Source organism: Citrobacter sp. Cpo089, assembly GCF_030332695.1.
Classification (GTDB): Bacteria; Pseudomonadota; Gammaproteobacteria; order Enterobacterales; family Enterobacteriaceae; genus Citrobacter; species Citrobacter portucalensis.
Map to the genome: position 1 here is coordinate 1 of NZ_JAOWHJ010000070.1, position 47,715 is coordinate 47,715.

General features: G+C 51.4%; 61 protein-coding genes and 3 pseudogenes. 10 read left to right on the forward strand and 54 right to left on the reverse strand.

Going from position 1 to position 47,715, the window contains the following annotated elements; all coding sequences use genetic code 11:
- The 5 genes and pseudogenes from OGX92_RS18445 to OGX92_RS18465 all read right to left on the reverse strand — a co-directional run.
- Positions 1 to 295 (reverse strand): annotated as a pseudogene (locus OGX92_RS18445) (IS1-like element IS1A family transposase); the annotation flags it as partial.
- A gap of 262 nt (positions 296 to 557) precedes the next feature.
- Positions 558 to 1,235 (reverse strand): D-allulose 6-phosphate 3-epimerase, encoded by a 678-nt coding sequence (alsE, locus tag OGX92_RS18450; RefSeq protein ID WP_063940634.1) that lies wholly within the window; start codon positions 1,233 to 1,235, stop codon positions 558 to 560.
- 22 nt (positions 1,236 to 1,257) lie between these two features.
- Positions 1,258 to 2,520 (reverse strand): PTS ascorbate transporter subunit IIC, encoded by a 1,263-nt coding sequence (gene ulaA / locus OGX92_RS18455; protein ID WP_126956752.1) that lies wholly within the window; start codon positions 2,518 to 2,520, stop codon positions 1,258 to 1,260.
- Positions 2,521 to 2,551: 31 nt separating this feature from the next.
- Positions 2,552 to 2,818: a PTS sugar transporter subunit IIB gene (locus tag OGX92_RS18460; protein ID WP_063940636.1), complete on the reverse strand. Its 267-nt coding sequence runs from the start codon at positions 2,816 to 2,818 to the stop codon at positions 2,552 to 2,554.
- 7 nt (positions 2,819 to 2,825) lie between these two features.
- Complete coding sequence (locus OGX92_RS18465; RefSeq protein WP_126956750.1) at positions 2,826 to 3,269, reverse strand: PTS sugar transporter subunit IIA; 444 nt, start codon at positions 3,267 to 3,269, stop codon at positions 2,826 to 2,828.
- A 222-nt stretch (positions 3,270 to 3,491) separates the two neighbouring features.
- On the opposite strand from OGX92_RS18465, the gene OGX92_RS18470 reads away from it, so the two are divergent.
- Positions 3,492 to 4,544 (forward strand): LacI family DNA-binding transcriptional regulator, encoded by a 1,053-nt coding sequence (locus OGX92_RS18470; protein WP_080470551.1) that lies wholly within the window; start codon positions 3,492 to 3,494, stop codon positions 4,542 to 4,544.
- Between the two features lie 90 nt (positions 4,545 to 4,634).
- On the opposite strand, the gene rlmC is transcribed toward OGX92_RS18470, so the two are convergent.
- The 10 genes from rlmC to OGX92_RS18520 all read right to left on the reverse strand — a co-directional run bounded on the left by rlmC (position 4,635) and on the right by OGX92_RS18520 (position 13,500).
- Positions 4,635 to 5,762, reverse strand: coding sequence for a 23S rRNA (uracil(747)-C(5))-methyltransferase RlmC (gene rlmC, locus OGX92_RS18475; RefSeq protein ID WP_063940639.1), 1,128 nt, complete (start codon positions 5,760 to 5,762; stop codon positions 4,635 to 4,637).
- Between the two features lie 41 nt (positions 5,763 to 5,803).
- A complete protein-coding gene (locus OGX92_RS18480) occupies positions 5,804 to 6,292 on the reverse strand; it encodes a YbjO family protein (protein WP_267440842.1) in 489 nt (162 codons plus the stop codon).
- Positions 6,293 to 6,351: 59 nt separating this feature from the next.
- Positions 6,352 to 7,197 carry a putrescine ABC transporter permease PotI gene (potI, locus tag OGX92_RS18485; RefSeq protein ID WP_003831669.1) on the reverse strand — a complete coding sequence of 282 codons (846 nt, stop codon included), beginning with the start codon at positions 7,195 to 7,197 and terminating at the stop codon, positions 6,352 to 6,354.
- Entirely contained in the window at positions 7,194 to 8,147 is a 954-nt protein-coding gene (gene potH / locus OGX92_RS18490; RefSeq protein ID WP_286586915.1) for a putrescine ABC transporter permease PotH, read from the reverse strand. The genes potI and potH overlap by 4 nt, the downstream gene beginning before the upstream one ends.
- A gap of 9 nt (positions 8,148 to 8,156) precedes the next feature.
- A complete protein-coding gene (gene potG, locus OGX92_RS18495; RefSeq protein ID WP_003831665.1) occupies positions 8,157 to 9,290 on the reverse strand; it encodes a putrescine ABC transporter ATP-binding subunit PotG in 1,134 nt (377 codons plus the stop codon).
- 138 nt (positions 9,291 to 9,428) lie between these two features.
- Positions 9,429 to 10,541, reverse strand: a complete 1,113-nt coding sequence (gene potF, locus OGX92_RS18500; RefSeq protein WP_003831664.1) for a spermidine/putrescine ABC transporter substrate-binding protein PotF — start codon at positions 10,539 to 10,541, stop codon at positions 9,429 to 9,431.
- 433 nt (positions 10,542 to 10,974) lie between these two features.
- Positions 10,975 to 11,451: a type III secretion system chaperone family protein gene (locus OGX92_RS18505; RefSeq protein WP_003831662.1), complete on the reverse strand. Its 477-nt coding sequence runs from the start codon at positions 11,449 to 11,451 to the stop codon at positions 10,975 to 10,977.
- A 90-nt stretch (positions 11,452 to 11,541) separates the two neighbouring features.
- On the reverse strand, positions 11,542 to 12,444 hold the full coding sequence (gene rimK, locus OGX92_RS18510; RefSeq protein ID WP_164562966.1) for a 30S ribosomal protein S6--L-glutamate ligase: 903 nt from the start codon (positions 12,442 to 12,444) through the stop codon (positions 11,542 to 11,544).
- Between the two features lie 59 nt (positions 12,445 to 12,503).
- A complete protein-coding gene (nfsA, locus tag OGX92_RS18515) occupies positions 12,504 to 13,226 on the reverse strand; it encodes a nitroreductase NfsA (RefSeq protein ID WP_048235739.1) in 723 nt (240 codons plus the stop codon).
- Positions 13,210 to 13,500, reverse strand: coding sequence for a DUF1418 family protein (locus tag OGX92_RS18520; RefSeq protein WP_149281401.1), 291 nt, complete (start codon positions 13,498 to 13,500; stop codon positions 13,210 to 13,212). Before OGX92_RS18520 ends, nfsA begins: the two co-directional genes overlap by 17 nt.
- Before the next feature lie 172 nt (positions 13,501 to 13,672).
- Here OGX92_RS18520 and OGX92_RS18525 point away from each other — a divergent pair, with 172 nt between their 5' ends.
- Positions 13,673 to 13,936 carry a GrxA family glutaredoxin gene (locus tag OGX92_RS18525; protein WP_003035358.1) on the forward strand — a complete coding sequence of 88 codons (264 nt, stop codon included), beginning with the start codon at positions 13,673 to 13,675 and terminating at the stop codon, positions 13,934 to 13,936.
- A 34-nt stretch (positions 13,937 to 13,970) separates the two neighbouring features.
- Here OGX92_RS18525 and OGX92_RS18530 read toward each other — a convergent pair whose 3' ends face one another.
- Positions 13,971 to 14,351 (reverse strand): inner membrane protein YbjM, encoded by a 381-nt coding sequence (locus OGX92_RS18530; RefSeq protein WP_003035356.1) that lies wholly within the window; start codon positions 14,349 to 14,351, stop codon positions 13,971 to 13,973.
- Positions 14,352 to 14,620: 269 nt separating this feature from the next.
- Between OGX92_RS18530 and OGX92_RS18535 the strand changes: the two genes are divergently transcribed.
- Entirely contained in the window at positions 14,621 to 16,306 is a 1,686-nt protein-coding gene (locus tag OGX92_RS18535; RefSeq protein ID WP_003831652.1) for an aspartate:alanine antiporter, read from the forward strand.
- 288 nt (positions 16,307 to 16,594) lie between these two features.
- Here the strand turns inward: OGX92_RS18535 and OGX92_RS18540 are convergent, their stop codons facing one another.
- The 9 genes from OGX92_RS18540 to OGX92_RS18580 form a co-directional block, all read right to left on the reverse strand.
- A complete protein-coding gene (locus tag OGX92_RS18540; RefSeq protein WP_058842448.1) occupies positions 16,595 to 16,810 on the reverse strand; it encodes an ogr/Delta-like zinc finger family protein in 216 nt (71 codons plus the stop codon).
- Between the two features lie 67 nt (positions 16,811 to 16,877).
- A complete protein-coding gene (locus OGX92_RS18545; RefSeq protein WP_286586916.1) occupies positions 16,878 to 17,978 on the reverse strand; it encodes a phage late control D family protein in 1,101 nt (366 codons plus the stop codon).
- Positions 17,975 to 18,460 (reverse strand): phage tail protein, encoded by a 486-nt coding sequence (locus OGX92_RS18550; RefSeq protein ID WP_000980407.1) that lies wholly within the window; start codon positions 18,458 to 18,460, stop codon positions 17,975 to 17,977. Before OGX92_RS18550 ends, OGX92_RS18545 begins: the two co-directional genes overlap by 4 nt.
- Positions 18,457 to 21,522, reverse strand: coding sequence for a phage tail tape measure protein (locus OGX92_RS18555; RefSeq protein ID WP_286586917.1), 3,066 nt, complete (start codon positions 21,520 to 21,522; stop codon positions 18,457 to 18,459). The genes OGX92_RS18550 and OGX92_RS18555 overlap by 4 nt, the downstream gene beginning before the upstream one ends.
- Positions 21,515 to 21,634 (reverse strand): GpE family phage tail protein, encoded by a 120-nt coding sequence (locus OGX92_RS18560; protein WP_001397628.1) that lies wholly within the window; start codon positions 21,632 to 21,634, stop codon positions 21,515 to 21,517. The genes OGX92_RS18555 and OGX92_RS18560 overlap by 8 nt, the downstream gene beginning before the upstream one ends.
- 14 nt (positions 21,635 to 21,648) lie before the next feature.
- Positions 21,649 to 21,951, reverse strand: a complete 303-nt coding sequence (locus OGX92_RS18565) for a phage tail assembly protein (RefSeq protein WP_286586918.1) — start codon at positions 21,949 to 21,951, stop codon at positions 21,649 to 21,651.
- 54 nt (positions 21,952 to 22,005) lie between these two features.
- Entirely contained in the window at positions 22,006 to 22,521 is a 516-nt protein-coding gene (locus tag OGX92_RS18570; protein WP_286586919.1) for a phage major tail tube protein, read from the reverse strand.
- A 9-nt stretch (positions 22,522 to 22,530) separates the two neighbouring features.
- Entirely contained in the window at positions 22,531 to 23,703 is a 1,173-nt protein-coding gene (locus OGX92_RS18575) for a phage tail sheath protein (protein ID WP_286586920.1), read from the reverse strand.
- Between the two features lie 83 nt (positions 23,704 to 23,786).
- Complete coding sequence (locus OGX92_RS18580) at positions 23,787 to 24,344, reverse strand: recombinase family protein (protein WP_048233364.1); 558 nt, start codon at positions 24,342 to 24,344, stop codon at positions 23,787 to 23,789.
- Positions 24,345 to 24,373: 29 nt separating this feature from the next.
- Between OGX92_RS18580 and OGX92_RS18585 the strand changes: the two genes are divergently transcribed.
- Together OGX92_RS18585 and OGX92_RS18590 are read left to right on the forward strand one after the other, a co-directional pair.
- Entirely contained in the window at positions 24,374 to 24,754 is a 381-nt protein-coding gene (locus OGX92_RS18585) for a gp53-like domain-containing protein (RefSeq protein ID WP_286586921.1), read from the forward strand.
- A gap of 2 nt (positions 24,755 to 24,756) precedes the next feature.
- Positions 24,757 to 25,179, forward strand: a complete 423-nt coding sequence (locus tag OGX92_RS18590) for a tail fiber assembly protein (protein WP_286586922.1) — start codon at positions 24,757 to 24,759, stop codon at positions 25,177 to 25,179.
- Here the strand turns inward: OGX92_RS18590 and OGX92_RS18595 are convergent.
- From OGX92_RS18595 to OGX92_RS18680, 18 genes are all read right to left on the reverse strand, one after another.
- Positions 25,151 to 25,591 (reverse strand): tail fiber assembly protein, encoded by a 441-nt coding sequence (locus OGX92_RS18595; protein WP_286586923.1) that lies wholly within the window; start codon positions 25,589 to 25,591, stop codon positions 25,151 to 25,153. The genes OGX92_RS18590 and OGX92_RS18595 overlap by 29 nt on opposite strands.
- A 1-nt stretch (position 25,592) precedes the next feature.
- Positions 25,593 to 26,951 carry a phage tail protein gene (locus tag OGX92_RS18600; RefSeq protein WP_286586924.1) on the reverse strand — a complete coding sequence of 453 codons (1,359 nt, stop codon included), beginning with the start codon at positions 26,949 to 26,951 and terminating at the stop codon, positions 25,593 to 25,595.
- Positions 26,948 to 27,553 (reverse strand): phage tail protein I, encoded by a 606-nt coding sequence (locus OGX92_RS18605; RefSeq protein ID WP_286586925.1) that lies wholly within the window; start codon positions 27,551 to 27,553, stop codon positions 26,948 to 26,950. The genes OGX92_RS18600 and OGX92_RS18605 overlap by 4 nt, the downstream gene beginning before the upstream one ends.
- On the reverse strand, positions 27,546 to 28,454 hold the full coding sequence (locus OGX92_RS18610) for a baseplate assembly protein (RefSeq protein ID WP_286586926.1): 909 nt from the start codon (positions 28,452 to 28,454) through the stop codon (positions 27,546 to 27,548). The genes OGX92_RS18605 and OGX92_RS18610 overlap by 8 nt, the downstream gene beginning before the upstream one ends.
- Positions 28,441 to 28,800: a GPW/gp25 family protein gene (locus tag OGX92_RS18615; protein WP_234102556.1), complete on the reverse strand. Its 360-nt coding sequence runs from the start codon at positions 28,798 to 28,800 to the stop codon at positions 28,441 to 28,443. Before OGX92_RS18615 ends, OGX92_RS18610 begins: the two co-directional genes overlap by 14 nt.
- On the reverse strand, positions 28,797 to 29,375 hold the full coding sequence (locus tag OGX92_RS18620; protein WP_286586927.1) for a phage baseplate assembly protein V: 579 nt from the start codon (positions 29,373 to 29,375) through the stop codon (positions 28,797 to 28,799). Before OGX92_RS18620 ends, OGX92_RS18615 begins: the two co-directional genes overlap by 4 nt.
- Positions 29,376 to 29,498: 123 nt before the next feature.
- The gene (locus OGX92_RS18625; RefSeq protein WP_286586928.1) at positions 29,499 to 31,457 is read right to left on the reverse strand and encodes an AAA family ATPase; all 1,959 of its coding nucleotides are present in this window, start codon (positions 31,455 to 31,457) and stop codon (positions 29,499 to 29,501) included.
- A gap of 129 nt (positions 31,458 to 31,586) precedes the next feature.
- Positions 31,587 to 32,039, reverse strand: a complete 453-nt coding sequence (locus OGX92_RS18630; RefSeq protein ID WP_286586929.1) for a phage virion morphogenesis protein — start codon at positions 32,037 to 32,039, stop codon at positions 31,587 to 31,589.
- A complete protein-coding gene (locus tag OGX92_RS18635) occupies positions 32,032 to 32,463 on the reverse strand; it encodes a phage tail protein (RefSeq protein WP_286586930.1) in 432 nt (143 codons plus the stop codon). Before OGX92_RS18635 ends, OGX92_RS18630 begins: the two co-directional genes overlap by 8 nt.
- Entirely contained in the window at positions 32,426 to 32,674 is a 249-nt protein-coding gene (gene lysC, locus OGX92_RS18640; protein ID WP_286586943.1) for an Rz1-like lysis system protein LysC, read from the reverse strand. The genes OGX92_RS18635 and lysC overlap by 38 nt, the downstream gene beginning before the upstream one ends.
- On the reverse strand, positions 32,559 to 32,987 hold the full coding sequence (gene lysB, locus OGX92_RS18645) for an Rz-like lysis system protein LysB (RefSeq protein ID WP_286586931.1): 429 nt from the start codon (positions 32,985 to 32,987) through the stop codon (positions 32,559 to 32,561). Before lysB ends, lysC begins: the two co-directional genes overlap by 116 nt.
- Complete coding sequence (locus tag OGX92_RS18650) at positions 32,984 to 33,499, reverse strand: lysozyme (protein WP_286586932.1); 516 nt, start codon at positions 33,497 to 33,499, stop codon at positions 32,984 to 32,986. Before OGX92_RS18650 ends, lysB begins: the two co-directional genes overlap by 4 nt.
- Positions 33,480 to 33,695 (reverse strand): HP1 family phage holin, encoded by a 216-nt coding sequence (locus tag OGX92_RS18655; RefSeq protein ID WP_001397650.1) that lies wholly within the window; start codon positions 33,693 to 33,695, stop codon positions 33,480 to 33,482. The genes OGX92_RS18650 and OGX92_RS18655 overlap by 20 nt, the downstream gene beginning before the upstream one ends.
- 4 nt (positions 33,696 to 33,699) lie before the next feature.
- The gene (locus OGX92_RS18660; RefSeq protein WP_001397651.1) at positions 33,700 to 33,903 is read right to left on the reverse strand and encodes a tail protein X; all 204 of its coding nucleotides are present in this window, start codon (positions 33,901 to 33,903) and stop codon (positions 33,700 to 33,702) included.
- Positions 33,903 to 34,367, reverse strand: a complete 465-nt coding sequence (locus tag OGX92_RS18665; protein WP_286586933.1) for a head completion/stabilization protein — start codon at positions 34,365 to 34,367, stop codon at positions 33,903 to 33,905. Before OGX92_RS18665 ends, OGX92_RS18660 begins: the two co-directional genes overlap by 1 nt.
- Positions 34,368 to 34,460: 93 nt before the next feature.
- Complete coding sequence (gene gpM / locus OGX92_RS18670; RefSeq protein WP_200039185.1) at positions 34,461 to 35,111, reverse strand: phage terminase small subunit; 651 nt, start codon at positions 35,109 to 35,111, stop codon at positions 34,461 to 34,463.
- A 3-nt stretch (positions 35,112 to 35,114) separates the two neighbouring features.
- Positions 35,115 to 36,179 (reverse strand): phage major capsid protein, P2 family, encoded by a 1,065-nt coding sequence (locus OGX92_RS18675; protein ID WP_286586934.1) that lies wholly within the window; start codon positions 36,177 to 36,179, stop codon positions 35,115 to 35,117.
- 16 nt (positions 36,180 to 36,195) lie between these two features.
- Positions 36,196 to 37,029 (reverse strand): GPO family capsid scaffolding protein, encoded by an 834-nt coding sequence (locus OGX92_RS18680; RefSeq protein ID WP_286586935.1) that lies wholly within the window; start codon positions 37,027 to 37,029, stop codon positions 36,196 to 36,198.
- Positions 37,030 to 37,171: 142 nt separating this feature from the next.
- On the opposite strand from OGX92_RS18680, the gene OGX92_RS18685 reads away from it, so the two are divergent.
- A complete protein-coding gene (locus OGX92_RS18685; protein WP_137366252.1) occupies positions 37,172 to 38,938 on the forward strand; it encodes a terminase ATPase subunit family protein in 1,767 nt (588 codons plus the stop codon).
- Positions 38,938 to 39,984 (forward strand): phage portal protein, encoded by a 1,047-nt coding sequence (locus OGX92_RS18690; protein WP_286586944.1) that lies wholly within the window; start codon positions 38,938 to 38,940, stop codon positions 39,982 to 39,984. The genes OGX92_RS18685 and OGX92_RS18690 overlap by 1 nt, the downstream gene beginning before the upstream one ends.
- A 34-nt stretch (positions 39,985 to 40,018) precedes the next feature.
- Here the strand turns inward: OGX92_RS18690 and OGX92_RS18695 are convergent, their stop codons facing one another.
- From OGX92_RS18695 to OGX92_RS18720, 6 genes are all read right to left on the reverse strand, one after another.
- Positions 40,019 to 40,321, reverse strand: coding sequence for a hypothetical protein (locus OGX92_RS18695; protein ID WP_286586936.1), 303 nt, complete (start codon positions 40,319 to 40,321; stop codon positions 40,019 to 40,021).
- Positions 40,308 to 41,075, reverse strand: coding sequence for a hypothetical protein (locus OGX92_RS18700; protein WP_286586945.1), 768 nt, complete (start codon positions 41,073 to 41,075; stop codon positions 40,308 to 40,310). Before OGX92_RS18700 ends, OGX92_RS18695 begins: the two co-directional genes overlap by 14 nt.
- Positions 41,076 to 41,479: 404 nt before the next feature.
- A complete protein-coding gene (locus OGX92_RS18705) occupies positions 41,480 to 43,861 on the reverse strand; it encodes a replication endonuclease (protein ID WP_286586937.1) in 2,382 nt (793 codons plus the stop codon).
- Positions 43,862 to 43,880: 19 nt separating this feature from the next.
- Complete coding sequence (locus OGX92_RS18710; protein ID WP_088543991.1) at positions 43,881 to 44,108, reverse strand: TraR/DksA family transcriptional regulator; 228 nt, start codon at positions 44,106 to 44,108, stop codon at positions 43,881 to 43,883.
- Positions 44,108 to 44,341: a DUF2732 family protein gene (locus OGX92_RS18715; protein ID WP_286586938.1), complete on the reverse strand. Its 234-nt coding sequence runs from the start codon at positions 44,339 to 44,341 to the stop codon at positions 44,108 to 44,110. Before OGX92_RS18715 ends, OGX92_RS18710 begins: the two co-directional genes overlap by 1 nt.
- Before the next feature lie 67 nt (positions 44,342 to 44,408).
- On the reverse strand, positions 44,409 to 44,750 hold the full coding sequence (locus OGX92_RS18720; RefSeq protein WP_088543993.1) for a DUF5347 domain-containing protein: 342 nt from the start codon (positions 44,748 to 44,750) through the stop codon (positions 44,409 to 44,411).
- 79 nt (positions 44,751 to 44,829) lie between these two features.
- Here OGX92_RS18720 and OGX92_RS18725 point away from each other — a divergent pair, with 79 nt between their 5' ends.
- On the forward strand, positions 44,830 to 45,078 hold the full coding sequence (locus OGX92_RS18725; protein ID WP_071697275.1) for a hypothetical protein: 249 nt from the start codon (positions 44,830 to 44,832) through the stop codon (positions 45,076 to 45,078).
- Here OGX92_RS18725 and OGX92_RS18730 read toward each other — a convergent pair.
- The 4 genes and pseudogenes from OGX92_RS18730 to OGX92_RS18745 form a co-directional block, all read right to left on the reverse strand.
- Positions 45,069 to 45,293 carry a hypothetical protein gene (locus tag OGX92_RS18730; protein ID WP_223232882.1) on the reverse strand — a complete coding sequence of 75 codons (225 nt, stop codon included), beginning with the start codon at positions 45,291 to 45,293 and terminating at the stop codon, positions 45,069 to 45,071. The genes OGX92_RS18725 and OGX92_RS18730 overlap by 10 nt on opposite strands.
- Positions 45,290 to 45,457 (reverse strand): annotated as a pseudogene (locus OGX92_RS18735) (phage filamentation protein Fil family protein); the annotation flags it as partial. The pseudogene OGX92_RS18735 and the gene OGX92_RS18730, both read right to left, overlap by 4 nt.
- Before the next feature lie 7 nt (positions 45,458 to 45,464).
- Complete coding sequence (locus tag OGX92_RS18740) at positions 45,465 to 45,974, reverse strand: phage regulatory CII family protein (protein WP_286586939.1); 510 nt, start codon at positions 45,972 to 45,974, stop codon at positions 45,465 to 45,467.
- 65 nt (positions 45,975 to 46,039) lie between these two features.
- A complete protein-coding gene (locus tag OGX92_RS18745) occupies positions 46,040 to 46,243 on the reverse strand; it encodes a regulator (protein WP_286586940.1) in 204 nt (67 codons plus the stop codon).
- A gap of 146 nt (positions 46,244 to 46,389) precedes the next feature.
- Here OGX92_RS18745 and OGX92_RS18750 point away from each other — a divergent pair, with 146 nt between their 5' ends.
- Both OGX92_RS18750 and OGX92_RS18755 read left to right on the forward strand, forming a co-directional pair.
- On the forward strand, positions 46,390 to 46,953 hold the full coding sequence (locus OGX92_RS18750) for a phage repressor protein CI (protein WP_286586941.1): 564 nt from the start codon (positions 46,390 to 46,392) through the stop codon (positions 46,951 to 46,953).
- The gene (locus tag OGX92_RS18755) at positions 46,954 to 47,466 is read left to right on the forward strand and encodes a P-loop NTPase fold protein (protein ID WP_286586942.1); all 513 of its coding nucleotides are present in this window, start codon (positions 46,954 to 46,956) and stop codon (positions 47,464 to 47,466) included. It begins immediately after the preceding gene.
- On the opposite strand, the pseudogene OGX92_RS18760 reads toward OGX92_RS18755, so the two are convergent.
- Positions 47,401 to 47,715 (reverse strand): annotated as a pseudogene (locus OGX92_RS18760) (IS1-like element IS1B family transposase); the annotation flags it as partial. The gene OGX92_RS18755 and the pseudogene OGX92_RS18760 sit on opposite strands and share 66 nt — an antisense overlap.

Genomic DNA, 47,715 nt, shown 5'->3' on the forward strand with positions numbered 1-47,715 from the left:
CCCGGCTGTATGCGCGAGGTTACCGACTGCGGCCTGAGTTTTTTAAGTGACGTAAAATCGTGTTGAGGCCAACGCCCATAATGCGGGCAGTTGCCCGGCATCCAACGCCATTCATGGCCATATCAATGATTTTCTGGTGCGTACCGGGTTGAGAAGCGGTGTAAGTGAACTGCAGTTGCCATGTTTTACGGCAGTGAGAGCAGAGATAGCGCTGATGTCCGGCAGTGCTTTTGCCGTTACGCACCACCCCGTCAGTAGCTGAACAGGAGGGACAGCTGATAGAAACAGAAGCCACTGGAGCACCTCAAAAACACCATCATACACTAAATCAGTAAGTTGGCAGCATCACCGGCTTCTTCTTTTGTTTTAGCCATCATATTTAGCTTAATGTTCTTTGCATTAAGCACATCCGAAATATTCATAACTCACCTTCATTAATATAATAGGGTTACAGCGCCCTCAACCGAATAAATCAAGAGCGAGAGTAAAGAGACAGATCGGTTAAATAGACTCTTTATCCCAAGTAATGGCTTAATACGGTTGAGCGCGCTGTAATTTTAGGCAGCGACTTCGCGCTGGTAGATATCGACCATTTTATCCCAGGCATCACTGACATTATCCGCCAGGGAGAACAGACCCGAGGTTCCCACAATAAAGACGTCAACACCGGACCGGGAGATCACATTAAAGGTTTTCTCGTTGCAGGATCCATCAATCTCAGTCAAGTAGTGGTAGCCTTTATTTTCACGCATCGCAATCAGTTCTTTGATTTTGGTGAGTGATTCCGGAATAAACTTCTGCCCTGCGTAGCCGGGGTCAACCGACATAACGGTCACTTTATCCAGCAGATGAGCGTACTCTTTAATAGCATCCGCTGGAGTTGCCGGATTCAACACGACGCCACAGCGGCGACCAGCATCTTTAATCTGGTTCAGCAGGCGGAATATTTTGTTATTCGCCGTTTCCGGATGGAAACTGATAATATCGGCTCCGGCCTCAATACACATTGGAATTATATCTTCCGGGTGATTCACCATCAGATGCACATCAATTGGCACATCGGTGATTTTCTTCAGATTTTCGATAAAGAAGGGTGACAACGTAATGTTCTTCACATAGCTACCGTCCATAATATCGACGTGATAAAAATCAGCCCGGGCGTTCATTGCCGTAATTTGTTCTCTGAACCGCGTTAAATCCATACACATTAACGAGGGCGAAAATTTAGCTGCCATACCTTACCTCTATAAGAATCAATTAGTTAAATAATGAAACGACATGCCCAAGTATGATGCCAACAACGCCGAAATCCGCATCACCAAAGGTGGTGGATGCAAAACCAAGGTCGCCCATTAGAGGCAGCAAGATTGCAGGCAAAAACGAAATCAGCAGGCCGTGCGCGAAGGCCCCCACCACCGCACCTCGGCGACCGCCGCAGATGTTGCCGTAGACGCCCGCCGTCGCGCCGCAGAAGAAGTGTGGTACCAAACCCGGAACAATGACGCTTAAACCAAACAAAGGGCATAGGAACATGCTCACCAGACCGGCGGCAAAACTTGACAGAAAACCGACGATTACGGCATTCGGGGCGAACGGAAAGACGGTTGGGCAGTCGAGCGCCGGTTTGGCGTCTTTCACCAACTTGTCGGCGATACCTTTAAAGGCTGGAACAATTTCGGCAATAATCATGCGCACACCCGCAAGGATGATCCACACGCCTGCCGCAAAGGTCAGCGACTGGATAACGGCGAAGATGATAAAGTTCTGACCACCACTGACGCTGCTCTCAACAAATTCCTTACCTGCAACCAGCACCAGAATTACAAACAGGATCATCATCGTCAGAGAGATAGCAACCGAGGAGTCCCGCAGGAAATTCAGTGATTTCGGCACCTGCATTTCTTCAATTGATGGGCTACCTTTACCGACCGCTTTTCCCACCAGCGCCGACAGCAGATAGCCAGTTGAACCAAAATGACCTAGTGCCAGATCATCAGTACCGGTTATTTTGCGAGTGAACGGCTGCAGAATGGCCGGAGAGACCACCATCATGATGCCGAGGATCACCGCCCCGACCAGTATCACCCAAAATGGTGACAAGCCGCCGACGGAGAGAATGACAGCCAGCATCGCCGCCATATACAGCGTGTGGTGCCCCGTTAGAAAGATGTATTTCAGCGGTGTAATGCGGGCAAGTACAATGTTAAACAGCATCCCCAGCACCATGATCATTGCCGTCGCGGTACCGTAGTTTTTCTGCGCCAACGCCGCCATAGCGTCAGTATTTGGCACAACGCCCTGAATATGGAATGAGTACTCAAACAACTGGCTAAACGTTGTTAACGTAGTGGCAACAATCGCCGCACCGGATGTTAGTATTACAAAACCCATTATAGTTTTAAGAGTTCCGGAAATAACCTCGGAGATTGCTTTTTTTTGCAATAATAAACCGATCATGGAAAACAGACCGACCAGTATTGCTGGTGTACCCAATACATCATGAATAATAAACTGCAGCATAGAATGACTCCGTAGGGCCGCAAAAAATTAGTCAGAGATTCTCGGAAAGAATTTCTTTGATTTTATTGTTATCCAGTAAATTTGATAAGCCAAAGACCTGTGCAGCATGGCTGGATAGGTGCTCAGCAATATCTTTAGCGCTAAGAATAATATCTGCAGTTTCGCTTTTCGCCGACGTCAGATCAGTATGAGAAACAACTGCTTCTTTATTTAACTCTTTAATGATTTTTTTCACGTTCATTTCAACGATAAAACTACTGCCTAAACCGTTACCACACACAATCAGAATTTTTTTCATCTTTACCTCACCATCCGTTGATAACGGCTTGAATTTTTTCCATTGAGGATGCTTTTAACAACGCTGAGAGTCTTTCATCATCGCTAAAAATATCCGCAAGGGCTGTGATCATATTAATGTGCTCATCTCCCGAAATCGCACATAACATAATCACCACATAAATAGGATCATTGCCTTCCGAGTCAAAAGAAATGCCTTGTTTAATATGCAAAAGCGATAAGCCATTTTTAATCCCACCCTGTTCCGGACGAGCATGGGGCATCGCCAGACCAGGTGCTAAAATATAATAAGGACCGAGTTCCTGATGGCTATTTAAAATGGCTTTAATATAAGCCTGAGTTATCGACTCTTTATCCAATAAAGGTTGTGCCGCTAACGTAATGGCCTGTTTCCAGTCACAGACTGAATCCACAATTTGGATATTTTCCGTAGGTAACCAGGTCGTAATCATAAATACCCCGATAGCGTTGAAATTGAGCCTACTATAGAGGAATGCCTTCACGCCTTACCGTGATCTCCCTCGCAAAGTTAGCGCTAACACTATGGCGATGTTAAAATTCTTGTTACCGCTAACTTCATTAACCATACTTATCATTACTTTGCAGTTGGGCAATGCGCAAAACGCTAAACATCATTTACAATGGGAGCCCAGACAGGCTATAGGAGGACATCAGTGCAGACGTTACAAGCGGACGATAGCGCGCGAGAAAAACGCAGGAAAAACACTGGCAAAATTACGCTCGCCGAAGTGGCAAAACTGGTCGGCGTTAGCACGATGACCGTGTCGCGCGCATTACGTATGCCTGAAAAAGTGAATCCTGAACTACGCATCCGCATCGAAGCAGCGGTGAACGAGTTGGGCTATGTGCCAAACCTGCAGGCCCGCAGCCTCGCCTCTGCTGACTCCAGTCTCGTAATGGGTGTGGTGCCTTCTTTTTCCTCCCCTGGATTTCTTGCCGTCTCCGAAACGCTACAGACGGTGATCGCGACCCAGGGCTACAGCATGATGTTTATCGAGTCCGGCCAGGGTGGACAAAGCGAAGAAAAAGCCTTTGCACAAATGCTCGCCTATAACCCGGCGGCAATTGTTCAGTTCAATATTGATAACATCAGCAGTTGTTCGCAGATGATAAGTAATACCGGCGTGCCGGTGGTTGAGATTGGTGCTATTAATCGCGATGCTAGCTGGGTCAGTATCGGCGTTGACTACGCTGCGGCCATTAAAAAGCTGGTTACCTCCCTTGCGCAGAGCGGATATAAAAATATCGGCTTGCTCTGCACCGCCTCCAATAACATTATGTTTCGCCAGGTGCTGAGCGGCTGGAACAGCGCCATGCTCTCGGTTAACCACTCCCCACATCGCGTGGTGACCTCTCACCTACCAGCAGGCATAACGACCGGTTTAAACCTGCTGGGAGATATTCGTATCACCTGGCCAGAGCTGGATGCGCTGATTTGTACATCTGATGAAATTGCCTGCGGCTGCATTATGGCCTGCCACGGTGCAGGACAAAAAGTGCCCAACTCCCTGGCATTGGCAAGCTTGAGTGGTGGTACTCTTGCCGCAGTTTGCTCACCTTCTCTGACTGCTGTCGAGTTCCCATGGAGTGAAACAGGAACTCGCGCAGGAAAAACGTTACTTGATCTCCTTGCTGGCAATTCGACGGATAAATTCATTGAATTACCATCAACGTTACAAGTTCGCGCGAGCACCAGAAAAATGTAATGCGCTAATATATTTATTGATTTGTCATCCTGCCTACAGCCTTGCATATCTCCGTAGGCCTGATAAGCGAAGCGTCATCAGGCATGGCAGTTATTGTCGGCTGAGCAGCGTTAACACTTCATAGTGCGCGGTGTGTGGGAACATATCGAAAAGTTGGACGCGTTCAATGCGATACCCGGGCAACTCACAAATATCCTTCGCCATGGTTTGCGCATTACAGCTGGAATAAATGATAAAACGCGGTGCCATGCGGGAGAGAAAATCGCACAGCGGCTTTCCAATCCCGCGACGCGGCGGGTTCACCAGCACCAGGTCAGGTACTTCGCCCTGAGCGGTAGCAAACTGGGTTGAATCCAGCGCCTGAAAATGCAGATTCTGCAATCCAAGCTCCTGCGCTGACTGCTTCGCGCAGGTAATCGCTTCTGGCGCGATTTCAATCCCCGTCAGTTTCATCTGCGGTGTGGCGCAGTGCAGACCAAAGCCCCCGACGCCGCAAAACAGATCCCACATATGATTAACCGGAAGCTGACGCACCCAGTCGCGCGCCGTGGCATATAACTGCCCCGCTACCACCGGGTTGGTCTGGAAAAAGCTCTGCGGGCGGATCCACAACGGCACATCGTTAAAGCGTTCCGCCAGTGCCTGTTGTTCAGTCAGGAAGATTTCGGTCTCCCCTTCCATAATCGCCATATGCACCGGCTGAATATTGGCAGTAATCACTTTTAACTGTGGGAGTTGTGCCTGCAACCAGGGTAGCGCCGCGCGCAGTTGTGCCAGTTTTGCGTCAGAACGCAGGACAAAACGCAGCATCATACCGCCGTCGTACCGGCTTTCCGTTAACAGCAGATATTTCAGTTCCCCGCGTTTTCGCGCCACGTTATAGGGCGTCAGCCCCGCCCGAGCGATAAACGGCTTAAGCGCGGCAAATACGGGCGCAAAAGACTCAGGATAGAGCGGACAGTCGCACAAATCCTCAGGCGTACCGTCACGATGCAGCATTCCCAGCAGCGGTTTTTCCACGCTGCCGCTGACCACCATTTTAGCTTTATTACGAAACGCGCTTTCCGGACCACTGATCGGCGCGCACCATTCTCCGACCGGATGCTCGGCAAGCAGATTCTGCAGATCGGCTGTTTTAGCGAAGAGTTGATCGGCGACAGGCTGAGTTATCCACTGACAGGAGCGGCAGCGCTCGGCGTCATATAGTGCGCACTGCATACAAAAACCTATAAATTAACAGGGGGCCAATATTATACACGTTATTGCAAACGGAAGAACCGCCTGCTGGACGCAGGAACAAACAGTAACAGCAATACCAGCATATCCGGCAGTTTTTGCATTACCAGCGTATGCAGGATTTCGCGTCTGGACTCCCCCGCAATACTGAATAGTTCTGGGTATCCGTAGCCCAGCGAAGCAGCCCACAGATAGGCGCTGGCGATAATCTGGGTCAACAGATAGATCCAGCGTGCCCAGTTCCGTCCTTTTACCAGCGAAAATGCGCAGTAAATTTCGATAAATAGCAGCATCAGACTGCCCAGAAACACCAGCGTCAAATTCCAGGTCTGCACGCTGCGATGAATAAACTCACTGGTTCCACGAAACCCAAGCGTATTAAAAATCATCAACAGATCGAGACAGCGGATCATGATAATAGCCAGCGCCGCCACCTGCACCAAAGCAGGGACGTTTAAGCGAGCATGTGATGTGGATGATTTCTTAAAAAATCCCAACGCGTCGTCTTCCATGAAAACGGCGCAACCACCACAGCTGCGCCGTATAGACAGGTTGGCAGATTTTAGTTTTTTCAGCCGCGTCTTGCACGTTGGATATCGCGGATCCGTTGTTTTTCTGTTCGCGCCATCAGATACCACGCGATAAATCCGATAATTCCTACCACACCAAGGATCAGCGTCGCCAGCGCGTTGATCTCCGGGTTCACCCCCATACGTACGCTGGAGAACACCAGCATCGGTAACGTTGTGGCGCCAGGACCAGAGACAAAGCTGGCAATAACCAGATCATCGAGCGACAGCGTGAAGGCTAATAACCAACCGGAAATCACCGCCGGCATAATCATCGGCAGGGTGATGACGAAAAAGACCTTCAGCGGCGTGGCGCCGAGATCCATCGCAGCTTCCTCAATGGAGTGATCCAGTTCGCGCAAACGTGAAGAAATCACCACCGCCACATATGCCGTACAGAAAGTGACATGCGCCAGCCAGATGGTCAGCATGCCGCGATCCGCTGGCCAGCCGATGGCGTGAGCCAACGCAACAAACAGCAGCAGCAGCGACAAACCGGTAATAACATCCGGCATGACCAGCGGCGCGGTGATCATAAAGGCGAAACCATTTGAACCACGAAAACGACCAAAGCGCACCATTACCACGGCGGCGATGGTGCCAAGGATTGCCGCCATCGTCGCAGCACCCGCAGCAATCGTTAAACTCATGCCGACGGCGCTTATCATCGCGCTATCGTGGAAAAGCTCACCATACCAACGGGTTGACCAACCCGCCCATACCGTCACCAGCTTCGAGCTGTTAAACGAATAGATAACCAGCATTAGCATCGGCGCATACAGGAAGGTAAAACCCAGCACCAGGATAAAAATACGCCACGGCGAGCGAACGACCGGTAAGTTATTCATCCGTGTTCCCCCACGCTTTTTTGCTGATATTTATGGAACCACATGATTGGCACAATCAGTAACAGCAGCATAATAATGGCGACAGCAGAAGCCACCGGCCAGTCGCGGTTATTGAAAAACTCCTGCCAAAGCACACGGCCAATCATGATGCTATCCGGGCCGCCCAACAGTTCCGGGATCACAAACTCGCCAACAGCCGGAATAAATACCAGCATTGACCCGGCGATAATACCGCCCTTGGTCAACGGCACAATCACGCTAAAGAAGGTCTTCAGCGGCCGGGCACCTAAATCCAGCGCCGCTTCCACCAGCGAGTAATCGATACGGGTCAGCGCGGTATAAATCGGCAGCACCATAAAGGGCAAATAGGCGTAAACAATACCGATGTAGACCGCCAGATTGGTGTGCAAAATCGTCAACGGTTGGTCGATGACGCCCAGCCACATCAGGAAGTTGTTCAGCACGCCGTTGTTTTTCAGGATCCCCATCCAGGCATATACGCGAATTAAAAACGAGGTCCAGGACGGCAGGATCACCAGCAACAGCAGAATATTACGCGTTGAGGGTTTACTGTGCGCGACGGCCCATGCCAGTGGGTATCCCAGCAGCAGGCAACAGATTGTCGAAATTCCCGCCACCTGTAACGATTGCAGGTAGGCATCGAAATAGAGCGGATCGTCCGTTAACTGCAGGAAGTTGGCTAAGTTGAGTGTGATGGATAGCTGATCATCAGCCCATGAAACGATGTCCGTATAGGGAGGAATAGCGCGCGCCATTTCAGCCAAACTGATTTTGAAGACAATCAGAAAAGGCAGCAGAAACAGGAGCAGCAGCCACACATACGGCAGCGCGATCACCAGCTTGCGCCCGTGCTTCATTTGCAGCCGCGACATAAACAGCGTGAATCGCCCTGCTTTATCCACGCGTGCCGGAGGTTCAAGTGTACTCATCTTCGCTCCTTAAACCGTCAACACCACACAGCTGTCCGCATCCCAACATAAACGGACTTCGTCACCCCAGGTTGGTAATCCCTTGCGATAACGATGCTCATTTTGTAGCTGGGCGCTCAACATCTGGCCGCTTTTCAAACGTACGTGGTACACCGACAAATCACCCAGATAGGCAATGTGCACCACTTCGCCTACCGCGAAGTTATAACCCTCTGGCGGAGGGGCTTCGCAGAGCATGATTTTTTCCGGACGCAGCGCAACATACACCGGGACGTTATCGACAACAGAAGCATCGGCGTCCACTTTCAGCGGATGTACCAGACCAGGAGACTCAATCACCAGACCATCTTCCTGGCGTTCTTTTAGCAGTCCCTCAAAAACGTTTACCGAACCGATAAACTCTGCGCTGTAACGCGTAGTCGGATGCTCATAGATCTCTTCCGGCTCGCCAATCTGGACAAATTTGCCACGGTTCATGATCGCAATACGGCCCGCCATCGTCATGGCTTCTTCCTGATCGTGTGTCACCATCACGCAGGTCACGCCGACGCGTTCAAGAATATCCACCACTTCCAGTTGCATGCGGTCTCGGAGTTTTTTATCCAGCGCCCCCATTGGCTCATCCAGCAACAGCAGTTTTGGACGTTTTGCCAGGCTGCGCGCCAATGCCACGCGCTGACGCTGGCCGCCAGAAAGCTGATGTGGCTTGCGTTTGGCGAACTCCTGCATATGCACGAGTCCCAGCATCTCATTCACCCGACTGGCGATTTCAGCCTTCGGCAGTTTGTCCTGCTTGAGGCCAAAGGCAATGTTCTGCTCCACCGTCATGTGCGGAAACAGGGCATAGGACTGAAACATCATATTAATCGGACGCAGATAAGGCGGGACATGCGCTAAATCGACGCCATCAAGCATGATTTGCCCGGTAGTCGGCAGTTCAAATCCCGCTAACATGCGCAGCAGAGTCGATTTGCCACAGCCGGACGCGCCGAGCAGAGCAAATATTTCACCTTTGTAGATAGTAAGATTGACGTCATCAACGGCGTGCTGACCGTCAAATGACTTGGTCAGATTGCGAATTTCAAGCAGCGGGGTCAGCGCCTTGCGGATTTTCGCTTGTGGGCGTGGGGTTGCATCATTCACTCAGGTGCTCTCCGGCATAAAACAAAGAAACGGTGCAAATAACGCACCATAACGGTGCGTATTGCCGGGTTATATGTGTCCGGGCTCAACACTGCCCGGCAGGCAAAAATCCTGCCGGGTCATGTCCCAAACATCGGTTTATTTCCCGCTTTTTACCTTCGTCCATGCGCGGGTACGTACACGATCGATCTTCGGATCCTGTACTTTCAGTGTGAACAGCTTGGCGCGAACATCCGCAGGCGGGTAGATACCCGGGTTGTCACGAACCTCAGGGCTGACCAGAGCCGTCGCTTCTTTGTTGGCATTGGCATAAAACACGTGGTCGGAGATATGCGCAATGACATCAGGGCGCAGCAGGTAATTGAGGAACTGATAGGCTTCATCTTTGTTTTTCGCATCGGCAGGCATCGCGAATACGTCAAAGAACGCCATTGCACCTTCTTTAGGAATTGAGAAGGAGATATTGACGCCATTTTTCGCTTCTTTCGCACGGTTTGCCGCCTGCCATACGTCCCCTGCCCAGCCAATCGCGACGCAGGTATCACCGTTTGCCAGGTCGTTAATATATTGCGAGGAGTGGAAGTAGCGAATATTTGGACGCAGCTTCAACAGCAGATCGGTTGCTGGCCCGGTGTAATCATCCGCTTTGGTACTGTTTGGGTCTTTACCCAAATAGTTCAGCACCGTGGCAAATACCTCTTCTGGCGCATCGAGGAAAGAGACGCCGCAGCTTTTGAGTTTTTCCAGATTTTCCGGTTTGAGGATCAAATCCCAGCTGTTAACCGGCGCATCCGGCCCAAGCACCGCTTTGACTTTATCCACGTTATAGCCAATACCGGTCGTAGCCCACATGTACGGCATCGCGAACTTGTTGTCCGGATCGTGTTTACCCACCAGCTTCAGCAGTTCAGGATCAAGATTTTTCCAGCCCGGCAATTTGCTCTTATCCAGCGGCTGGAATACGCCCGCAGTCAGTTGACGCTCAAGGAAGCTGGCAGAAGGAACGACAAGGTCAAAGCCGGTACTGCCAGCCATGAGCTTACCTTCCAGTACTTCATTGGAATCAAATACATCATAGATAACTTTAATTCCGGTCTCTTTTTCAAAATTAGCCACCGTATCCGGGGCAATATAATCAGACCAGTTATAAATATGCAGCGTTTTTTGTTCAGCAGCGAGCGTGCCGGCAGAGATGGCCATCAGAGCACCCGCAACCAGGCCTGATAACCATTTTTTATTTAAGGCGGTCATAATCTCTTTCCTTCTGAAAGTTCGTTAACAAACGAACAAAAATGTCACACTCTAATGATATGCAAGAAACGTGCATATTCTTTCATGCAGCACCGATGAAAAGAGAGACCTCTCCTCATGCCGCTGTTGCTCGCTGGCATCCGCCTATGCATTCAACACACATTGTGGCCACAGGTCAGGTCACAAGGGACTGTTTAAATGATGACGTTGGTAAGCTTCGCAAGAATAACTTTAGCCAGGAATTGTGGATATAGCCCAGATTAAAAAACGTCTTTTATCAATTTTTTATGCAGGAATTGTCTATGACATAAAGCGGAAGGCGCTGAATCGAGGTGAATAATTCTTTAATGAAAGGTTAAATGCAGAATAAAAACAGGCAATACGCAACCGCTCTGGCAGCGGCTGCGCAATATATGTCCAGATTCAGGAAGAATTAATGGAGGAAATGAATTTCAGCGGTGCTGTTTTGCGCATCTTCTTCAGCATTAAATAACAGCTGATGCGCTCCGGCTTCGAGGATCACCATCGATATTTGCTCTTCGCTCTGGCGAACAAAACATTCAAACTGCTCAAACGTTACGCCCGGCGTAACGGATAAAGACTGGCAAACCACCAGCTTTGGCAGATTATCATCCTGCATATCCAGAAAAGCTTTCACCGTCAGTGAACTGGCATTGATCGCAGACAGATCGGCTGCCAGTGGCAGCAGTGCAGAAGGTCTGACTTCCGCCATCGCAGAAAACAGAATGACGTTATCGACCAAATCAACTTTTGCATCAAAGATGCCGTCAAAATTCTGCATGTGTGGCAAGTGCAGCGCCTGACAGGTATCGCATTCAAAAAAACTCATGCCCAGGTCGTCGAGCCATTGACGCAACGTATCCAGAGTGGGAACGACCAGTGATGTCATAATAATGTGCGACCTCTATTGATGAAAAAAATACCGGCACAGCTTACGCAAAAAGAGCGTGTCATACCACGATCGCAATCGATATTGCGCTTAGCCGCCGATTTTAAGACAAAATTCAGGAGTAGCATGGCGCTCGATCCACTGGATCATTTTCGCGGCAATGTCTAACCCGGTAGTTTTCTCCACGCCTTCCAGCCCCGGAGACGCGTTGACCTCCATGACCAGTGGCCCTCGATCAGCGCGCAGAATATCAACGCCTGCAACGTCCAGGCCCATAGTCCGGGCGGCTTTGAGCGCAATTTCTCTTTCGCGCGGCGTGATACTCGCAATAGTCGCCACACCACCGCGATGGAGATTAGAACGAAAATCGCCCTCTTTAGCCCGTCGTTCAATGGCGGCCACTACTTCATCGCCCACCACGAAACAGCGAATATCGCGCCCCTTCGCTTCTTTGATATATTCCTGAACCAGGATATGGGCATTCACCCCACGAAACGCATCTACCACGCTTTCTGCAGCCTGCCGCGTTTCCGCCAGCACCACGCCAATACCCTGGGTGCCTTCAACCAGTTTCACCACCAACGGCGCACCGCCAACCATGTCAATCATGTCGCTGGTATCGTCCGGAGAGTGAGCAATTCCGGTGATGGGTAAATCAATTCCCTGACGCGCCAGCAGCTGTAGAGAACGCAGCTTATCGCGCGCTCGCGTAATCGCTACCGATTCATTCAACGGATAGCTACCCAGCATCTCAAACTGGCGCAGCGCCGCCGTCCCATAAAAGGTAATCGCGGAACCAATCCGCGGGATCACCGCATCGAAATGAGGAAGCTGACGGCCCTTGTAATGAATAGAGGATGCCGCTGGGCTGATGTTCATATAGCAAGAAAGGGGATCGATAACTTCAACCAGGTGACCGCGCTGCATCGCCGCTTCACGCAGGCGTTTACAAGAATAGAGCGTTCCGTCCCGGGACAAAATGGCAATTTTCACCCTGCACCTCTCTGAATGACCTGGTAAAAGCTGGCGTATCATACACTGGGTTAAAATCTTTAGCGCGTGGCCCATCCCTGTTTATGCAAATATTCCAGGATAAAGGGGCGACTTTCTTTAATGATGGTACGGCGAATATGATCGCTCCAGGTGTCGCGGCGGGTATTGCTGCCTCGGGTCAGATAGTACTGCGCGAGCTGCTCATCATATTGCGCCAACACATCGCTGTTGAGTGGCTGATATTGATTTTCGTGCACCACAAGCGACGCGGGCAGCCGCGGCTTGATATCCGGGTTATCCGCAGGCCAGCCGAGGCACAAACCAAAGAGCGGAAGAACATGTTGCGGAAGCTTCAGCAGTTCGGTGACCGGCTCAATATTGTTACGCAGGCCACCAATAAACACGCCGCCAAGTCCCAGCGACTCTGCCGCCGTCAACGCATTTTGCGCCATCATTGCGGTATCAACCACGCCCAGCAGCAGCTGTTCCGCCAGCCCAAGTTGCGCGTCAGGGCAAATCTGCAAATGACGATTAAAATCAGCGCAAAACACCCAGAACTCAGCGGCCTGTGCCACATGCTTTTGGCCGCCAGATAAGGTAGCCAGCGATTCGCGCAGAGATTTATCCGTTATGCGAATGATCGTCGTGCACTGTAGAAAACTGGAGCTTGACGTTCCCTGAGCGGCGGCAATAATCGCCTCACGCTGTGCATCCGAAATGGCATCATCAGTAAAATGGCGAATGGAACGGTGGCTGCGGAGTAAATCAATGGTTGGAGTCATCTCTTTTGTCTCTGTCTGAATCAGTTGAATCACCGGGTGTGCGAGACATCAGTTGCGGTGCCAGCAGTTGAGCAACACGCCACATCAACGCCACCGCAGCAGGGAGCATCAGCAGTACGCCCAGAAATATCATCACCACGCAGGCTAACGGGCTGTTAAGCGGTGCGGGCAAGGTGAGGTAATCGTTAAGCGATAGCAGTGCCAGCGATAACAAAACCATCCCAATTATTTCCAGCATCAATACGCATTTGGGTAATACACCAATTGTGCGCATACGCGGCCTCCCGGCGAAATGGCTTCCATTATAAAACGTTCCGGCTTGCCGTGTTTAACAGATATAGCTTGAGGATATCAAAGCAACAGGCTGAACCTGCTTTCCATCCGTCACAAATCGCGGCATCATAACCAGTATTGCCATCCGGCCTGATAAGTTCGAGGAGAAAGAGATGTTTGCCGTTATTTTTGGTCGCCCAGGGTGCCCGTATTGCGTGCGCGCAAAAGAATTAGCAGAAAAATTAAGCAGTGAGCATGACGATTTTAACTTCCGCTACATTGATATCCATGCTGAAGGAATTACCAAAGCAGATCTGGAAAAGACGGTAGGTAAGCCAGTTGAAACCGTTCCGCAGATTTTTGTCGATCAAAAACACATCGGCGGCTGCACGGATTTTGAAGCTTGGGCAAAAGAGAACATGAATCTGTTCGCCTGATAGCGGTTTCTACGCCCTCACCTTGAGGGCGTCATCAGTTCTTTTTCCGCCGTTGATGCTGATTGAATAAGCTACTGATAAATAAAAAACATAATGCGCCAAGAGCGCACCAAAACACCGCACTAAACAACCACGCCAGCTCTTGCCACAATGAACGCGTCGGCATAAAAACGAACCGCATCAGTAACAGGCAGCACGGCGCCGCCAACATTGCACCAAGCAGGGGTTTGAGCACTTCCCGACGATGGGAAAAAAAGCTTGCTGCAGCACCAGGTAAGATAAAAAACAACAATCCGACCTCAGGATGCCCTGCCGCTCTGAATGCCCCTTTCACGTTCAGCGTTAATGAAAGACACACCACAATAAAGAGCACAAAGCAGCAGACCGCACTCGCCCAACTTTGCTTATGTTTCAATCGTTCCTCCTGACACATTCTCTATCGAACACTCTTTTCGCCCGCAGGCGTCCAGTCAGATAAAGTAACTCGGCATTCCATGCCAAAAACACACCCACACGATTCTTATAGCCGTTGATACGTAATGAGATTAAACTAACCGCATATATTGTTATGCTGCATTATTCGGGGCTGTGTACGATGCTATCGCCCCTTAATTTCTGGCAAAAACATTAGCGTAAATTGCCATTTCTTTCAATAGCTTACTAGTAAACAAGAAGTTAGTCTCCGTGAATATAAACGTCGCAGATTTGTTAAATGGGAATTACATCCTGTTATTATTTGTGGTCCTGGCTCTGGGCCTGTGTCTGGGCAAATTACGTCTGGGTTCAGTCCAACTCGGTAATTCCATTGGCGTTTTAGTGGTCTCCCTATTATTAGGTCAGCAGCACTTTAGTATTAACACCGATGCATTAAATCTCGGCTTTATGCTGTTTATTTTTTGCGTCGGCGTCGAAGCCGGTCCCAACTTTTTTTCGATTTTTTTTCGCGATGGGAAAAATTATCTAATGCTTGCCCTGGTGATGGTCGGTAGCGCAATGCTGATCGCGCTGGGGCTGGGTAAGCTATTTGGCTGGGATATCGGCCTGACGGCGGGCATGCTGGCTGGCTCGATGACCTCAACGCCGGTACTGGTCGGCGCGGGTGATACCTTGCGCCATTCAGGAATGACAGGGACACAACTTTCAAGCGCTCTCGATAACCTGAGCCTGGGTTACGCCCTCACCTATTTGATTGGTCTGGTCAGCCTGATTGTTGGAGCGCGCTATTTGCCGAAACTGCAGCATCAGGACCTGCAAACCAGCGCCCAACAAATCGCGCGTGAACGAGGTCTGGATACCGACGCTAATCGTAAAGTGTACCTCCCGGTGATCCGCGCCTATCGCGTTGGCCCTGAGCTGGTGGCATGGGCCGATGGTAAAAATCTGCGCGAACTGGGTATTTATCGCCAGACCGGTTGTTACATTGAACGCATCCGTCGCAACGGCATTCTGGCCAACCCGGATGGCGACGCGGTATTGCAAATGGGCGATGAGATAGCCCTGGTGGGTTATCCGGACGCCCATGCTCGCCTCGATCCCAGCTTCCGTAACGGTAAAGAGGTGTTCGATCGCGATCTGCTCGATATGCGCATCGTCACTGAAGAAATTGTGGTAAAAAACCACAATGCCGTTGGTCGTCGCCTGGCCCAGTTGAAACTGACCGACCACGGTTGTTTCCTGAACCGCGTGATCCGCAGCCAGATTGAAATGCCTATCGATGACAACGTCGTGCTCAATAAAGGCGACGTGTTGCAGGTCAGCGGTGATGCTCGTCGCGTGAAAACCATTGCCGACCGTATCGGCTTCATTTCAATTCACAGTCAGGTGACCGATCTGCTTGCCTTCTGCGCCTTCTTTATCATCGGTCTGATGATCGGGATGATCACATTCCAGTTCAGTAATTTCAGCTTCGGCATCGGGAATGCGGCTGGACTGCTGTTCGCTGGGATCATGCTGGGCTTCCTGCGAGCCAACCACCCCACATTTGGCTATATCCCACAGGGTGCGCTGAATATGGTGAAAGAGTTTGGCCTGATGGTATTCATGGCAGGCGTCGGTTTAAGCGCAGGCAGTGGCATTGGTAATGGCCTGGGTGCCGTCGGTGGTCAAATGTTGATTGCCGGCCTGGTGGTCAGCCTGGTTCCAGTTGTCATCTGTTTCTTGTTTGGTGCTTACGTATTACGCATGAACCGCGCCCTGCTGTTTGGTGCCATGATGGGCGCACGTACCTGTGCTCCGGCAATGGAAATCATCAGCGACACCGCACGCAGCAACATCCCTGCGTTAGGTTATGCAGGGACCTACGCGATTGCCAACGTTCTGCTGACATTAGCGGGGACACTCATCGTCATCGTATGGCCTGGTCTTGGTTAGCACTGAAATTTTCCCTTAATTGAAAAATTTTTTGCAGGTAAGCAGAACTTTTCTTCAAGGCGTCAGTCATAACTATTGCCACTGCTTTTCTTTGATGTCCCCAATTTGTGGAGCCCATCAACCCCGCCGTTTTGGTTCAAGGTTGATGGGTTTTTTGTTGCCTGAAATTCTTATCCATTCCAATCAACCACTTAGATAACTTCTTCTACATGTGTGGCGACAAAGTGGCGACAGCGCTTTTGTTATGGTGGCACCAGACGTAAAAAACCCGCCAGCGGCGGCTCAGTATCAGTAAGCAAATTGTTCCTGCATACCCTTTGGATGAGGCGGTGCTGCGCTGATTTTTTGCGGCCGGCATACTGATCGCACAAAAGTCTCATGCGTCACGAAGGTATGCCCGCACTCAATGTTAGTGCACTGGTTGTAGCGTTCTTTGGTTTCGTTGGAAACCTGGAAGCTGCTTCGGGTATGTGCCGCCTGCCCGCACATAGGACAATTCATCATAATAATCAGCCCTCATTATTAACCAGTTCACAATAATGATACATCATTGTTCGCAATTTGGAACTAATCATTCCATTGCGAACTCATCTATTTTCACTTCAAGCTCTATGCTGGTCGTAAATCCATTATCCGGGCTGACAGAATGCGTCAGGGTGGTAATGGTCCATTCTGCATCATCGATCGGCTGCTTAAAGCCCGTCACCTTCACCGGCATTTCCGTATAGAGATCAGCCCGCCCCTCAGCGAGCTGCAGGGAAAATGAAGCAACCCCACGCTGCAGACGTTCCCACTGCATTTTTGCTGCGCGTTCTGCATTGCTCCGGTTGGCGTAGGTACGATTAAGAACCAGCACGTTTTCATCCGTTCCCACCAGATAATCTCCCTGTTTTGCTTCCGGCTCTTTGGGTGTGGTGGTTTTCTTTCGACGACGCTTAACACTGGTTGTCTCTTTTCTCCTGGGTTCACGCGTATGCAACCAGCTGGCAATAACACCGGTATAGGCACCACGATCAGCAAGGGTGAACCGATGACCGTCACCGGCTTTGCGCGTGATAGTGATAACCGGCAGCGGCTTGCCGCTTGCCGTTCTTCCCTGCCCCTGGCGGATAAACAGCAGGTTCCCGTCCTTAACGGAAGCAATCGCCCCATACTGTCTCGCCAGTTTCATCAGAAAACTTGCATCACTTTCATTGGTCTGGTCCAGATGATCCAGCGCCTTATCCGTCAGGTCATTACCCAGCGCCATTTTGAGGTTATGCCGGGCGGCGATTTCCTTTACCACCTCCCCCACCGTTGTCTGATGCCATGATTTTTCGCGCCGTGTATTGAGAGTTTCACGGAAATCTGCGCTACGCGCCCGGATGGTCAGCCGGTCAGGGGCACCGCTGTGTTCAATTTCATCCACAGTAAAAGCCCCTTTAGGGAAAAGCGGCAGGCCTTTCCAGCCCAGTGCCAGCTGAATCACTGCCCCACGTCGCGGCAGGGCGATCAGCCCGTCGGCGTCGTCCAGCTCCAGATCAAGCTGGTCCGCTTCAAAGCCCCGGTTATCCGTCAGCGTCAGACTCATCAGGCGGGTATCCAGCACGGTCGTCACGTCCTTACCTTCAATGACGATACTGAAAGCCGGGCTTTTGCTGTTCAGATTCAGAAGATCAGAATTAACGTTCACTGCAGCAATCCTCCTACCGTGTTCTTAATCCCCCCAATCGCAGAGGCAGCAGAGTCCTGCAGGTTGCTGAGCTGGTCACTCAGGCTCCCGAACATGTCAGACAGCGATTCATCAACCCGTTTGAGGGTGATCGTAAACTCAATGCGCCTGGGCATGCCGCTTGCAAAAAACTCCGTCTTTGTCTGGCTCAGACTTTCAATAACAAACATGCCGTAAATGGTTCCGCTGCCTTCAATCAAAGGCCACGCTTTGCCCTGCTCTGCCATCAACTCCAGCGCCAGCAATGACAGCCTGCCTCCGGTCACTTCCGGCAGCAGAACCCCGGACAGTGTCAGTGAATCATTATCCGGGCCAAGAAACTGCGTTGACGGGCGGCGGTTCACCCGGCTGTTGGCGGCATGTCGCCAGCTGCGCTGATACTGCAACTCCTGATAAGGGACAGTGCGCAACATAAATACATATAAACCCAGCACCATCATCATGATTCATACCCCCCCTGATCGCTGAAATTGCTGCGTGCTTTTGCCCTGGCCCTGCGTTCCCGCTCGTCAAGCTGGCGTGCCACTTCACGGGCAATATCCTGCGCACTCTGTCCCGGCTGCGCGACGATATGAATGGGCGCATTTATCTCATAACGAATAACTGACGGCGGGCTGTCAGCCTTCACTGGCTGCGTCTGGTATGCCCTCGCAGGCAGACTGAACGGATGAAGCGGGGCCGCTTCTGCAGGTGTCGCAGCTACCCCCATCACGCCAGCAACGACAGAGGCAAGCGCAGCAGTACGCCGCCTGCTGGTGACATTTGCCGGTCCGTTCACAATTTCAGGGCCATTTTCTCCAACAATGCCAAACTGCCCGCGTGGAATGATCCCGCCCGTGTCGTACATCCCTGCGTAAGCCGGAAACCCGCCTGGCGGCAGCACCACTTTGCCGTCACTGTTCACCGTGGCGGATTGCTGCTGCGTGACCTGCGCAGGCAGTTTCGCCTTTGCCGCCTCCTTACTGACAATACCGAGCTTTTCCAGCAGCCATGACACACCGGATTTAAGAGACTCCAGCGGGTGCATCACCCTATTCAGACCTTCCGCCAGCGCCTCACCAAACCGGCGCCCCATTGCAGCTGCGCTGTTCAGTTCTTCGGAAGTGGATTTAACCGGGGTCAGCAAATCACTGAACCAGCCCCACAAGGCCTGCACCCTGTCACCAATCCACTGAAACACGGGTCTGAGCGGCTCAAAGGCGGCGCTGATGGGCGCTGCAGCGGCTTTGAACCCTTCCACCACGCCCCCCAGAAATGCACTGATGGGCTGCCAGTATTTCCACACAACCAGCGCCACACCAGCCAGCGCAGCCACAACCAGCCCTATCGGACTGAGCAGCGCACCCAGCAGGCCGGAAATACCAAACAGCGCGCCGCGAAGTAATGCCAGCGGACCAGAAACAAGAAAACGCAATACGCCACCGGTAGCTGTCAGCCCACCCCGCAACGCCGCCAGCGGGTTCATCACCATACCGATAATATTACGAATGCCTGACATACCGGCACGGAACACGGCAAGCGGCGCACCTGCCACCGTTTTCAGTGCATTACCCGCTATTCCGGCTGAGCGATGCAGGGAATTAAGCGTGGCACTCAGCAACCCGACACTGCCACCGGGTGACGCCATACCCCGACGCAACAGGGAAAGTGGCGCACCTGCCAGCCATGACAGGGCACCGCCAGTACGTGTTACCGCTGCAGCAACGGAAGGTAATGTTTTTACACCCAGCACAGACAGGCCAAACCGAATCACCGCAATCGGCCCCAGCACAGCAGCCACTGCCACGGCAAGTGTACCCAGCCCGACAGTGACAGCCGCCGTAGCCGCCGCCACTTTCATCAGCGTGCCAGCCAGCACGGGATTCTGCTCCACCCAGCGACGCAGCGCCCCGGTCACGCCCTTAACCATGCCCATAATATCCATCAGCGGCTGGCGCAACGTTTCCCCCAGACTGCTGAAAGCGTTCTGCGCGCCAGTCTTAACCAGCAACCACTGCGCAGACAATGAATCCTTGTTAATGTCGGATTCTTTCTGCATCGAGCCATTAGCACCACTGCCTGATGTGAGTTTCAGCTGACGCTGCAGCTCCGGCAGGTTGTTAGCCAGCTTTGCCGCATCATCGCCAAACTCTTTACCAAAAATCATTGTCATGGCTGACAGGCGTTTATCCTGCGGCAGATTGTTGACCTTCTCCAGAACCCGCTGAATGGTGCCCATGGCATCGGTAGTCATCTGCTTTTCAATCTCCGCAGGATTGAGTTTCAGCAGGTTCATACCTTCAAAGAAGCGCTTACTTTGCATGGTGGCAATGGACAGTTCACGCACCATGGCATTAGAGGCGCTTGCGGCAATTTCCGGGGCAGCCCCAAGAGAAAGGAATGTTGAACCCAGCGCAGCAGCCTTTCGGAAGTCAAGGCGGTCAGCCACGCCCCCCATACGCTGCAGGACGTTGATAATGTCCCCACCCTTTGACATGGCGTTATCGTCCAGGTAGTTCAGCGCATCGCCCAGTTGTTCAATATTGCGCGTCGGAACTTTATAGAGCTGCGCGATTTTCCCCAATCCTTCCGCCAGCTCATCGGCGGGCAGCTCAAAGGCCGTTGCAGCTTTTACCGCCGTGGATGCAAAGGCCAGCAGGTCACGTTTCTGGTCCTCAAAGGGATCGTCCTGGTCAGTCACGCCCATGCGCGCGCCGCCTTCAACCAGCGCGGCATAGTCTATAGCGCCATTCTCCATCGGCAGCTGCTCACTGGCAGCCTTAATGGCATCCTGCATGTCATAAAACTGTTTTGTACGGTTGCCGTTATCGTCCCGCAGCCCGTTTACCTGCTTTGCCACGCCTTTCATGGCATCTTCCATGCTGGCGTAGCTTTTCACTGCAGCCATAACCGGCGCACCCATTGCCAGCCCGGCAGCTGTGGTGGTGGCTCCGGCTCCGGCTATGCGATCCCGAACCTCAAGACGGCGCGAATACTGATCACGAACCGCATTCATTCTCGCCTGCTGTTCACCCAGGCGTTTCAGGGATTTTTGCTGTCGCTCCAGTGCCAGTCTGGTTTCATCGGCGTTCTGCCGTAGCTCACGCTGTGCGCTGCTCAGTTTCTTTGTATCAAGCCCTGCCTCATTCAGCGCAAGGCGCTGACGCTGCACTGACTGACGCAGCCCGTTATATTTTCCCTGTAAATCGGTGACGCGATTTTTAGCCTGCTCAAGCAGTCTGGCCTGTGCTGCCGTCGGGCGGTTGGTCGCAGTAAACTGCGTGGCGAGTTTTGCCGCTTCTTCGCGGGCAGCTTTAAGGCTGTTACCTGTGACTGCCAGCTGCGCGCTGGCCTTACGGAAGCCATCAATTCTGCCCGCCTGAGAATCTAACTCTTTCAGCCGGGCGAGGCTTTGCTGAATAGCGGCAGCCAGCTCTTTTGAGCTGGCCTGCGCGGATCGAAATGGGCGGGTGAGCTTGTCAACCGCATTCAGAATCACCTGCAGACGCAGGTTATTGTCACTCATCGCTGGCCCCGCTTCTCTGAATCGCTTTGTGCCGCCACTCCAGCACCTCTGTCAGCGGCATAACGTCAGTGATGGACGGCGACCAGTGAAAGATGGTGGCGATATCCGCCACCAGGTCATCAATCGTCAGGCTGTCGGTAAACCGGCAAGCACCGACTTCTTCAACAAAAAAGTCACCACCTCGACCGACAGCGCGGTGAGATCGGCGGGGTCCAGTTCAGCCATTTCCTGTGCGGTCAGCGTCGGGGTGGAAATACGCGGGATCACTGTCATCATGGCCCCCACGTCCATATCCATAATGGCCTGCAGGCGGGTGCCGCGCAGCGCACCGGACTGCGGCTTACGCAGCACAATTTCGGTGATTTGGGTTTTACCGCGCATGATTGGCGTATCCAGTTGTACGGTTTTTTCAGTCAGCTTGTGGCTCATGTTCGTTTCCTGTTAATCAGATACTGGCGCGGATCACCGCGCCGTTAAGTTAAATCAGAGGCCAAGGGCGTTACGGTGTGCTTCCATCAGGTCCACGCCGTCAACGATTTCAATCATGTTGACCAGATCAACCTCATAGAGCACTTCGCCGTTAATGGTCAGCTTCGCGTAGCTGTTGGTGCTGCTGACTTTGGTGGTGCTGCTCTCGCCGGTTTTCCACTCGCCGGAATCCACTTCTTTATGACGCCCGCGCACAACCAGCTCAATGGCCTGAACTTCGCCGGTATCGTCACGCTGAACAGAGCCGGTGAAACGCAGCTGGATGCCATCAACGGTTGCCTTGCCCATCTGCTTGAATAACAACAGTTCGGTGCCGCCGATTGAAAATTCCGTGTCCAGTGCGCCGTCATCCAGCCCCATATCCACATCCACCGCGCCCGGCATACCGCCGCCGCGATACTTCTCAAACTTGCGGGTGAATTTCGGCAGAGTCAGGGACTCAACGATCCCCTGCCAGTTGTTCCCGTCGTTGAACAGGTTCAGGTGTTTTAACTTGCGTGGTAATGCCATGTATCCCCCTTATGCACTGACACGGCTGGCAAAATCGACCAGGTAGCGATCGGTGATGCGCTGACGCAGCATCAGATTTTCAAGCGGCGGCACAGGCGTGTAGTCGTAGTCGATGGTGAGCTTCCCGGCTTTCAGAGAGTCTTTATCGTTCACTGACTCATCCAGCCAGCAGTCAGCCCCGATGAGGTATCCCTGATTTACCAGGCTGCGTAATTTGGCGCGAATACCTTCGATAATGTCGCGGGCCAGTGACGGATTCAGTGGCTTATCCACCGCCCACATATGCCCCTCTGCAATCGTGTCAGCCAGCACCTGCGCCGTGCGGGTGTAGTTCTCAAACGCAAACAATGGATCGTCACTGAGGCAGCGGGAACCCCAGAAGCGGAAGCCGTCTTTGCAGATCAACGTGGTGACGTCATTCTGGCTCAGCAGTCCCGCGTCCGTTGCCGGGTCCTGCAGATCCCAGAACACATCAGCGGAAAGACCGGTGACGCCATTCACACCCACGTTGGACAGGGTTTTGTGCCATCCGGTCTGTTCGTCGATTTTGGCACGCAGACCGAGCGCACGTGCGGAGGCGTAAGCCGTCGCATCGGCTTTAAGAACGGTGTCAAAGTTGATGAAATCAGGCCAGATCAGCATCCCTTCTCGCTGGCTGAAATTGTCCCGGTAAGCAATTGCTTCCTCCACCGTCTTGCAGCCATAGGCAGACAGGTAGGCAAACCCGCGCAGGCTCTGCGCAATACTCATCAGCTCAGTGGCTACCGCCTGCGTGTCATGCCCCGGCACACCGAGAATGCGCGGCTTAACTTTCAGCTGCGACTGCGCAGAAAGCAGCGCTTTCATCCCCGTTTTTTTACCGTCGGACGTGACGCCACCAATAATATTGGAGGTAGTTTCCGCTTCGGTTTCGCCCTGCGCCACGCGCACAACAACCGTCACGGGCTTTGACTGGTCGGCAATCGCATCCAGCGAACGGGCCAGCGTGCCGGACTCGCCTGCTTTACCGCTGGCCTCCAGCACATCCGTCAGCAGAACCGGCTTATTGAGAGGGAATACGGACGCATCAGCATCATCGCCGGTGCAGACCATGCCCACGATAGCGGTGCTCACCGTGGTGATAGATCGGGTGCCCTCGTTGACTTCAACAACGCGCACCCCGTGGTGGTAATCCTGAGCCATAGCGGCGAACCTCCTGATTGGAATAGGCTTCACCCTATGTTGTATTGATTACGTCACGCAGACAGCTGCGCGGCGTTGTCCTGTTAATCACACAATGTCGCAGGATATTTGCGGTATAACGTCGAGATCCCCACATCAAAAATTAAAGCAACCCGCTGCCGTGTTTCACCTGCAGCAAGTAACCTGCCAGCCTGTGCCCATTGCTCTGGCGTCAGTTTTGGTCTTCGCCCTCCAATCCTGCCTTTAGCTCTTGCCGCTTCCAGTCCCGCACGGGTTCGTTCCACTATCAGCTCGCGTTCCATCTCCGCCAGTGCCCCCATAACGTGAAAGAAAAACCGCCCCATTGGCGTACTGGTGTCTATGCTGTCAGTCAGACTACGGAAATTAACTCCGCGCTGCCGGAGTTCTTCTATCAGGGTAACAAGGTGTCGCATGCTTCTTCCCAGCCTGTCGAGCTTCCATACAACCAGCGTGTCTCCCTCTGACAACGTCCTGAGCAATCTTTTTAGCCCTGGCCTGTCTGCTGTTTTTCCGCTCATTTTGTCTTCAAAAATTAGCTCACATCCTGAGCGTTCCAGTGCATCACGCTGCAGCGCTGTGTTTTGCTCACTTGTTGATACGCGCACATAGCCGACTAACATTTGTTTTCCCTTATGCAAAAGCCCAAATAATGCCAGCCAGACGGGAAAACAGCATTTTCTTAAACGTTCAATTGGGAGAAGCGGCGAAACGGGATGTTGGCACAGGTGCAAGCCAAATCCCTGATATGAGTAGTTTTCAGTCTGGTGGTGGGTGGTTTAAGTTGCCGAGTGGATATGTTATTCAGGCTTTCGAGGCATCTTTTGATTTTAACGGGCTATATATCAATTTCCCTATACCATTTCCGAGTAGCGTTATTGCTATTGTGCCCGGCGTTTTAATGTCCACAACTGCATCACCATCACTACAATTTCCATCGATACAACGTGACGTAAATGACCTGACCCGATTTTTTGCTAAATACAATATGGGTGGAATGAATTCTTCATATTTTATTGCCATAGGAAAATAACCATGTATTTATTTTCGCCAAGCACGTTGGGTTTTTACCCCATCGAGATGAAAGAAGAATACCTTACCAATGGTTCATTACCATCTGATGTTATAGAGGTTTCTGATAGCGTCAGAAATGAATATAACTTTGCACCGCCTGAAGGCAAACAGCTAAATTCCAGCCAAAATATGCCAGTCTGGATTGATATTCCACCGGCGACACGTGAAGAGTTGATTGCTGCTGCCGAACAAGAACGCCAGAAACTACTGGTCCATGCTGACGCTGTTATGCTGGACTGGCGAACAGAACTGATGCTCGGTGAAATCAGCGACGCCAACAGAGCTAAGTTGTCGGCGTGGCTGGCCTATAAAAATGGAGTTAAGTCGGCTGATGTGACAACCGCTCCTGAGCATGTTAACTGGCCTGTTCCCCCGAAGGCGTAGGCCATTCGATATCCGGAGCACTGGAGGTGTCTACCGCTTCCAGTGCATCCAGATAATCCAGCCACAGATTGTATTGAGTTAACCCTTCTCCTTTCAGCCTGCCAATCGCTGCCTTACCGGGCCACTGCTTAACGTTCATGTAATCATTGGCTAAATCTATTCTTTTTTGCTTCTCCATATCAGCAGCGGAAATTAATTCTTCTCGTGTAGGCGGAGGAATATCACCCCATGATGGCATATTATTTAAAGTTATAAGTTGCTTACCTGTAGGTGGAGTGCCGGAAAACTCATAATAAGTGCTGTCACTAACGTTAATGGCATCATGCGGCCAACAATTATTATCGACATAATCAGCACGCCATTCGATGGCATAAAAACGGGACTCTGATGGGCTGAATACAAAACGATTCATATTAATATCCTATAGCTAAAAACATGGCTTCTGAGGTGTTTGTATTTACAGCAATATTCATCATGACCTGAGCGGTGAAACCTGTATTGCTTACCCACTCGCATGAGTTGGCTATCTGAACCCATGTTAATTTGGTAGAAAAAACACCCCAGCAATTAACGGGGAACGGGACAGGGAAAGTCACTGGCACTGTATTTACTACGCCGACAGTAGTCTGATTTGCGAGCGTTCTGCGAAACACCTGAATCTTAAGTCCATCAGGGCCTGTAAATAACAAGTTATCGGTGTACTGACCGCTTGCCCTTAAACCAAGGTATTCGAGAAGCCCCGAAATGCTTTTCCCGCTGAGATTCGTCAGCGTGGCATCAAGTGGCTGTTTTCCCGCCAGCGCGTTCATCATTGTTGTCGCAAAGTTAGGATCATTCCCCAGTGCCGCCGCCAGTTCATTCAGTGTGTCCAGCGCCTCCGGCGATGAACCAACCAGCCCCGCAACGGCAGATTTCACAAACGCGGTAGTAGCAATCTGCGTATTATTCGTTGACTGAACAGCTGTGGGAGCCGTTGGCGTTCCGGTCAGGGTCGGACTTGCCAGCGGTGCTTTCAGTGCCAGCGCATTATTAATGGTGGTACTGAAATTCGGGTCATTATTGATAGCTGCTGCAATTTCTTTCAGCGTATCCAGCGTTGCCGGTGCGCCACCAATCAGGGCAAGAATAGCAGCCTGCACAAAGGCCGTGTTTGCAAGCTGCATGGAATTATTGCCTGCCGCCGCCGTCGGCGCTTTTGGCGTGCCGGTGAGTGTCGGACTGTCTTTTGGTGCATACTGCGAATGAGGATCAACAGCAGCAAGATGCTTTGCCATCAGGTCATCCACGTACACCTTAAGCTCCAGCGCCTTATCATCAACATATTTGCGGGTTGCCAGAACCACAGCAGGGTCAATTTTCAGGGTGATGTTATCGGTGCTGCTGGTAATCAGAACCATACGCACGGTCTGCGTGCGTCCGCTCCCCTCCGCCAGCTTCGGCTTGTAGCTCTCCGGGCAGTTTCCCACAGCAATCAGTGCACCGGTTTCATCAAACAGGCCGACTTCACGAATCCACCACCCGCCCTCATTTTCCGGGATCACCTGCTCAGCAATAATCTGGTTGCTGTTCTGCGGGTCGATATACAGCATATTCAGCGCCGCGCGGCGCTCCTCAGCCACTAATGCGGTCTGTTGCGCGTTGGGTGTGGGCAGCACACCGCCACCGCTACCCACTGCCATATGGGTAATTTTCAACGGGACACCGAGCGCGGCGGCGCTTGCCAGTTTCGCCGCGCCGATATCCGTCAGCAGGGTGTAAAATTTTGCGCTCATGGGTTCACTCTCATCGTGTCAATAACATGGACCGCTCCGCCCTCATAGGCGTTACCGCCGGAAATAATGGTTTCGTTGATGTACGGGTAGATCGTGATTTCTTCGCCGGTGTAGGTGGCTGCGCCCACAAAATACGGGCCGCCTGTCTGCAGGTTGATGGACATGCCAACCAGATGACGGCTGCACGGTTTGGCGTCACCGATCAGGCGCTCCAGCTCCAGATAGGTTTCTTCTGTTATGCCCTGGTCCTGCACGCCAATATCCAGACGGAACGTCCCCGGCGTTTCGCCGGTCTGCCACCACTCAATGATACGGATTAGGAAGCCAAACGGCTCCACCACACGCCGCACGGCGCTGGTTGTCCCCTTGTGCTGATGGATATAAAAAGCGTCCTGCACAACGCGGCGCTTGACGCTTTCTGTCCAGCTCTCATCCCAGCGGTCAACAGAAAACGCCCAGGCCAGATAAGGCAGGAATCTGAACGGGCAGGTTGCCGGGTTCCACAAATCACGCAGCGATACCTGCAGATCGGAAATCCCACTGCAGGTCTGCGCCAGTCGACGCTCAAGCGGCGACGAACCCGGCGGCAGCAGACTATTCATCCGTGCCCCCGTTGGTAACGCTCCATTCGGTACAGGATGCTGCCTGCGTCTTATCCAGCACCACATCATCCAGCGGGGACGCCAGCTCCACACGCTGGACGCCCTCCACGTGCAACGCGGCATAAATGGCGCTGCGGCGGATATCACGTCCCAGCCGCGTCTGACTGGCGATGTATTTCTGCAGACTGGCTTTTGCTTCTGCCATCACCGGCTCAGCCTCCGGCCCCGGATACAGGAAGATCGTTGCGTCCACGCTGTACGGAATAATTTCAGCGCTGCGCACCGTCAGGCGGTCTGCCACCGGGCGAACCTTTTCACTGTTAAGCGCCTGTTCAACCACTGCCAGCAGGTCAGCCCCTGCCGTACCATCACCCTCACGGCTCAGTACGGTAAGCACCACCTCAGCCGGTGCAGGACTGGTTGCGCTGGCATCAGCCACGCGCCCGTCGGCACTTCTGGCGTGGAACTCATAGGCTCCCGTCGGTCCTGCAACGGACAACCCCTCAAATGCTGCAGGAATGCGCTGGCGTAATGCTTCATCACTTTCCATCACTGCGGCGAGCGGCGGCACCGCGTCATTATCGGCAGGGACTACCGTCAGGCGCTTCACGTTGCAGTTACCTGCCAGTTGTTCAAGGTCATTTCCCATGGAATAGGCCACCATGACCGCCTGCGCAGCCTCATTAATACGCTGGCGCAGCAGGATTTCTCGGTAAGTATTTTCCTGCAGCAGTTTGGTGACGGGTTCTGACTCCAGCGCTAACGTGCGCATAACGGCTTCCTGTTCATCAGCCGGATGGAGAGCCACAAAGGCGGCCTTGCGTTCTGCCAGCAATGCCTCAAAGTCCGGCACGTCCACAATCTGCGGCGGCGGTAGCCGGGAAAGGTCAATGACTGCCATTGTCTGCTCCTGTTGATACGGAAAGGGAAACCGGTGCGCCGTTATTGCCGTGTCCGGTAAGTTCAACCGCCATAGAGCCGTCAAAATTACCGTTGATAGTGATGGAGTCCAGCGTAATGCGCGGTTCCCAGCGGTTCAGCGCCACATAGACCGCAGACATAATCTGCAGGCGCAGCGCCGGGTTCTGCGGCTGGTCAATCAGGGCAGACAGCAGGGAGCCATATTCCCGGCGGGCAAGACGGCTGCCCTGCGGCGTCAGCAGAATATCCCGCACCGACTGGCGCAGATGGTCTGTATCTGCAATGGCCTGCCCGTCGTTCCTGCTCATACCGATATACAACGTCATACCGGTCCCCCCGTGTTGTCGCCGCCTTTCAGAACACCAGTATGCTCATGGCCATCAACTACGATCCCGTTAGAACTCATTGCGCCGCCGCCCTGGCTGACGCTGCCATTGATCACCACCTCGCTGTTAATACGCGTTCCGTCAGCCTCCACCACAAACTCACTGGTTTTGAGGGTGATATTGTCCGCCGCTTCGATCACCATGGATTTGATGCCCCTGACATGCCATCGTCCGGTGGCGGGTTCATACTCAAACCATCCCCCGTCCGGGTACTCCGTCACGCAGCCGTCCACGGAATCCGACGGCGGCGGAAACTGATTGGAGTAGATGGCAGGCAGCACAAATGCGGTTTCCAGATTGCCGCCCATACTCAGCACCACCACCTGCTCATCCGGCGACGGACACCACCATGTACGGGTACCACCGGCGCGCAGCGTCAGCCAGTTAATCCAGTTGGTTTCAAGCTCACCCACTTTCACCCGGCACAGCCATTTCTTCCGATCCACTTCGGTCACAGTTCCGGTGCGGATCAGATTGGTGATAAGGCGCATGATTTCGGTAAGTTGTGCATTCATGAAAATATATATACACACTATGCATCGGTGACTCGATAGCTAATGCCTGTGTCATGAATGGTACAATATGATGAGAGGATGGTTCGGAAGTGCACACAGCATTTCTGCTATGTGCCTTTATAATTAGTTAAATTTTACAGCTTTATTACTAAGGAAAAACTGTTCAACTAAACAAATCCACTCTGGCCTTTTATATTCAGCATCACGACAAAGAGATTCATATTGTTTTGAAAACTTGAACTTAACCCCTTCCGAATCAAAAAACAAATCCAACTCCTTTTTATTTCTTGGACTTAAGTCCATGGCATAAAATGAGGATGTAGACTCATCAACAACATCTTCTTCATTCGGAATTAAAGATATAATAGATTGATACTCGTTTGAAAAAATCTTTAATGTTTCAATAAACGCTTTGGGATTAAGGCAATCTTCAATTTCTGTTGCAGGCGAAACAGGATTTGAGGATATGTCAACCAACCTAGTCTGATTACCATCATTTACAATTCTCTTAACCACAATATGCTGCATACTTGGAGTGTCATAGGTTACCAACTCTGCATCAGTATCGGTCAACAAGAAAATTTTACCTTTCATATCCTTTTTAAATTCTTCATATGAAGCTTCCAAATGTTTGAATATCTTCTTGACTTCGCTAGCTCCACCGACAGGAACTATTCTCAATCTATTATTGACAATAAGATCATTCAGATACATAGAAAGATAAACTTTCTCCGTAGAACCTTCGCATATCAACCAATTATAATTATTATCAGCTAAACAACTTGATATTATCGACTGAATAAGGTCATTAACACTTTTTATCTTTATATCAAAAGGCATACCAGGGGATGACGTTCGAATCTTCCTCCTAACTTCTTCTCTATACCCCGCCAAATCATAAAGCTCAAAATGATGATCGCCCTCATTTTTTATTATGGTCGTAGTGCAACCACTTTCTACTGTAGGTAAATAACCATACCAGTGCGATGTAAAAATAAGTTGCTCACAGATATTGCTAATGGAATATAGTTTCTCAAATTGCTCAAAGCATGCAGACATATGTAAAGAACATTCAGGCTCATCAATTCCGATGATAAGATTATCACCATTCTCTCTATGATTTGTTAAAAAGCCATAGGCCAAATCCATTATTGCCCTTTGTTTTTCACCAGAACTAAGTGAATTAATTTCAATCCATTCACCATTTTGTTTTTTATTAAGCTTACGAACATTAAAAAATGCTTCAGTTATTAGATTGTATATATCCTTTCTTTTTAATCTAGATTGTCTTTCTCCAGATGTTCGATAGCTATATTCCTCAAGCTCATCCTCAACATCTTTTAGAAAACTAGTCAAACCTAAATTTATCTGATGGATAGTTTTATTAGAAATCCGTTCCTTTATTACTTGCTCTAATGATTCCCCCATTAACTTTTGTATTTCACTTGCTTCTAATTTCGTAAAAGACTCCGAGTCGATATCTTTTGGTATATAAATATATTCATATCTATAGCGAACATGGTACATTAAATGATAAAAATTATCCGAAATGACTTCGTAAGCTACTTTATTTTCAGTTTCAGGAAGTTCAAGTATCTTAGATAAGGATTTTCCATTTAAAACTGAAAGACTAAGAAGTCCATCCTTCTCCACACCAAGTGGAATAAGAAAATACTCATCAATATTTAAATTTCTTTGTAGTTTTTTTATATGTTCTGAAAATGTTGCAACTAAACTCCTTGTTGTAGGTGTTATTACTACATCAGGATTATCCGCATTATACTCAAGAACTAATTTAGTTAACATCACAGCTTTATCATGATGTTGCTTGTGAAGCTCATCACGTTTTATGAGATAAAGGGGAACTATGTGAGGCGAAGGTCTATAACTCCCTGCTTTTTTAAATGAAGTATTAATATTCCATGGTTTGTTATTAATAAATGAATCCAGAGCCTCAAGCACCGAACTTTTACCTATTCCGTTATTACCTACAATTCCGCAAAACTGACTACCACTCGACAGAGGAATATAGTGAGTTCCACTGTAGGTTTTATAGTACCTTAAAAAAATACCGACAATCATTATGACCACCAAAAAAAACAAAATTTTCACAAAAATACAACACAAGCCTTTTTTTAAAAAGATATATTTCTTGTAATTGTGAGTTAGTGCCCAATTTGTTATTACAACAACATCATTTACATGCTACAACTATTTAATTAAAAATAATCTCCACAATAAATAATCAACAATGCTTTCTTTAATATCGCTATTAAATCCGAGTAAATGTCGAGCTGGGTAGTTAAATACCTTCCCCTCACGACTGACGCGATCACGCAGGCCGTAATGGTGAATTCGAGCAATCCGCTGTACCTTCCCTGTAAACTGCACGCTGGCTGAGTCCGCGCTGGCGGCAGTTTTCAGGTATTTCGCCGTTCGCAGCTTCGAAAACATCTGGCGTTTGATGCGTCCCTTCTTGTTGCGGGCAGTCACCCGACGCGGCTCATAGCCGCTGCCGTCAGGATTACGCTGCAGCCTGATGTTCTGCTGCTGCGTCCGGCGCAGCTGTTGCGCCAGTTGCCGCATCATACGGCTGCGAGCGGCAGGCTCCAGATTTGCCAGTAGCGCCGTCAGCCAGTCATCCACCCTCTGCAGTTCATCCACGTTTCACCGTCCACATTTCTTCGGATTCGTCCGGCTCCGGCACCGCTTCAACGCTTGATACGCTGCCGTTAGTGCTGACCAGCACGCGCTCCGTCAGTTGCAGGTTCAGACTGATATCGCATACATCATTGCGCAGAATATCCACTTCAAAGGTGAACAGTTTTTCGCGCAGCTCCGGATTGTTGATGGCGTCCGGCTGGTTTTTTCTGAGCCATAGCAACACGGGAGCTATCAGCAGATTCTGGTCGCCGCTGAAATCCTCGATCACCACGTTCAGGGTGTAGCGGTATTCCCATGACATAGAGCTGGCACCAGTTGCCACCAGTGAGCCGTTATCAACGAAAAGGTGCAGCTTATCCGGGTTATTGCGGACATACGTTACCGCTTTATTCAGGGCGCTGCGCAGGGACTGCGGTTTGTTCACTGTTTCGCTCCTGACACGCAACTATCGTGTCGACTTTGTCAGCACAAACCGCCCAGGCGGCCTCTGTTTCATCCAGCGCAGCATTCAGATCATCGTTACTGCGCGGCGCTGACCTTTCCAGGCGGCACTGCGTCACTCTGGGACAGCCATTCACGGTAAGCTGCACCTCCGGCAAGGGCCGGACGTTCGCGCAGCCTGATAATGTCAGCAGGCAAAGGAGCGTCAGCCCAGCGGCGTAAATCCTCGTTTTCACGTTTCAGTTCCTCGATCCGGCGCTGGCGGCTTCGCAGCAGTGCGGTAGTCTGTTCCGCTGCCGCATAAAGCCGCGTCTGCTCCCGGCTGTTGGTTTCAGTCAGAATGGACAGGCCGATCAACTGACTGTTCTTCTTCGCCAGCTCCTGCCCTTTCGTTTCCAGCTCACGTCCCTGCGTCTCGATGGTGTGACTGGCATTGTTAAGCCGCCACGACTGCCAGCCCAGCGCCGCAATAGCCAGCGCCAGCACGACCGCCAACAAGCGCGTCATGCCCCAGTTCCTTTTAAGCACCAGGCCAGTTCCCGCGTGCGGCGGTTCTCCAGACCTTTATTTTTCACACCGTTAACATAAATCCAGCGCGGTAGCTGGTTGCATGCCTGCCACCACTGCTGGCGATTGATATATGACACCATGGTTGACCTGCAGATCGCGCCGGTCCCCACATTGAAACCAATACTCACCAGCGCATCGTAGACATGCTGCGGGGGCTTAACCGTCAGGCAGGCATCCAGCCTTTTTTCAGTCAGTAGTACATTGTTTATTAACCCCTGCGCCGCCTGCCGTTCCGTGATAGTTTTCCCGGGCACCACCCCGGATGTATTTCCGATCCCGTCAGTCCAGACACCTGCGCTGCACTGATACGGCTGCAGACGACATCCCTCGTAATCGGCAATCAGTTTCAGCCCTTCAACGGAGGTTTTGAGCGACTGGAAACCTGGCAGCGTGGCGGCGATAGCCAGCACAACCCCGACAAGACAGCGCTTAACGATTGAAGGATTCATATTCCCCCCGTGAAATTTTGCCATCGCGCAGCAACCTGAAAGACTGGTGTTTGTAGTACCAGTTGATAGCCAGCATCAGCACACCAATCAGCACGCCGCCAACCGTTGATGCATCCTTGAGCGACAGATCGCCCAGCCATGCCAGCAGTACGGCGATGCAGTAAGTGATAAAGGCGCTGATTCGTTCAAGCGTCATAAATTCAGTCCCATAGCTGGACGGTCTGCGCCGTGGTTGACGCCGTAATGTCTGGCAGTTCCACCTGCAGCCCGTGCGGTAAAAATGGGCCGTACTCTGCCAGCCCGGGATTTGCCTTCAGAACCTGCTCAGTGACCCCCTGCGTGCGCCCGTAATGACGCCAGCAAAGCGCGTCCACCGTGTCATACTGATGCGCACGCACTTTCATCAGATAAGCTCCACCGTACAGTGCGGCGCATCCTGCACCCGGCTGATGGCCCAGCGGGCATCACGCCACAGATCACCGCAGGCCTCCGCCAGCTCCTCCCCTCGCTTCACGCCTGACGCCGTGGCGTCATAGTCCTGATAACGCTCATTGAGCACAGCGCGCGCCCAGCAAAAAACGGCGTTGTGGTAATGCCGGATACGCTCGCTTTTGCCGTCCAGCATTTCTGCGGGAACCTCAGCAAGTGTCCGCCAGCCCAGCATCTGCTGACGGTTGCGGAAGTCGAACAACTCAGCGTTAACCTCAGAAATTGCCGTCAGCACGACCTGCTTTAAACGCGGCTGCGTCACCGTGCCGTCAGTGCGCATCACACTGCGAAATTCCGACAGGTCCACATCAGGCCAGAACGGCGTATTTTTGATGACCTCCGCCTGTTCCGGTGCCTGTTCGGGCGCAACAAACTTCATGCGGCTTTCTCCTGAATAAGTGGGCGGTGGACGGAATTTTGATGTGGCAGTGCCTTTCGCCATCCCGTGCCGCCCGTGCGCGGGGCACGTTCGTTAGCGGCTGTCATTGCGCAATCTGCGCTCCAGCTGCTGCTTTTCTTTTTTCACACCGCAGCGGGGATCAAGCTGCAGCGCATGGGTAAGGTGATTCAGGGCAGACGTCGGGTTGCTTTCGCTCAGTACAGCGCCGATGGCTTTATGCAGGCGCGCCCGCGACTGGTCCGGCATATCCAGATCGGTGGTCAGGTCCAGCGTCTGCAGAAGCAGATCGGCATCAAAACCGGCAGCGGCAAGCAGAGCGCTTTGCGCCGCGTCTGCCATTTCTTCTGCCAGCACGGTCTGCACGTTACGGTTGCCCAGCGGCATCACCCAGCCATGGCGCAGCGCATGGCGCCCGATTTCCAGCGCACCGGCATAATCACCGGCGTCGATACGCCACAGCATCACGTACATCAGCACGTCATCCTGCTGCGCACCTCCGGCAGCCAGCACGCCCTCCGCCCAGGCGGAATATTTCGGCAGCAGTTCCACCTTGATTTCCGCCTTTTTCACCGTGGACTGGACGCCCTTGAGGCGGCGGCGGTCTTCTGCCAGCTGCAGCAGCATCAGGTCATAACCCGACGCATGGCGAACACTGCCGCCCTCACGGGCGGCCTGTTCAGCCTGAATGCGCAGGCGGTGCTGCCGTGCGGGACTCAGGCTCATGCGTTATTCCCCACTTTCCGGTGCGGCAGGCGCGCTGAAATCACCGATTTCGATGTTTTCTACCAGCGCCGCGCAGCGATAGTCCTCGACCACATACGCCTCGTTGACGGATTCAAAGTTTTCAATCCGGTCGCGTTTCGGGTTGTCGATAACTGAACGGCGGCGGGTGTCTTCCTGCCAGTAGATGGACAGGTTATCCAGACGGGTGATCAACAGGGCATTTGCCGGGAAGAAAGGCGCGCGCACAGCCTGCAGGCCGCCCATGCGTTTCTGGCTGATGATCAGATCAGCGGCGATTTTCTCGCTGTTTTCCTGCTCTTTGTTGACCAGCGGGAAATACTTGTCAGACAGCAGTTCACGTCCGCAGACAACAACCAGCTCGTCATCATCCTGATACTCGACATCGATCAGCTCGTTGACGGTATCCATCACCACCGCGTCAAGATTTACATACTTACCACCCGGACCTACTTTTACCGGTTCTGCAGTAGTGGTGCCGTCTTCTGCGGTTTTGCTGCCCATGACGTGATCCGGCGCGTCTTCGCGGATTTTCTGCAGCCAGCCTTTATTGACGTCCTGCAGCAGCGGGTTTTCAGCACGGTTGGAGGTTTTGGTGCGCTTCACGCCGTTAAAGCCGATCATGATGCGGTCCAGCGCCTGACGCTTGACGATGGCGTTGCGAATACGCACCTGGAAGTCCTGGAACTTGGCCCACAGGTCCAGTTTTGCGTAGGTCAGCACCGTATCAAAGTTGGTCTGTTCGCATTTGTATTCCACGTCTTCCATCAGTGTCGGATCGGTAGGCTCGCGCTCTTTGGTGGTGGTATCGGTGGTTCCGGCAATGGTGCTGCCAACGCCCAGCCCCAGCAACTGCCCTGACTGCTCAGTGACCGGCGTGATGTTAATCAGCGTCAGGAAAGCGGCGGACTGCTGGATCTGGTCTTCCAGCGTCTGCTGCACGGACGGCTCCACGGTGAATTTGCTGGACAGTTCTTCAACCTCCACACCGTTCAGGCGCGCCAGCTGCTGCAGGTAAGCGTTAAAGGCAAAGCGGGTTTTCTTTTTCATCGGGTTTTATGCTCCATCAGCAATTGGTCAGGGTGCCTGCCGGTGCGTCACCGCCCGGCGCGCGCTGGCGGTAATCCTTGCGGCTGTCTTCACGGCTCAGCTGCTGCTGTAACTCGGCAAAGGCGGCCTGCTGTTCCTGCAGGGAGGACTCCAGCGCAGAGAGGCGTTCACCGTTTTCAGCCAGGGATTTATCAATGCGCTCGCTCAGGTTCTGCTGCTCGGTGGCGACAAGTTCCACGGCTTTATGCACGTCTGAGAAACGCGCATCGTCGGTCTGCTCTTTTTTGGTGAACAGCGCGGTGACGCGGGCAAAGAGGGACGGCTTTTCGTCCTGGGCTTCTTCCAGTTCGATCAGCGTTTCAACCGCTTCCGAAAACAAGTTTTCAGGGTTCTGCTTACGGTTTGCCAGCGGGTTATGTGCGGCGCTGGCGCTGAAAGCCAGCATTTCGGTGCCAAGGCTCGCAGGATCGTCTGTCGCACCCAGCCCCACAAGATAGGCTTTACCGGTGTCGGCAAACTTCGTGCTGACCTCCATGGAGGTGAAAAGCTTCTGGCCTTTTTTCACCAGTTCCACCAGGGCGTCAGTGGGTTCGATATCGGCATAAAGTGCCATCTTGCCCGCCAGCGGGCCGTCCTGGATTTCTTCTGCAACCAGCCCCGTCACCCTGCCATAGCGGTTAAACGTGCTCTCCGGCAGATAAGACTTGATGTGCTCAAGGTTAATCAGCGCGGTATAGACCGTCGGGTTGTAGCTGGCAGCCATCTGTATCAGCCATTCACGCTGGATCTCGCGCCCGTCAGTGGTGGCACCTTCCACCCCGATGCGGAAACGCTTTGCTTTCACTGTCATGAGCCGTGCTCCGTTAGAAATAACTTACTGGAGCCTTATGTTTGCGGTGATGGGGGGAGTGAGACAACGCGCTGTATTTGTACGGTAAACCACACAAACCGCAGCCGGGGAAAGCCGCCATCCAAGGCCGTATGTTTGGGCCATGAACACGACACTGACCCCCGCAGACCTCGATCCCCGTCGGCAGGCCATGCTGCTGTACTTTCAGGGATACCGCGTAGCCCGCATTGCTGAAATGCTGGGCGAAAAAGTTGCAACCGTTCACAGCTGGAAAAAACGCGACAAGTGGGGTGACTATGGGCCGCTGGATCAGATGCAGCTCACCACCGCCGCACGTTACTGCCAGCTCATCATGAAGGAGCAGAAAGAAGGGAAAGACTTCAAGGAAATTGACCTGCTGGCGCGCCAGTCAGAGCGCCACGCCCGGATCGGCAAATTTAACGATGGCGGGAACGAAGCTGATTTAAACCCGAAAGTAGCCAACCGTAACAAAGGCCCGCGCAGGCAGCCGGAAAAAAACGTTTTCACCGACGAGCAGATTGAAAAGCTGGAAGAAGTCTTCCACGCCTCTATGTTCGACTATCAGCGTCACTGGTTTGAAGCCGGGAAAACAAACCGTATCCGCAATCTGCTCAAGTCGCGCCAGATTGGCGCCACGTTTTATTTTGCCCGTGAAGCATTGATTGACGCCCTGCTGACCGGACGCAACCAGATTTTCCTTTCTGCCAGTAAGGCTCAGGCGCACGTCTTTAAGCAGTACATCATCGACTTTGCCAAAGAAGTTGAGGTGGAGCTGAAAGGCGATCCCATGGTGTTGCCCAATGGTGCAGCCTTGTACTTTCTCGGCACCAACGCCCGAACGGCGCAGAGCTACCACGGCAACCTGTATCTGGATGAATATTTCTGGATACCGAAATTCCAGGAACTGCGCAAGGTTGCCTCCGGGATGGCCATTCACAAGAAATGGCGACAAACCTACTTTTCCACGCCGTCCAGCCTGACCCACAGCGCGTATCCGTTCTGGTCCGGTGCTCTGTTTAACCGGGGCCGTGCCAAAGCGGACAAAGTGGATATTGACCTGACCCACAGCAACCTTGCGCGCGGCCTGCTCTGCCCTGACGGGCAGTACCGCCAGATCGTCACCGTGGAGGATGCGGTGCGCGGCGGCTGTAACCTGTTCGACCTCGACCAGCTGCGCATGGAGTACAGCCCGGACGAATACCAGAACCTGCTTATGTGCGAATTTATTGACGATCTGGCGTCAGTATTCCCGCTCAGCGAGCTGCAGGCGTGCATGGTGGACAGCTGGGAAGTCTGGACCGATTTTCAGGCGCTGGCGCTGCGCCCGTTTGGCTGGCGGGAAGTCTGGATCGGTTACGACCCGGCGAAAGGTACGCAGAACGGCGACAGCGCAGGCTGCGTTGTTATGGCACCACCCACTGTACCGGGCGGGAAGTTCCGTATTCTGGAGCGTCATCAGTGGCGCGGGATGGACTTCCGCGCCCAGGCGGACGCTATCAAAAAACTAACTCAGCAGTACAACGTGACCTATATCGGCATCGACTCGACCGGCGTCGGGCACGGTGTTTATGAGAACGTAAAAGCCTTCTTTCCTGCCGTGCGGGAGTTTGTCTACAACCCCAACGTCAAAAACGCCCTGGTGCTCAAAGCGTACGACATTATCAGCCACCGCCGCCTGGAGTTTGACGCCGGACACACAGACATCGCGCAGTCCTTTATGGCTATCCGCCGCGCCACCACCGCCAGCGGCAACCGCCCCACCTATGAAGCAAGTCGCAGCGAAGAAGCCAGCCATGCAGATTTGGCCTGGGCAACGATGCACGCACTGTTTAACGAACCGCTGCAGGGCGAATCCGCCAATACCAGCAATATTGTGGAGATTTTTTGATGAGTGAAAACGACGCCATGACCAGCACCGCGCAAGTTCAGGAGGCCGAACAGCAGAAGAATACAACTCACGCCGAAGCGTTCAGCTTTGGCGATCCGATCCCGGTACTGGACCGCCGCGAACTGCTGGACTATGTGGAATGCGTACAGATGGACCGCTGGTATGAACCGCCAGTCAGTTTTGATGGGCTGGCCCGCACCTACCGTGCCGCCGTGCACCACAGCTCGCCGATTGCCGTCAAACGTAATATCCTGACCAGCACATTTATCCCACATCCGCTGCTGAGCCAGCAGGCGTTCAGCCGCTTTGTGCAGGACTATCTTGTGTTCGGTAACGCCTATCTGGAGAAACGCACCAACCGCCTTGGCGGTATTCTGTCGCTGGAGCCGTCGCTGGCGAAATATACCCGCCGTGGTCTAGATCTTGATACTTACTGGTTTGTGCAGTACGGCATGACCACGCAGCCCTACGAGTTCACCAAGGGCAGCATCTTTCACCTGATGGAGCCGGATTTGAACCAGGAGATTTACGGCCTGCCGGAATACCTGTCAGCCATCCCTTCTGCACTACTGAACGAGTCAGCCACGCTGTTCCGCCGCAAGTATTACATCAACGGCAGCCATGCAGGGTTCATCATGTACATGACAGATGCGGCTCAGAACCAGGAGGACGTGAACAATATCCGCCAGGCAATGAAAAGCGCCAAAGGCCCGGGCAACTTCCGCAACCTGTTTATGTACTCACCCAACGGCAAAAAGGATGGTATCCAGATCATCCCGCTGTCAGAGGTGGCTGCAAAAGATGAGTTTCTGAACATTAAGAACGTGAGCCGGGACGACATGATGGCAGCGCACCGCGTTCCGCCGCAGATGATGGGGATTATGCCGAGTAATGTTGGCGGGTTTGGGGATGTGGAGAAGGCAGCAAATGTATTTGTACGAAACGAATTAATTCCCTTACAAAAGAGATTGGAAGAGTTAAATACATGGATTGGTGAGGAGATAATAAAATTCAATGAATACAATTTAAATACGAAAAGGAAATAATCGAGCGGAGACGAATAAAATCGTCTCCGTTACTTTAGAATTTTATGTCTAAATTTGAAGCTTGAGCCTCATCATATAACACCCTGACAGTATCATATTGCGTTTCATACATATCTGTAGAAAATCTATAAGATTGACGATTGTTATTATCCAAATAATCCACATGCAGATATGAAGTCCCAGTATCACTATCGAAGCGGGAAAGTATGCTCACTGAAAAGTGAGGTAATGACGCAGACACTTTATCATTGTAATAGTCAAAACTCCATGTCACCTGCCCTAACCGGGTCATTTCAATCAGTTTTTTAACCATGTTATAAATATTAGCTGGCAGCATTTTTGGAGCCTCCTAATTCAGACTGTTTACTAACAAAAAAACGTTTAACGTCTATCAACCCATCGTTTAAATCAATCATTATTTTGTTTGGTATCATTGCTGATTGTTTTGTATACCTCAAAGCAGAGATGTTTTTTTCAATGTTATTTATTTTATCTATAACATCTGAATCATCTCCACCATAATATTCAATATAGTTGGATTTTACACGTTTATGTATTCTATAAAAAGAAGACAACTGTCTTAAAGCTATCGTAAAACTTTTATCATCAACATCAGAAATTAGATAATCAAGAACAGTAACCAATTCACTCATTAACAATTCAAATTCTTTATCTTTAAAATGCCCAAGCATTTCACTTGCTTGCTTATGCAGACTCTTACTAACTACTACACCATGCATAACCTCTAAGAATGTAATTATTAAGCCTAATATCGTAACTACTGTACCCATGTAACCGAGCAGGTTAAATCGAGACGTATCGTTGAGTATAAATGAGCGCCCAAACCATGCTAACACCATTACAATTACGAAAATTGCTGCATACAAAACTCTAATCTTGTTGTCACAAAGCTTGTCTTTTATCATTTTACTCATCCACCACAAAGCAGCCATTCCCAGATAAGACAAATCAATGATATCACAACGAGCGCGCGCTCGTATCCCCGCCACGCCTGCCCGCTTTGTGTAGTGGTTTTCATGCAGGTGCATGACGGGCCGGAAAGCGCGCCAGTTCTGGCGGCCCCGACCCATTGCGATCCTTTTTGGATCATGCGAATCCATGCACCATAGACATGCACTGCGTTATCAAGTCGTCGTATGCTATATGGGAGGGAGATTCCCACGGTGCAAAATCACTAATGCGTGCTTTCATCTTGCCTTACTCCATACTCATTTAGCCTGGTAACCAGATCACTCGTCAACTCCGACAGCCAGGAGATCGCCACCTCCTTGTCGTCATCGCTACAATCTGAGTTGGCGACAAGCCGGGCCATAAGTTCTATCCGTTGCAATGCAAGTGACTCCATGAACAAATCGTTCACAACTCCCTCCCAATATTACTGTTTATATATACAGTACACTATGTGTATTTAAAGCTGAAATAGTTTTTTACTCAGCTAACCCTTTGATTAATAGATAGCCTCATTCCAGCCCTCTTAGTACCACTGCCGCCATTTGTCATCTTCCTGCAGGCGCTGATTTCGGTAGAACAAACGCAGCCCGGCCCCGGACGGGATACTGCCGCCACGCAGAAGCAGATCCACCTCGGTATCACTCGCATCAAATCCCCTAGACCTCAGTTCAGCATCAAGCTGCTGGCGCTGATGATTGCTAATCTGTTGTTTGTACCCTTTCCGCCGCTTCGGTTTTACCAATCTCAGCCGCGCCGTCAGCTCCCGCCGTTCCTTCGCGCTCAGATTATGAAGATCCGGCAGCGACTCCGGCCCACTGGCTTCTGGTAAATAGCCCCCTGATTGGTTCAAATTTTCAACAGGGGGACAGTTATTGCCACGAGTCCAAGGGGCGCAAGCGCCCTTGTCGGCTGCCGCCTCCTGAACGTCAACGGCCTTACGAACCTTTTTCCACTTCATCGCGTGCGTGCAAATCTTGCCCTCTACAATCGGGGACCAGATGCCATAGATACGGATACCGTGATCGCCGTAGGCGCTCGGTTCGTCGTTAAGCTCATAAGCCGTGCGGACAAGGTGATGTTTGCGGGGAACCAGTACACCACCCTGCTTCATGATGTAGGTGGCAAAGCAACCCGCATCTGCAGCTGCCAGTACCGCATCCAGACGCGGATTATCAAGTACCGGCGCACCCACATTGCGTTCGCCCTGCACTCTCGCCGCCTGACCTGCCAGCAAGCGCAGCTCGCGGTATGCCTGACGACCCGGAATACCAAAGAAACGAAATTGCTGGACACGGTGCAGCGACGCCCAGGCGCTGACATGCTCGGCGCTGTCACGCAGTGATCTGCCGGTTTCTTTGCTGATTTCTTTAGCCAGCCCACGCCCGTCGATGTTCTTACTGATGTATTTGGCGATGTAGCTGGTCGGCGTTCCCTTGCGCGGATTGATTAGCTCGGACTTGAAGCGCGGTCCGGTATTGGTGCCCAGCTCCTCGCGGTCTTCACGGATGGCAAACTTACGCAGCAGCGCAGTGATGGGGCGACGGTCCTTTTTGCGCATAAAGCACAGAAGATGCCAGTGCACGGTGCCGTCATGGTGCGGCTCTGCAACGCGGACGCCGTACCAGCGCAGCCCGGCCTTGTGCATGGACTTGCGGAAAGCGGCGAATGTATCAACCAGATAGTCACTGCTCTGCCGGACCGTGGCGCTGGTCCATTTCGGATTAGGTCTGCCGTTGTTGAGGGTTGCGTGGAAACGTGACGGGCAGGTGATGGTATAGAACACAGCGCAGTCTCCACGCATTTCCGCGATCAGCTCCAGCCCTTTAACACAGGCCATCATTTCATTACGGCGGTGCGCCGGGTTGCTGTTGCTGGCGTTCACCACATCTTCCATATCCAGCGTGTCACCATCTTCGTTGACCAGTTCATGCGAGCGGAAGAACTCCAACGATTTGCGACGCTGCTCGCGTTTGTGTATCACGGCTTCATAACTGACATACGGGGACGCTTTCTTGTTGACCAGGCAGACGGCGCGCATCTGCTCCTCCCGCCACTCGCAGCGCATCTGCCACAATTTGCGATACCACCAGTCCGCGCACAGCATGCGCGCCAGCGACGGTGGGATCAGTTCATAAGGCACTGGCTTGCGACGGCGCTTTTTGCGGCGCAACTTCTCAAAGGCAGGCGGAATGACCTCAAGGCGCATGGCTTCTGCAGCAACCCTTTCCCATGCCTGGCGGATTTCTTCTGGTTTAACATCGTCACTGACAAACAGATCACCGCAAGCCGCATCAAGACACATGCTCATATGTGCCGCAACCAGCGTGGAAAGGCGCTTGACCTGATCCTGATTCATTTCAGGAAGTACCAGCAATCCCTCCAGCCCGTCCTGGCTCGCCATGAATCGGAAAGATGCAGACACCTGGCTGTCACGCACTCGCTCCAGCCGCTCAAAACAAGGCCTGATTGTTTCGCGCAGATAACGGGAATAAGCTTTAGCCCTGCCCAGGCTATTGAAGTATTTAATCCGCTCTAACAGAGGCTTGCTGATATGGGCAGGCATGGCGCTTACATCGGCAATAATCACCAAATCGGGATTAACGCGCTGCTGCTCGCGGGCCATTCTGGCATGGCTAATCAGCCGATCCTGCTCTATTTCACGCTGGACAGGATCGCGGGATTCATTGAAGAAATAACGTTCCCACACCTCATCACTCAGCGCCTCACGGCGTAGATGCTCCTGCTCGTTATCTGCAGCGTACAGAGTGATCAGGTTTGAAAGCGCAGACTCAGGCGCAAATTCCGCCGGGTCCAAATACGGGTTAACCGCTTTTTTTGGGGTATTCCATGGAAAGGCCACGGCGGTCACAATCGGACCGCCTTTATCTTTTAGTAGCTCAGACATCACTGGAAGACTCCGAAGCTCACAAAGCACCTCGGGTGTAGTGCATCCCTTTCAGCTCTGCTATTTCCTTACAGGTGACGCAGAGATCACAGCCCGGCACTGCAGCACGGCGCTGTTCCGGGATGACGATTCCGCAACACTCACACTCCAGAGAAGAAGCCCCAGTCTTTCGGCTGCGAGCTGTTTGGATATGGCGCTGACGTTCTTCTTCAACGCGCTGTTGCACGAGGTCCATTGAATCAGCCATCAGTGGATCTCCTGCGCTTCGTTCTGAATGTTTTCAGCCGCAATACGCAGCAGCTCTGCCGCTTCAACGTGGTTAAGCTGGCGTGACGTGATATGGCAAGCCAGTCTATCAAGACGGGCTGCCATTGCTGAGGCACGTGCCCGGCGTTCTTCCATGCGTGCATCAGTCAGCAATTGGTTAAGACCAGCATCATCTGGTCCGGATTTGGTGATACGGATTTCAATATTTCGCATAGTTGTTTCTCCTGAATTTGGGCCATAAGAAACCCTGCGGGTTTACGCCATTAATTTCTGTTTTGGATTAATTCGGCATGGTTAGCCGTTTTGGAAATAAGCTCACCACTGCACGAAAATGATTCATTGCTTTAATCAGTTCCCGCTTTTCGTCAGTAGTCAGATCACTAATATTGACGCTATGACGTTCTGCCGGAATTTTTGCCATATAAAATATGGCTGCCAATGCCCTCACATTTTGTTTATTGTTAACGTCCCTTTGGTTGCGCATATCTTCAATGAACCTTTCAAGCTCCGACTCAATATTCAGGCCGAACACTTTTGCACGTAGTTCCGCAATATGGTTCAGTCCGTCCAGGCGTTTACCGGGGCTTAATGGGACAGTCACCACAGCGCCTTCAATAGCCATAAATTCCTCCACAGATCACTTGCTACTCCTTCTCTGATATGATTTTCCGATGTAACGAGATAACTCAGAGGATGTACCAATGTTGAACCTAGTTGAGAAGGAACGGATCGAGCAGCTTGAAAATGAAATTGCGCGACTGCGAGAGGATGTTGAGATGCAACAAATCCTGCTGTCTGGCTTACTACACAGCGTTCTACGAGGAGAATCATCGAATCAGTCAGCATTTTTAAACATCCTTCGTGAAGAATTAAACAAATTGCCGCCAGGCTCACTCAAACGTCAGGAATTCACCTACAAACTTCAGGAGCTAATAGAGCGTTACCGATAAGTTTGTTGGCGATACTGTTCAAGAGGTGATGTGCTTTTCCGCATCACTTCCTGAACCCGTTCCCCCCGAAAGAATGTCCCATCTCGCAACGTAAAATAGTAACTACCATCACCCGAAAGAGACGGATAACAACTTGCAAACTCGTCCTCATGAATTGAATACTTTTCGCCCTTATGGAAGAACTGGTAAAACACACCTTCTGTAGCTTGCGCCATGATTTCCCCTTTTTGGTTGTAGACAGTTCATCCAGAAGCGCATTCTGAGTACGGCACGGGTGCCAGCGCTTGCCCCCCTTCCCCATAATCCAGCCGTGGCCGTAATGCATTGCCGGGCTTTGTCTAACTAACAATGATGCAAATGAAGGTTCATTCGTCAGCATAATCACCTCAGATCAGACCGAACGAAGCCCCGAGGCCAGTCACGGTATCCACCGCATTTGCCATCGCTGGATTTGCCTGCAAACGCGCATGTAATGAAACAGCTGTGAGTGCCATCAGGCGCGTAACAGAGTTGATGCTGTTGATAACATCGCGGCGGCCTGCGGTAGTTTTCACATCACCAGAGACAGTACCGGCAGCAACACGACCTATTTCTGCGGTAGCGCTCATGACGTAATGCGGTAATTTCTCTTTTGCAACTTCGTTTACCGGAACACATGGCAGGCAATGGATCTGCGCCAGAAAACCATCAACCAGCGTTGAGTCTTCGGTGAGATCGGTCAGCAACCATATATCTGGTGCGGTGAGCAGATGTGGTTGCTCAGGGTTTAACTTATTACGTAGAGTCTGAACATTCATACCTGCGCGTTCTGCCAGCTTCGACATGTTGTGACGCAAAGCGAAGGTCCGGCAGGCTTCATCAAAATGTCTTTGTTTGGAAACTTTATAATCAAACATGGTTTTCATCTCCGAACTTATCGCAAAATCGAACTTTACAAAGAACTACGATAAGTAAACATTTCTTAGGCCGAAAGAGCATCTACAGTCAGTGCAGCCATGTTAATCATGACCTTTTCTCGCTTTTTATCTTTACGAAGACGATGGCGTGGAAGGCGACCATCAGCCAACATGTCATTTATCGTATCGACTGGAAGGCCAGTAAGTTCGCTATAACGTTCAATTGTGACGTGTGGTGTGTTCAGAGTGATTGAAATGTTATGGATCATGGTGCAACATTCCTTCTTTAGTTCGGCTTGTGGCGAGCCGTTGTTTATCGTGATTAGTTGTGAAGGCTCCAAAAGAACACTTCGAGTTCAACTTTAAGATCGCTTTTGGAATCTGTCAATGTGTTTAAGATTGTTTTGGAGGTCTCTTGGATTTCAATGGCGGTGGAAAAAAAGTGATTGAGCGTTTAGTTGAGGCGTATGGGTTCACAACCCGACAAGCGCTATGCGACCATTTAGGGGTTTCAAAGAGCACAATGGCAACTCGCTACATGCGTGACATTTTTCCCGCAGATTGGGTGCTTCAATGCGTTGTAGAAACTGGAACTTCAATTGATTGGCTGGTATCAGGGAAAGGTGAAGCAAAAACCACAGCAGTCAACTCTTTGGTAGCTGTTGAAGTTCGCGAACTAAAAAATGGAGAGGCTATTGCAATTGGAACGCACAAGATTGACCCTGTCTTTCTTATCAATGAAATAAAATCTGCATTAGCAATAAAAACTAACCAACATGTTTACATCTGTGATCGAGAAGACACTACCATTTCTGATGGTCAATGGTTAGTGGATATAGAAGGAAAACTGAGTATTAAAAAAATCAATCTAATACCAGTCAAAAGAGCGATGGTATCTGGGGATGGTTTTTCATTTGAATGCGATATTAGTGATATAAAACCTATAGCTAAAGTGCATACCGTAATCAGTGAGGCTTAAATGGATATTGAGTGGAATTGGGGCCAAGATGATGAATTTATTGGTGAAAAATTACCTGCAGATACATTGGACAGAAAAAAATACGCAAAATATCTTTATGAAATCTGTGCTGCACGCGGCGCTAAATCCAATCTTGTAGTTAACATTAATGCGGAATGGGGGGCTGGAAAAACATATTTTACTAAACGACTAGCCAAGACAATTTCCCACTGCCATCCCACAATATACATCGATGCTTGGAAAGAAGATTTTACTGAAGACCCATTACTCACAGTATTTAGTGGAATTAAAGATCAATTATCTGGTCAATCTGATAGCTTTACTGCTTTAATAAATTCGACAATTGAGAATGTCGGACCGCTGCTAAAAACAGCGGCGCCAGTTATTATTGATGGATTAATACAAAAGTTCACAGGGGTTGACTCCTTTTCTGGTAATGACTCCAACTTATTGATAGTGTTTTATGTTCAGATAATGCCCGATGACTTTGTCATGCAGCTCCACCGATTTTGAGAACGACAGCGACTTCCGTCCCAGCCGTGCCAGGTGCTGCCTCAGATTCAGGTTATGCCGCTCAATTCGCTGCGTATATCGCTTGCTGATTACGTGCAGCTTTCCCTTCAGGCGGGATTCATACAGCGGCCAGCCATCCGTCATCCATATCACCACGTCAAAGGGTGACAGCAGGCTCATAAGACGCCCCAGCGTCGCCATAGTGCGTTCACCGAATACGTGCGCAACAACCGTCTTCCGGAGCCTGTC

Bases quoted from the DNA above. Each gene is read 5' to 3' on its own strand.
- alsE (WP_063940634.1), bottom strand. From the start codon at position 1,235: ATGGCAGCTAAATTTTCGCCCTCGTTAATGTGTATGGATTTAACGCGG.
- ulaA (WP_126956752.1), bottom strand. From the start codon at position 2,520: ATGCTGCAGTTTATTATTCATGATGTATTGGGTACACCAGCAATACTG.
- OGX92_RS18460 (WP_063940636.1), bottom strand. From the start codon at position 2,818: ATGAAAAAAATTCTGATTGTGTGTGGTAACGGTTTAGGCAGTAGTTTT.
- OGX92_RS18465 (WP_126956750.1), bottom strand. From the start codon at position 3,269: ATGATTACGACCTGGTTACCTACGGAAAATATCCAAATTGTGGATTCA.
- rlmC (WP_063940639.1), bottom strand. From the start codon at position 5,762: ATGCAGTGCGCACTATATGACGCCGAGCGCTGCCGCTCCTGTCAGTGG.
- OGX92_RS18480 (WP_267440842.1), bottom strand. From the start codon at position 6,292: ATGGAAGACGACGCGTTGGGATTTTTTAAGAAATCATCCACATCACAT.
- potI (WP_003831669.1), bottom strand. From the start codon at position 7,197: ATGAATAACTTACCGGTCGTTCGCTCGCCGTGGCGTATTTTTATCCTG.
- potH (WP_286586915.1), bottom strand. From the start codon at position 8,147: ATGAGTACACTTGAACCTCCGGCACGCGTGGATAAAGCAGGGCGATTC.
- potF (WP_003831664.1), bottom strand. From the start codon at position 10,541: ATGACCGCCTTAAATAAAAAATGGTTATCAGGCCTGGTTGCGGGTGCT.
- OGX92_RS18505 (WP_003831662.1), bottom strand. From the start codon at position 11,451: ATGACATCACTGGTCGTTCCCACTCTGGATACGTTGCGTCAATGGCTC.
- nfsA (WP_048235739.1), bottom strand. From the start codon at position 13,226: ATGACTCCAACCATTGATTTACTCCGCAGCCACCGTTCCATTCGCCAT.
- OGX92_RS18520 (WP_149281401.1), bottom strand. From the start codon at position 13,500: ATGCGCACAATTGGTGTATTACCCAAATGCGTATTGATGCTGGAAATA.
- OGX92_RS18525 (WP_003035358.1), top strand. From the start codon at position 13,673: ATGTTTGCCGTTATTTTTGGTCGCCCAGGGTGCCCGTATTGCGTGCGC.
- OGX92_RS18540 (WP_058842448.1), bottom strand. From the start codon at position 16,810: ATGATGAATTGTCCTATGTGCGGGCAGGCGGCACATACCCGAAGCAGC.
- OGX92_RS18550 (WP_000980407.1), bottom strand. From the start codon at position 18,460: ATGATGATGGTGCTGGGTTTATATGTATTTATGTTGCGCACTGTCCCT.
- OGX92_RS18555 (WP_286586917.1), bottom strand. From the start codon at position 21,522: ATGAGTGACAATAACCTGCGTCTGCAGGTGATTCTGAATGCGGTTGAC.
- OGX92_RS18565 (WP_286586918.1), bottom strand. From the start codon at position 21,951: ATGAGCCACAAGCTGACTGAAAAAACCGTACAACTGGATACGCCAATC.
- OGX92_RS18570 (WP_286586919.1), bottom strand. From the start codon at position 22,521: ATGGCATTACCACGCAAGTTAAAACACCTGAACCTGTTCAACGACGGG.
- OGX92_RS18575 (WP_286586920.1), bottom strand. From the start codon at position 23,703: ATGGCTCAGGATTACCACCACGGGGTGCGCGTTGTTGAAGTCAACGAG.
- OGX92_RS18580 (WP_048233364.1), bottom strand. From the start codon at position 24,344: ATGTTAGTCGGCTATGTGCGCGTATCAACAAGTGAGCAAAACACAGCG.
- OGX92_RS18585 (WP_286586921.1), top strand. From the start codon at position 24,374: ATGCCAGCCAGACGGGAAAACAGCATTTTCTTAAACGTTCAATTGGGA.
- OGX92_RS18590 (WP_286586922.1), top strand. From the start codon at position 24,757: ATGTATTTATTTTCGCCAAGCACGTTGGGTTTTTACCCCATCGAGATG.
- OGX92_RS18595 (WP_286586923.1), bottom strand. From the start codon at position 25,591: ATGAATCGTTTTGTATTCAGCCCATCAGAGTCCCGTTTTTATGCCATC.
- OGX92_RS18600 (WP_286586924.1), bottom strand. From the start codon at position 26,951: ATGAGCGCAAAATTTTACACCCTGCTGACGGATATCGGCGCGGCGAAA.
- OGX92_RS18605 (WP_286586925.1), bottom strand. From the start codon at position 27,553: ATGAATAGTCTGCTGCCGCCGGGTTCGTCGCCGCTTGAGCGTCGACTG.
- OGX92_RS18610 (WP_286586926.1), bottom strand. From the start codon at position 28,454: ATGGCAGTCATTGACCTTTCCCGGCTACCGCCGCCGCAGATTGTGGAC.
- OGX92_RS18615 (WP_234102556.1), bottom strand. From the start codon at position 28,800: ATGACGTTGTATATCGGTATGAGCAGGAACGACGGGCAGGCCATTGCA.
- OGX92_RS18620 (WP_286586927.1), bottom strand. From the start codon at position 29,375: ATGAATGCACAACTTACCGAAATCATGCGCCTTATCACCAATCTGATC.
- OGX92_RS18625 (WP_286586928.1), bottom strand. From the start codon at position 31,457: ATGATTGTCGGTATTTTTTTAAGGTACTATAAAACCTACAGTGGAACT.
- lysB (WP_286586931.1), bottom strand. From the start codon at position 32,987: ATGACGCGCTTGTTGGCGGTCGTGCTGGCGCTGGCTATTGCGGCGCTG.
- OGX92_RS18650 (WP_286586932.1), bottom strand. From the start codon at position 33,499: ATGAATCCTTCAATCGTTAAGCGCTGTCTTGTCGGGGTTGTGCTGGCT.
- OGX92_RS18655 (WP_001397650.1), bottom strand. From the start codon at position 33,695: ATGACGCTTGAACGAATCAGCGCCTTTATCACTTACTGCATCGCCGTA.
- OGX92_RS18660 (WP_001397651.1), bottom strand. From the start codon at position 33,903: ATGAAAGTGCGTGCGCATCAGTATGACACGGTGGACGCGCTTTGCTGG.
- OGX92_RS18665 (WP_286586933.1), bottom strand. From the start codon at position 34,367: ATGAAGTTTGTTGCGCCCGAACAGGCACCGGAACAGGCGGAGGTCATC.
- gpM (WP_200039185.1), bottom strand. From the start codon at position 35,111: ATGAGCCTGAGTCCCGCACGGCAGCACCGCCTGCGCATTCAGGCTGAA.
- OGX92_RS18675 (WP_286586934.1), bottom strand. From the start codon at position 36,179: ATGAAAAAGAAAACCCGCTTTGCCTTTAACGCTTACCTGCAGCAGCTG.
- OGX92_RS18680 (WP_286586935.1), bottom strand. From the start codon at position 37,029: ATGACAGTGAAAGCAAAGCGTTTCCGCATCGGGGTGGAAGGTGCCACC.
- OGX92_RS18685 (WP_137366252.1), top strand. From the start codon at position 37,172: ATGAACACGACACTGACCCCCGCAGACCTCGATCCCCGTCGGCAGGCC.
- OGX92_RS18690 (WP_286586944.1), top strand. From the start codon at position 38,938: ATGAGTGAAAACGACGCCATGACCAGCACCGCGCAAGTTCAGGAGGCC.
- OGX92_RS18695 (WP_286586936.1), bottom strand. From the start codon at position 40,321: ATGCTGCCAGCTAATATTTATAACATGGTTAAAAAACTGATTGAAATG.
- OGX92_RS18700 (WP_286586945.1), bottom strand. From the start codon at position 41,075: ATGGGTCGGGGCCGCCAGAACTGGCGCGCTTTCCGGCCCGTCATGCAC.
- OGX92_RS18705 (WP_286586937.1), bottom strand. From the start codon at position 43,861: ATGTCTGAGCTACTAAAAGATAAAGGCGGTCCGATTGTGACCGCCGTG.
- OGX92_RS18710 (WP_088543991.1), bottom strand. From the start codon at position 44,108: ATGGCTGATTCAATGGACCTCGTGCAACAGCGCGTTGAAGAAGAACGT.
- OGX92_RS18715 (WP_286586938.1), bottom strand. From the start codon at position 44,341: ATGCGAAATATTGAAATCCGTATCACCAAATCCGGACCAGATGATGCT.
- OGX92_RS18720 (WP_088543993.1), bottom strand. From the start codon at position 44,750: ATGGCTATTGAAGGCGCTGTGGTGACTGTCCCATTAAGCCCCGGTAAA.
- OGX92_RS18725 (WP_071697275.1), top strand. From the start codon at position 44,830: ATGTTGAACCTAGTTGAGAAGGAACGGATCGAGCAGCTTGAAAATGAA.
- OGX92_RS18730 (WP_223232882.1), bottom strand. From the start codon at position 45,293: ATGGCGCAAGCTACAGAAGGTGTGTTTTACCAGTTCTTCCATAAGGGC.
- OGX92_RS18740 (WP_286586939.1), bottom strand. From the start codon at position 45,974: ATGTTTGATTATAAAGTTTCCAAACAAAGACATTTTGATGAAGCCTGC.
- OGX92_RS18745 (WP_286586940.1), bottom strand. From the start codon at position 46,243: ATGATCCATAACATTTCAATCACTCTGAACACACCACACGTCACAATT.
- OGX92_RS18755 (WP_286586942.1), top strand. From the start codon at position 46,954: ATGGATATTGAGTGGAATTGGGGCCAAGATGATGAATTTATTGGTGAA.